At 68.8% G+C, this 55815-nt stretch carries 54 protein-coding genes (1 of these 54 only partly in view); 25 read left to right on the forward strand and 29 right to left on the reverse strand.

Annotated features, from left to right (window positions below):
* Both lat and ACIRRA_RS28060 read right to left on the reverse strand, forming a co-directional pair.
* Positions 1-416: the beginning of an L-lysine 6-transaminase gene (lat, locus tag ACIRRA_RS28055; protein ID WP_402773969.1), read on the reverse strand. 925 nt of this gene lie to the left of the window's left edge; only the first 416 of its 1341 coding nucleotides appear in the window; the start codon lies at positions 414-416; its stop codon lies off the left edge, out of view.
* A gap of 101 nt (positions 417-517) precedes the next feature.
* Entirely contained in the window at positions 518-970 is a 453-nt protein-coding gene (locus ACIRRA_RS28060; RefSeq protein WP_402773972.1) for an Lrp/AsnC family transcriptional regulator, read from the reverse strand.
* 58 nt (positions 971-1028) lie between these two features.
* On the opposite strand from ACIRRA_RS28060, the gene ACIRRA_RS28065 reads away from it, so the two are divergent.
* The gene (locus ACIRRA_RS28065; protein ID WP_402773975.1) at positions 1029-2558 is read left to right on the forward strand and encodes an aldehyde dehydrogenase family protein; all 1530 of its coding nucleotides are present in this window, start codon (positions 1029-1031) and stop codon (positions 2556-2558) included.
* 7 nt (positions 2559-2565) lie between these two features.
* Here ACIRRA_RS28065 and ACIRRA_RS28070 read toward each other — a convergent pair whose 3' ends face one another.
* Both ACIRRA_RS28070 and ACIRRA_RS28075 read right to left on the reverse strand, forming a co-directional pair.
* Entirely contained in the window at positions 2566-3411 is an 846-nt protein-coding gene (locus ACIRRA_RS28070) for an SDR family oxidoreductase (RefSeq protein WP_402773978.1), read from the reverse strand.
* Complete coding sequence (locus ACIRRA_RS28075) at positions 3408-4367, reverse strand: patatin-like phospholipase family protein (protein ID WP_402773980.1); 960 nt, start codon at positions 4365-4367, stop codon at positions 3408-3410. Before ACIRRA_RS28075 ends, ACIRRA_RS28070 begins: the two co-directional genes overlap by 4 nt.
* Before the next feature lie 69 nt (positions 4368-4436).
* Between ACIRRA_RS28075 and ACIRRA_RS28080 the strand changes: the two genes are divergently transcribed.
* Entirely contained in the window at positions 4437-5045 is a 609-nt protein-coding gene (locus tag ACIRRA_RS28080; RefSeq protein ID WP_402773983.1) for a TetR/AcrR family transcriptional regulator, read from the forward strand.
* A 4-nt stretch (positions 5046-5049) separates the two neighbouring features.
* On the opposite strand, the gene ACIRRA_RS28085 is transcribed toward ACIRRA_RS28080, so the two are convergent.
* On the reverse strand, positions 5050-5595 hold the full coding sequence (locus tag ACIRRA_RS28085) for a histidine phosphatase family protein (RefSeq protein WP_402773986.1): 546 nt from the start codon (positions 5593-5595) through the stop codon (positions 5050-5052).
* A gap of 141 nt (positions 5596-5736) precedes the next feature.
* On the opposite strand from ACIRRA_RS28085, the gene ACIRRA_RS28090 reads away from it, so the two are divergent.
* From ACIRRA_RS28090 to ACIRRA_RS28100, 3 genes are all read left to right on the forward strand, one after another.
* Positions 5737-10602, forward strand: a complete 4866-nt coding sequence (locus tag ACIRRA_RS28090; protein WP_402773989.1) for an ATP-dependent helicase — start codon at positions 5737-5739, stop codon at positions 10600-10602.
* Positions 10603-10608: 6 nt separating this feature from the next.
* Positions 10609-11376: a DNA-formamidopyrimidine glycosylase family protein gene (locus ACIRRA_RS28095; RefSeq protein ID WP_402773992.1), complete on the forward strand. Its 768-nt coding sequence runs from the start codon at positions 10609-10611 to the stop codon at positions 11374-11376.
* Between the two features lie 179 nt (positions 11377-11555).
* Positions 11556-11699, forward strand: a complete 144-nt coding sequence (locus ACIRRA_RS28100; protein ID WP_402773995.1) for a hypothetical protein — start codon at positions 11556-11558, stop codon at positions 11697-11699.
* On the opposite strand, the gene glpD is transcribed toward ACIRRA_RS28100, so the two are convergent.
* Positions 11681-13417: a glycerol-3-phosphate dehydrogenase gene (gene glpD, locus ACIRRA_RS28105; protein WP_402773998.1), complete on the reverse strand. Its 1737-nt coding sequence runs from the start codon at positions 13415-13417 to the stop codon at positions 11681-11683. The two genes, ACIRRA_RS28100 and glpD, sit on opposite strands and share 19 nt — an antisense overlap.
* 82 nt (positions 13418-13499) lie before the next feature.
* Here glpD and glpK point away from each other — a divergent pair, with 82 nt between their 5' ends.
* Entirely contained in the window at positions 13500-14996 is a 1497-nt protein-coding gene (glpK, locus tag ACIRRA_RS28110; protein WP_402774001.1) for a glycerol kinase GlpK, read from the forward strand.
* A gap of 78 nt (positions 14997-15074) precedes the next feature.
* On the opposite strand, the gene ACIRRA_RS28115 is transcribed toward glpK, so the two are convergent.
* The 4 genes from ACIRRA_RS28115 to ACIRRA_RS28130 form a co-directional block, all read right to left on the reverse strand.
* Positions 15075-16256: a PLP-dependent aminotransferase family protein gene (locus tag ACIRRA_RS28115; protein WP_402774004.1), complete on the reverse strand. Its 1182-nt coding sequence runs from the start codon at positions 16254-16256 to the stop codon at positions 15075-15077.
* A gap of 153 nt (positions 16257-16409) precedes the next feature.
* Entirely contained in the window at positions 16410-17600 is a 1191-nt protein-coding gene (locus tag ACIRRA_RS28120) for a hypothetical protein (protein ID WP_402774007.1), read from the reverse strand.
* 101 nt (positions 17601-17701) lie between these two features.
* Positions 17702-18895 carry a hypothetical protein gene (locus tag ACIRRA_RS28125; RefSeq protein WP_402774010.1) on the reverse strand — a complete coding sequence of 398 codons (1194 nt, stop codon included), beginning with the start codon at positions 18893-18895 and terminating at the stop codon, positions 17702-17704.
* A 198-nt stretch (positions 18896-19093) separates the two neighbouring features.
* Entirely contained in the window at positions 19094-20497 is a 1404-nt protein-coding gene (locus ACIRRA_RS28130; protein ID WP_356997246.1) for an NAD(P)H-quinone dehydrogenase, read from the reverse strand.
* A 303-nt stretch (positions 20498-20800) separates the two neighbouring features.
* On the opposite strand from ACIRRA_RS28130, the gene ACIRRA_RS28135 reads away from it, so the two are divergent.
* Both ACIRRA_RS28135 and ACIRRA_RS28140 read left to right on the forward strand, forming a co-directional pair.
* Positions 20801-21280 carry a gamma-glutamylcyclotransferase gene (locus ACIRRA_RS28135; RefSeq protein WP_356997244.1) on the forward strand — a complete coding sequence of 160 codons (480 nt, stop codon included), beginning with the start codon at positions 20801-20803 and terminating at the stop codon, positions 21278-21280.
* Positions 21281-21401: 121 nt separating this feature from the next.
* Entirely contained in the window at positions 21402-21815 is a 414-nt protein-coding gene (locus ACIRRA_RS28140; RefSeq protein WP_402774014.1) for a PPOX class F420-dependent oxidoreductase, read from the forward strand.
* Positions 21816-21899: 84 nt separating this feature from the next.
* Here ACIRRA_RS28140 and ACIRRA_RS28145 read toward each other — a convergent pair whose 3' ends face one another.
* From ACIRRA_RS28145 to ACIRRA_RS28155, 3 genes are all read right to left on the reverse strand, one after another.
* Positions 21900-23069: a M20 family metallopeptidase gene (locus ACIRRA_RS28145; protein ID WP_402774138.1), complete on the reverse strand. Its 1170-nt coding sequence runs from the start codon at positions 23067-23069 to the stop codon at positions 21900-21902.
* 86 nt (positions 23070-23155) lie between these two features.
* A complete protein-coding gene (locus ACIRRA_RS28150; RefSeq protein ID WP_402774141.1) occupies positions 23156-24343 on the reverse strand; it encodes a M20 family metallopeptidase in 1188 nt (395 codons plus the stop codon).
* A 266-nt stretch (positions 24344-24609) separates the two neighbouring features.
* A complete protein-coding gene (locus tag ACIRRA_RS28155) occupies positions 24610-25314 on the reverse strand; it encodes an enoyl-CoA hydratase/isomerase family protein (protein ID WP_402774017.1) in 705 nt (234 codons plus the stop codon).
* A 367-nt stretch (positions 25315-25681) separates the two neighbouring features.
* On the opposite strand from ACIRRA_RS28155, the gene ACIRRA_RS28160 reads away from it, so the two are divergent.
* Together ACIRRA_RS28160 and ACIRRA_RS28165 are read left to right on the forward strand one after the other, a co-directional pair.
* Entirely contained in the window at positions 25682-26485 is an 804-nt protein-coding gene (locus ACIRRA_RS28160) for a purine-nucleoside phosphorylase (protein WP_402774020.1), read from the forward strand.
* A gap of 10 nt (positions 26486-26495) precedes the next feature.
* The gene (locus tag ACIRRA_RS28165; RefSeq protein WP_402774023.1) at positions 26496-28052 is read left to right on the forward strand and encodes a phospho-sugar mutase; all 1557 of its coding nucleotides are present in this window, start codon (positions 26496-26498) and stop codon (positions 28050-28052) included.
* A 13-nt stretch (positions 28053-28065) separates the two neighbouring features.
* Here ACIRRA_RS28165 and upp read toward each other — a convergent pair whose 3' ends face one another.
* Positions 28066-28689, reverse strand: coding sequence for a uracil phosphoribosyltransferase (gene upp / locus ACIRRA_RS28170; protein ID WP_356997235.1), 624 nt, complete (start codon positions 28687-28689; stop codon positions 28066-28068).
* 138 nt (positions 28690-28827) lie between these two features.
* Here upp and ACIRRA_RS28175 point away from each other — a divergent pair, with 138 nt between their 5' ends.
* The 5 genes from ACIRRA_RS28175 to ACIRRA_RS28195 all read left to right on the forward strand — a co-directional run bounded on the left by ACIRRA_RS28175 (position 28828) and on the right by ACIRRA_RS28195 (position 32425).
* A complete protein-coding gene (locus ACIRRA_RS28175) occupies positions 28828-29151 on the forward strand; it encodes a type VII secretion target (RefSeq protein WP_402774027.1) in 324 nt (107 codons plus the stop codon).
* 94 nt (positions 29152-29245) lie between these two features.
* Positions 29246-30406: an NlpC/P60 family protein gene (locus tag ACIRRA_RS28180; RefSeq protein ID WP_402774030.1), complete on the forward strand. Its 1161-nt coding sequence runs from the start codon at positions 29246-29248 to the stop codon at positions 30404-30406.
* 61 nt (positions 30407-30467) lie between these two features.
* Positions 30468-30809 carry a hypothetical protein gene (locus ACIRRA_RS28185; RefSeq protein ID WP_402774033.1) on the forward strand — a complete coding sequence of 114 codons (342 nt, stop codon included), beginning with the start codon at positions 30468-30470 and terminating at the stop codon, positions 30807-30809.
* Positions 30806-31105: a YbaB/EbfC family nucleoid-associated protein gene (locus ACIRRA_RS28190; RefSeq protein ID WP_402774035.1), complete on the forward strand. Its 300-nt coding sequence runs from the start codon at positions 30806-30808 to the stop codon at positions 31103-31105. Before ACIRRA_RS28185 ends, ACIRRA_RS28190 begins: the two co-directional genes overlap by 4 nt.
* A gap of 69 nt (positions 31106-31174) precedes the next feature.
* Positions 31175-32425: a primosomal protein gene (locus ACIRRA_RS28195; RefSeq protein ID WP_402774038.1), complete on the forward strand. Its 1251-nt coding sequence runs from the start codon at positions 31175-31177 to the stop codon at positions 32423-32425.
* Between the two features lie 59 nt (positions 32426-32484).
* On the opposite strand, the gene ACIRRA_RS28200 is transcribed toward ACIRRA_RS28195, so the two are convergent.
* The 4 genes from ACIRRA_RS28200 to ACIRRA_RS28215 all read right to left on the reverse strand — a co-directional run bounded on the left by ACIRRA_RS28200 (position 32485) and on the right by ACIRRA_RS28215 (position 35865).
* Positions 32485-33576, reverse strand: coding sequence for an adenosine deaminase (locus ACIRRA_RS28200; RefSeq protein WP_402774041.1), 1092 nt, complete (start codon positions 33574-33576; stop codon positions 32485-32487).
* A 130-nt stretch (positions 33577-33706) separates the two neighbouring features.
* Positions 33707-34060 (reverse strand): excalibur calcium-binding domain-containing protein, encoded by a 354-nt coding sequence (locus tag ACIRRA_RS28205; protein WP_402774044.1) that lies wholly within the window; start codon positions 34058-34060, stop codon positions 33707-33709.
* Positions 34061-34079: 19 nt separating this feature from the next.
* A complete protein-coding gene (locus tag ACIRRA_RS28210; protein ID WP_402774047.1) occupies positions 34080-35372 on the reverse strand; it encodes a thymidine phosphorylase in 1293 nt (430 codons plus the stop codon).
* A 91-nt stretch (positions 35373-35463) separates the two neighbouring features.
* Positions 35464-35865 carry a cytidine deaminase gene (locus ACIRRA_RS28215; RefSeq protein WP_356997223.1) on the reverse strand — a complete coding sequence of 134 codons (402 nt, stop codon included), beginning with the start codon at positions 35863-35865 and terminating at the stop codon, positions 35464-35466.
* A 301-nt stretch (positions 35866-36166) separates the two neighbouring features.
* Between ACIRRA_RS28215 and sdhC the strand changes: the two genes are divergently transcribed.
* The 5 genes from sdhC to ACIRRA_RS28240 all read left to right on the forward strand — a co-directional run bounded on the left by sdhC (position 36167) and on the right by ACIRRA_RS28240 (position 40325).
* Positions 36167-36559 (forward strand): succinate dehydrogenase, cytochrome b556 subunit, encoded by a 393-nt coding sequence (sdhC, locus tag ACIRRA_RS28220; protein WP_402774050.1) that lies wholly within the window; start codon positions 36167-36169, stop codon positions 36557-36559.
* A gap of 88 nt (positions 36560-36647) precedes the next feature.
* Entirely contained in the window at positions 36648-37079 is a 432-nt protein-coding gene (locus tag ACIRRA_RS28225; RefSeq protein ID WP_354830186.1) for a succinate dehydrogenase hydrophobic membrane anchor subunit, read from the forward strand.
* Between the two features lie 15 nt (positions 37080-37094).
* Entirely contained in the window at positions 37095-38864 is a 1770-nt protein-coding gene (gene sdhA, locus ACIRRA_RS28230; RefSeq protein WP_402774053.1) for a succinate dehydrogenase flavoprotein subunit, read from the forward strand.
* Positions 38864-39631 carry a succinate dehydrogenase iron-sulfur subunit gene (locus ACIRRA_RS28235; protein ID WP_356997219.1) on the forward strand — a complete coding sequence of 256 codons (768 nt, stop codon included), beginning with the start codon at positions 38864-38866 and terminating at the stop codon, positions 39629-39631. The genes sdhA and ACIRRA_RS28235 overlap by 1 nt, the downstream gene beginning before the upstream one ends.
* 205 nt (positions 39632-39836) lie before the next feature.
* Positions 39837-40325, forward strand: a complete 489-nt coding sequence (locus ACIRRA_RS28240) for a hypothetical protein (protein WP_402774056.1) — start codon at positions 39837-39839, stop codon at positions 40323-40325.
* A gap of 110 nt (positions 40326-40435) precedes the next feature.
* Here ACIRRA_RS28240 and ACIRRA_RS28245 read toward each other — a convergent pair whose 3' ends face one another.
* The gene (locus tag ACIRRA_RS28245) at positions 40436-41059 is read right to left on the reverse strand and encodes a PadR family transcriptional regulator (protein WP_356997215.1); all 624 of its coding nucleotides are present in this window, start codon (positions 41057-41059) and stop codon (positions 40436-40438) included.
* A gap of 127 nt (positions 41060-41186) precedes the next feature.
* On the opposite strand from ACIRRA_RS28245, the gene ACIRRA_RS28250 reads away from it, so the two are divergent.
* On the forward strand, positions 41187-41657 hold the full coding sequence (locus ACIRRA_RS28250; protein ID WP_402774059.1) for a hypothetical protein: 471 nt from the start codon (positions 41187-41189) through the stop codon (positions 41655-41657).
* A gap of 204 nt (positions 41658-41861) precedes the next feature.
* Complete coding sequence (locus ACIRRA_RS28255; protein WP_356997211.1) at positions 41862-42752, forward strand: phenylalanine 4-monooxygenase; 891 nt, start codon at positions 41862-41864, stop codon at positions 42750-42752.
* Positions 42753-42768: 16 nt separating this feature from the next.
* On the opposite strand, the gene ACIRRA_RS28260 is transcribed toward ACIRRA_RS28255, so the two are convergent.
* Both ACIRRA_RS28260 and ACIRRA_RS28265 read right to left on the reverse strand, forming a co-directional pair.
* Positions 42769-43386, reverse strand: a complete 618-nt coding sequence (locus ACIRRA_RS28260; protein WP_402774062.1) for a TetR family transcriptional regulator — start codon at positions 43384-43386, stop codon at positions 42769-42771.
* A complete protein-coding gene (locus tag ACIRRA_RS28265) occupies positions 43376-44890 on the reverse strand; it encodes an MFS transporter (protein WP_402774065.1) in 1515 nt (504 codons plus the stop codon). The genes ACIRRA_RS28260 and ACIRRA_RS28265 overlap by 11 nt, the downstream gene beginning before the upstream one ends.
* 240 nt (positions 44891-45130) lie before the next feature.
* Between ACIRRA_RS28265 and ACIRRA_RS28270 the strand changes: the two genes are divergently transcribed.
* Complete coding sequence (locus ACIRRA_RS28270) at positions 45131-45802, forward strand: SnoaL-like polyketide cyclase (RefSeq protein WP_402774067.1); 672 nt, start codon at positions 45131-45133, stop codon at positions 45800-45802.
* An 83-nt stretch (positions 45803-45885) separates the two neighbouring features.
* Positions 45886-47217: a D-alanyl-D-alanine carboxypeptidase family protein gene (locus tag ACIRRA_RS28275; protein WP_402774070.1), complete on the forward strand. Its 1332-nt coding sequence runs from the start codon at positions 45886-45888 to the stop codon at positions 47215-47217.
* A 4-nt stretch (positions 47218-47221) separates the two neighbouring features.
* Here the strand turns inward: ACIRRA_RS28275 and yhjD are convergent, their stop codons facing one another.
* The 3 genes from yhjD to ACIRRA_RS28290 all read right to left on the reverse strand — a co-directional run bounded on the left by yhjD (position 47222) and on the right by ACIRRA_RS28290 (position 50363).
* Positions 47222-48235 (reverse strand): inner membrane protein YhjD, encoded by a 1014-nt coding sequence (gene yhjD / locus ACIRRA_RS28280; RefSeq protein WP_402774073.1) that lies wholly within the window; start codon positions 48233-48235, stop codon positions 47222-47224.
* A 37-nt stretch (positions 48236-48272) separates the two neighbouring features.
* Entirely contained in the window at positions 48273-49298 is a 1026-nt protein-coding gene (trpS, locus tag ACIRRA_RS28285; RefSeq protein WP_402774076.1) for a tryptophan--tRNA ligase, read from the reverse strand.
* Between the two features lie 120 nt (positions 49299-49418).
* Positions 49419-50363, reverse strand: a complete 945-nt coding sequence (locus tag ACIRRA_RS28290) for an oxygenase MpaB family protein (RefSeq protein WP_402774079.1) — start codon at positions 50361-50363, stop codon at positions 49419-49421.
* A gap of 113 nt (positions 50364-50476) precedes the next feature.
* On the opposite strand from ACIRRA_RS28290, the gene ACIRRA_RS28295 reads away from it, so the two are divergent.
* Positions 50477-51115 carry a TetR/AcrR family transcriptional regulator gene (locus tag ACIRRA_RS28295; RefSeq protein WP_402774082.1) on the forward strand — a complete coding sequence of 213 codons (639 nt, stop codon included), beginning with the start codon at positions 50477-50479 and terminating at the stop codon, positions 51113-51115.
* A gap of 152 nt (positions 51116-51267) precedes the next feature.
* On the opposite strand, the gene ACIRRA_RS28300 is transcribed toward ACIRRA_RS28295, so the two are convergent.
* From ACIRRA_RS28300 to ACIRRA_RS28320, 5 genes are all read right to left on the reverse strand, one after another.
* Complete coding sequence (locus ACIRRA_RS28300; RefSeq protein WP_402774085.1) at positions 51268-52401, reverse strand: PQQ-binding-like beta-propeller repeat protein; 1134 nt, start codon at positions 52399-52401, stop codon at positions 51268-51270.
* 132 nt (positions 52402-52533) lie between these two features.
* Positions 52534-54195: a phospholipase C gene (locus tag ACIRRA_RS28305; protein WP_402774088.1), complete on the reverse strand. Its 1662-nt coding sequence runs from the start codon at positions 54193-54195 to the stop codon at positions 52534-52536.
* Positions 54196-54310: 115 nt separating this feature from the next.
* Positions 54311-54817 (reverse strand): barstar family protein, encoded by a 507-nt coding sequence (locus tag ACIRRA_RS28310; protein ID WP_402774091.1) that lies wholly within the window; start codon positions 54815-54817, stop codon positions 54311-54313.
* A complete protein-coding gene (locus ACIRRA_RS28315) occupies positions 54818-55324 on the reverse strand; it encodes a ribonuclease domain-containing protein (protein WP_402774094.1) in 507 nt (168 codons plus the stop codon).
* A gap of 258 nt (positions 55325-55582) precedes the next feature.
* Positions 55583-55723 (reverse strand): reverse transcriptase N-terminal domain-containing protein, encoded by a 141-nt coding sequence (locus tag ACIRRA_RS28320; protein WP_402774097.1) that lies wholly within the window; start codon positions 55721-55723, stop codon positions 55583-55585.
* Positions 55724-55815: the final 92 nt, after the last annotated feature.

Here is a 55815-nt window from a genome sequence, read left to right on the forward strand (position 1 = left end):
TTGAGGGCGTTCTCGACGGCGAGGCCGCCGCCGTCGATGAAGAACAGGTGCGGCAGCCGCGGATCACCGAGCACGCGCACGAAAGTGTCCACGAAGCGCGCCATTTCGACGGTGTAGACGTCGGAGTTGCTGGGCTTGTTGAGCGCGGCCGCGCTGAGGCCGGCCAGAAAGGGCTTGTCATCCAGCAGGGCCGGATGGTTCATACCCAGCGTCGAGGACGCGAAGAAGCCGAACATGTCCAGGTACGCGGTGCCGTCGCGGGCGTCCACGAGTCGGCGGCCGCGGGACTTGCGCAGGTCCAGTACCAGGTCGAAGCCGTCGGCGAGAATGCTCCCGGCGAGGATCTCATGCACCCGGGCGGGGGTGACAAGGGTGGTTTCGGCGGCCGCCCCGAGCCGATCGAGTTCGAGGGTCACACCATCAAGCGTAAGTGAACTTTTACGGCAATGTCTGTAAGTTCCGGAATAATTACGCTCGTGACCGGCCCGAAACCTGAATGTCTGCGGCCGCCGCGACCCTACTTGTCATAGAATGTCTGCAAAATGATGGTGCTTCTCGTCCGGACGTTGGCCGTCGCTCGGATCTCCTGCAGCAGCTGCTCCAAGTGCCTGGGCGAGGCCACCCGCACCATCAGCATGTAGCTCTCATCGCCGGCGACCGAGTGACACGCTTCGATACCCGGAATGTGCTGAAGCAGTGCGGGTGCGTCATCAGGTTGAGACGGGTCGAGAGGAGTGATCGCGACGAAAGCCGACAACATCTGGCCCAGCGCCTCGGGGTCGACATTCGCCGTGTAGCCGCGAATCACGCCCCGCGCCTCGAGCCGCCGCACCCGCGACTGCACCGCGGATACCGAAAGGTTGGCCTTCTCTGCCAGATTGGACAGGGTGGCGCGACCATCGGCAATCAACTCACGGACCAGCAGTCGATCGATGTCGTCGAGTACAAGTTTCGCCGGTGTATCCGCCATCAGCGAAGGCTAACGCAGCGAACCGAACTCGGTGCCGGAACCCAACCTGGAGCATGTAATGAGTCACGCACTGTCAGACGGGGTGACCCGTGAGCTCCGTGAGCAGACGGAGAAGTTGCTGCAACGCCTCGGTGTCGAAACGCCCGAGCCGGGTGAACTCTCGGCCCGGACGCCGATCACCGGCGACGAGCTGATCACCCTGCGCGCGAGCGATTCCGACGCGGTCGATGCCGCCATCGCCCGCGCCGAGACCGCATTCCGGAGCTGGCGCACGGTACCGGCGCCGCAGCGGGCCGCGGTGGTGCGGCGGCTGGCGGCGCTGCTCACCGCGCACCGGGACGAGCTGGGCGAACTGGTCACCGTGGAGGCGGGCAAGATCGGCGCTGAGGCGCGCGGCGAGGTCCAGGAGATGATCGATATCTGCGAGTTCGCTATTGGGCTGTCGCGGCAGCTGTACGGGCGGACCATGCCGTCGGAGCGGCCCGGGCACCGGCTCATGGAGACGTGGCATCCGCTCGGGGTGGTCGGGGTCATCTCGGCGTTCAACTTCCCGGTCGCGGTGTGGGCCTGGAATACCGCGGTCGCGCTGGTGTGCGGGGACACCGTGGTGTGGAAGCCGTCGGAGGCGACGCCGCTGACCGCGCTGGCCTGTCACACCCTGCTGCGCCGGGCGGCGCGGGAGGTGGGCGCGGATCCCGAAGTGCACCAGCTGATCCAGGGCCCGGCGGCGATCGGCGAGCAGCTCGTGGACGATCCGCGGGTGGCGCTGGTGAGCGCGACGGGGTCGGTGCGGATGGGGCAGCAGGTCGCGCCGCGGGTGGCGGCGCGGTTCGGTCGCTGTCTGCTGGAGCTGGGCGGCAACAACGCGGCGATCGTCACGCCCTCGGCGGATCTCGACCTGGCCACGCGGGGAATCGTTTTCGCGGCGGCGGGCACCGCGGGCCAGCGGTGCACGACGCTGCGGCGGCTGATCGTGCACGCGGATGTGGCCGGGCCGCTGCTGGATCGGATTTCGGCGGCGTATCGCCAACTGCGCGTGGGTAACCCGCTCGAGGAGGGCGTTCTCGTCGGGCCGCTCATCACCGAGCGGGCCTACGACGCAATGCGGGCGGCGCTGGAACGCGCGCTGGCCGACGGCGGTGAATTGATCTGCGGTGGTGAGCGTATCGAGGGGCCGGGCGAGAACGCCTGCTACGTCAGGCCGGCCCTGGTGCGCATGCCCGCGCAGACCGAGGTGGTCCGGGAGGAGACCTTCGCGCCGATCCTGTACGTGCTCACCTACCATCGCCTGGATACCGCCATCGAGCTGCACAACGGCGTGCCGCAGGGACTTTCGTCGTCGATCTTCACCCGGGACCAGCGCGAGGCGGAACGGTTCCTGGCCGCCGACGGGTCGGACTGCGGTATCGCCAATGTCAATATCGGCACCTCGGGGGCCGAGATCGGCGGCGCGTTCGGCGGCGAGAAGCAGACGGGCGGTGGCCGGGAGTCCGGGTCCGACTCCTGGAAGGCGTACATGCGCCGGGCCACCAACACCGTCAACTACTCTGCCGAATTGCCGCTGGCGCAGGGCATTCGGTTCGAGTGACCATCGACTACTCGTCGGTGGCGATGGCGCGCACCTGTTCCTCGTATCGGGCGCGCACCCGCTCATCGGCCGGGTGCAGCGCCCGGTCGCCGTTGAAGAGCCTGCGCACCAGGCGGACCGCGGGCTCGGGCGCGGCGGCCAGCGCGACGTCGATGGGGCCCAGGTAGTTCGGGACGGCGACCTCGGCGCGACGGGTGCGCACGGTGCCGAGCACGGCCTCGGCCACGTCCTCCGGGTCGACGGTCGGCATGCCCCCGCCCAGCGCCAGGCCCGAGGACAGGCGGGTGCGCACGGCGGAAGGCATGACGCAGCTGACGCTGATGCCGTGCGGCGCGAACTCCAGACGCGTGGCGGCCGACAGGCCCACGGCCGCGAACTTGCTGGCGTTGTAGACGGCCAGGCCCGGAATCGGGATCTTGCCGGCCAGCGAGGCGACGTTCACCACGTGGCCGCGGCCGCGCTCGATCATGCCGGGGACGACGGCGCGCATGCCGTGGATGAGGCCCCAGACATTGACGTCCATGGTGGTGTGACCCACCGCGTCCGGTTCGTCGAGGAAGGCGCCCGCAGGCATCACGCCCGCATTGTTGACCAGGATGTCGACCGGACCGAAGTCGGCGACGATCTTGTCCCACCGGGTCCGGTCGCGCACGTCGAGCTCGAACGCCGCGGCGTCCAGGACGGTCGCGGCCGCCTGCGCGGCGGCGGTGTCCACATCGGCGATGGCGACCCGCGCGCCCTTGCTCGCGAAGAGCTCGGCGGTGCACTGGCCGATGCCACGGCCCGCGCCCGTGATCAGGACCCGGGCGCCGGTCAATTCGATGGCGGGATAGCCGTTTCCGAAGATGCTCATCTGAACTCTCCCTGCTCGATCTGGCGGCGGGTACTGCCCAGGCTGTGTTCGAAGGTGTCGAGACGGCGGCGGCCGTCCATGAAGTTGGGCCCCATGACCGCGAGATCCCCGGCCGTGGCGTCGATGCGCAGCACCCGTACGCCACTGGCGCGCAGCAGGGCGATCTCGGCATCGAGCTTCTCGCTCATACGGTTTCGCAGCTGGCGCTCCAGGAAGTGGCCGGGGCCGGTGACCGGCAGGCGGCCGGTCGAGGCCATGGGGGCGATCACCACGACCTCGTCGAGGCCGGCCGGGACGAGTAGGTCGGCGGACGCGGTGGAGGCCGCGCCGCCGTCGATGAACCGGCGACCCGCGATCGGGACGGCCGGGAACCAGCCGGGCACCGCCCACGAAGCGCGCAGGGCCGCACCGAGATTCGCGGCCGGTGCGGACGGGGAGCCGAAGGCCACCCGCTCGCCGGAGGCATTGTCCATGGCCACCAGCCAGGTCGCCGGGTGCTGGACCCAGTCCCGGCCGGGGTTCAGGCGCTCGGCCAGTCGCTGGAGCCAGGCGGGGTCGCCGCCCCCCTGCGGCAGCAACCCACTGCCCGCGGTGAGCAGAGCGTGACCGTTTCCGGGACGGGCCAGCAGTTCCCGGACCGCACGGCCGGGCGCGCCCAGGCGCGGGCGCGGCAGCGGCGGGAATCGCCCTGGCTCCGAACGCATATGGGCGGACAGGATCGGGTTCGTCGAGGTCCCGCGCTGCATGGCGACCAGGTCGTCGACCCCGACGCCGCTGCCCAGCATGGTCAGCGCCTCCGCTCCCGCCGAGGTGCCGATCATGACGTCGGCGGTGCGCGGGTCCCAGTCGAGCACATCCTGCACCGCGACCAGCGCGGCGACGATCCAGGCCATGCCGACCGTGCCGCCGCACCCGATGGCCAGGCCACGTCGCTGTGACCCGTTCCTGTTACTCATGGTTTCGCAGACTAGCAGTTTTCACATACCGTCGGTATCCCAAATCCTGGAGTACATAGAATCGTGGCCATGGCACGACTGACCAGGACCGAGAGCCAGGCGCGCACCCGCGCGGACCTGCTCGCCACCGCGCGCGAGATGTTCCTGACGGACGGGTATGCCAAGACCAGCCTGGAACGGGTCGCCGAGGAGGCCGGGTACTCCAAGGGCGCGGTCTATTCGAACTTCCGGACCAAATCCGCGCTCTGCCTCGAGGTGCTGGCGCTCATTCACGAGACCAAGTTCACCGAGCTGAGCGACCTGCTCGCCGGCGAGGACGACCTGGAGGCGCGGATGGAACGCTTCCAGGGCTGGGCCGAGCGCACGCTCGGTGATGTCGGCTGGACCCTGCTGGAATTCGAGTTCGCCATCGTGGCCCGCGACGACCCGGATCTGCAGGCCGCGCTGGTCTCCAGCCTGAGCATGATGCGCGGCGCGGTCGCGGTTCAGCTGCAGGCGCTGGCCGACTCCATGCACCTGACTCTGCCCATGTCGGCCGAGGACGCCGCGACCACGCTGCTGAGTCTCGGTCTGGGCCTTGGCATTCAACGCGCCGTGGACCCCGGGATCTCGGCCCGCCTGATCACCGACGCCGTGCGGGCCATGCTGGCCGCCGCGCAGCGCATTCCGCAGAGCTAGTTGGTCACGAGCGGAAGTGGAGCGTCCATTCGCCCCGATAGTGCAGCCGGATGACGCTGACGGGCGGAACATCGATGCGCCAGAAGGACTTTGCCGGGGCGTCGAGGCTGACCAGCAGCGCGGCGCGAATAACCGCGGGGTGTGTGACGGCGACGGTGGGTTCGCCGTCGAGGGCGATATCGGCGAGCCATTCGCCGGTGCGCTCGATGACGTCGACCACCGCCTCGCCGCCGTGACCGCGGAAGCCCGGGTCGGTGAGCCAGAGATAGAGGTCTTCCTTGGGCACGGACATGAGTTCGCCGCCGCGCCAGGCCCCGGCGTCGAGATCGCGTAGTCGATCGTCCTCGTCGCCCGTGAGTCCCATGAGGGTGGCGGTTTCGATGGTGCGGCGCTCGGGGGCGGTGATCACCCGGGTGGCGTTCAGGCGGCCGCAGGCGGACACCGCGCGGCGGCCCGCCTCCGTCAGGGGTTCGTCGACCGGGAATCGTGCTCTGCGCATCGCCTCGGTCATACCGTGACTGACCAGGTCGAGTCGGAGCACCTTCTGCACGGTCCGAAGCCTACGCGTGGCATCGGAGGGCGCATCACGATTGCTCGCCCTTCGCTCCCGCAGCGGCCACGGGTGCCCCGACCTCGACCGGAATCGGACACGGTGGCCGGGTCTGTCGGTGCGCGGGTGCAGACTGGGGCAATGCATCGGTTCTCACCCGCTACCAGAGAGTGGTTCGACGGTGCGTTCCCCGCACCGACGGCCGCGCAACTGGGGGCGTGGGAGTCGATCGCGGCGGGGCAGCACACGCTGGTCATCGCGCCCACCGGGTCGGGCAAGACGCTGTCGGCGTTCCTGTGGGCCATCGACCAGCTGGCCACCCGGGAACCGGCCGTGGGGCCGCGCAAGACGTCGGTGCTCTATATCTCTCCGCTCAAGGCCCTGGCCGTGGATGTGGAACGGAATCTGCGGGCGCCGCTGGTCGGGATCACGCAGACGGCCAAGCGTTTGGGTGTGGCAGCACCGGAGATTCGCGTGGGGGTGCGCTCCGGTGACACCAGCGCCGCGGATCGGCGCACCATGCAGCGCACGCCGCCGGACATTCTGATCACCACGCCGGAATCGCTGTTCCTCATGCTGACCTCGGCGGCGCGGGAAACGCTGAGCGGGGTGCACACGGTGATCGTGGACGAGGTGCACGCCATCGCGGGCTCGAAACGCGGTGCGCACCTGGCGCTTTCACTGGCGCGACTGGACCTGCTCCGCTCCGCCGCCCCGGGCTTCGAATCGCCCGCCCAGCGGATCGGGCTGTCGGCGACGGTGCGGCCGGCGGAGGAGGTGGCGCGGTTCCTGGTCGGGAGCGCGCCCATCACCATTGTCGCGCCGCCCGCGCCCAAGACCTTCGACCTGTCGGTGCGAGTGCCGGTGCCCGACATGACCGAACCCGATGCGGGCGCGGAGGATTCGGATCAGCCAGGCTCGATCTGGCCGCACGTGGACGAGGCCATTGTGGATCTGGTGCTCGAGCACCGGTCGTCGATCGTGTTCGCGAATTCGCGGCGACTGTCGGAGCGGCTCACGGCGCGCCTGAACGAGGCGTACGCGGCGCGCATCGGCGAGGCGGTGGACACCGAGCACGCGCCGCCCGCGCAGCTGGGCGCCTCGACGGAGGTCATCCACGGCGCGTCGACGCTTTTGGCGCGCGCCCATCACGGGTCGGTGAGCAAGGAACAGCGGGCGCTCATCGAAGACGACCTCAAGAGTGGGCGGCTGCGCTGCGTGGTCGCCACCAGCAGCCTCGAACTCGGCATCGACATGGGTGCGGTCGAGTTGGTGGTGCAGGTGGAGGCGCCGCCGTCGGTGGCCTCCGGGTTGCAGCGGGTGGGCCGGGCCGGGCACCAGGTGGGTGAGATCTCGCGGGGCGTGATCTTCCCCAAGCACCGCACCGATGTCATCCACTGCGCGGTGGCGTCCCTGCGCATGACGGCCGGGCAGATCGAACAACTCCAGGTCCCCGCCCACCCGCTCGACATCCTCGCCCAGCAGACCGTGGCGGCCTGCGCCCTGGAGCCGATCGACGCCGACGCCTGGTTCGATACCGTCCGCGACACGGGAAGCTATGCGGCACTGCCCCGTTCGGCCTACGAGTCGGTCCTGGACCTGCTGGCGGGACGCTACCCCTCCGACGAGTTCGCCGAACTCCGGCCGCGCATCGTCTGGGATCGCGACGCGGGCACCCTCACCGGCCGCCCCGGCGCGCAACGGCTGGCGGTGACCTCGGGCGGGGCGATCCCGGACCGCGGCCTGTTCCCGGTCTTCATGGTCGGTGAAAAGGCTTCCCGCGTCGGCGAACTCGACGAGGAGATGGTCTACGAGTCGCGGGTGGGCGATGTCTTCGCCCTGGGTGCGACGAGCTGGCGGATCGAGGAGATCACCTTCGATCGAGTGCTCGTGACACCCGCCTTCGGGCTCCCCGGCCGGCTTCCCTTCTGGCACGGCGATTCACTGGGCCGCCCGGCCGAATTGGGTGCGGCGCTGGGCGAATTCGTGCGCCTCGCCGGTCAGGCCGTCGAACAGCACCGCGCGTCCGGCCGAGCCACGACCGAGCCCCCGGCGGCCGGACGGCAGGCGACCGGGAAATCCAAGGGGCGGGCCCCCGCCGAATTGGCACAGGCCCTGGCCGAATTCGCCGCGGGTCACGATCCCGAAGCCACCGCGGCGGACTCCCCGAAAGCCGCTGCTTCGAAAGCACGTGCCTCGAAGGCCGCCGGGCGCAAGTCCACGCCGGAATCCGAACTCGAGCGGGTCTCCCGCGCGGCGGGCCTGGACGAGAACGCGACCGGCAATCTGGTGGCGCTACTCGCCGAGCAGCGGGAGGCGACCGGGCAGCTGCCGACCGACAAGACACTGGTGGTGGAACGGTTCCGGGATGAGCTGGGCGACTGGCGGGTGGTGTTGCATTCGCCGTACGGGCTGCCTGTGCACGCGCCGTGGGCGCTGGCGGTCGCGGCCCGGCTGCGGGAGCGGTTCGGGGTGGATGCCGCGCCCACCCCGTCGGACGACGGGATCGTGGTGCGTCTGCCGGACACCACCGATGATCCGCCGGGGGCCGAGCTGTTCGTGTTCGAGACCGACGAGATCGACGATCTGGTGACCGAACAGGTCGGCGGCTCCGCGCTTTTCGCCTCGCGGTTCCGGGAGTGCGCCGCGCGGGCGCTGTTGCTGCCGCGGCGGGATCCGGGCAAACGCGCGCCGCTGTGGCAGCAGCGGCAGCGGGCGGCGCAGCTGCTGGACGTGGCGCGCAAGTTCCCCGAGTTCCCGATCCTGCTGGAGACCGTGCGGGAGTGCCTCCAGGACGTCTACGACCTGCCCTCGCTGCGGGACCTGCTGGGCCGGGTGGCACGGCGGCAGATCCGGCTGGTCGAGGTGGAGACGGCCGCGCCGTCGCCGTTCGCGAATTCCCTGCTGTTCGACTACATCGGGCAGTTCATGTACGAGGGCGACAGCCCGCTGGCCGAGCGGCGGGCGGCGGCGCTGTCGCTGGATTCCAGCCTGCTGGCGGAGCTGCTGGGCCGGGTCGAGCTGCGGGAGCTGCTGGATGCCGGGGTGCTGGAGCAGACCGAGCGGGAATTGCAGCGGCTCACGCCCGAGCGGCAGGCGCGGGATCTGGAGGGGTTGGCCGATCTGCTGCGGCTGCTGGGCCCGCTGACGGCCACGGAGGCGGCCGAACGGTGCGTGGCCGAGCCCCGGGAGTGGTTCGCGGAGCTGGTGAAATCGCGCCGGGCGCTGGAGGTTTCCTTCGCGGGTTCGCAATGGTGGGTGGCCATCGAGGACGCCTCGCGGCTGCGGGACGCCCTCGGCGTGCCGCTGCCCATCGGGGTCCCGGCGGCCTTCATCGAGCCGGTCACCGATCCGCTGGGCGATCTGATCGGCCGCTACGCGCGCACGCACGGACCGTTCACCCTGACGCAGGCGGCGCATCGTTTCGGGCTGGGTCCGGCAGTGGCGGCCACCGCGCTGCACCGCCTCGGGCTCGAGAAGCGGGTGGTGGAGGGCGAATTCACGCCCGGCGCGGCGGGCGCGGAGTGGTGTGACAGCGAGGTGCTGCGCCGCCTGCGCCGGCGCTCGCTGGCCGCCGCCCGCAAGGAGGTGGAACCGGTGGCGACCGCCGCGCTGGGCCGCTTCCTGCCGTCCTGGCAGCATGTCGGCTCCGGGGAGCTACGCGGCGTGGACGGTGTCGCTGCGGTAGTGGAACAGCTTGCGGGCGTGCCGATTCCGGCCTCGGCGTGGGAATCGCTGATCCTGCCGCAGCGGGTACGCGACTACTCCCCCGCCATGCTGGACGAGCTCATGGCCACCGGCGAGGTGATCTGGTCCGGGCACGGCTCGATCACCGCCAAGGACGGCTGGATCGCCCTGCACCCGGCCGAGCAGGCGGGACTGACGCTACCGCCGCCCGATGACATCGATCTCACCGAGCGACACATCGGGCTGCTGACGGCCCTGGGGGCCACCGTGATCGGCGGCACCGTCGATGCGGCCGCGCGGGTCACGGGGGCGGAGGGCGAGGAGCCGGTCGGCACCACACTGCCGAAGGGCGAATACCAGGTGGTCGCGGGCAGCACCGGAGGCGCGTACTTCTTCCGGCAGCTGGTGGACAGCGCCGGTTCCGACGACGAGGCCACCGTGACGGCCGCACTGTGGGATCTGGTGTGGGCCGGGCATATCGGCGGCGACACCTTCGCGCCCGTGCGCGCCCTACTGACCGGCACCACCCGCACCACCACCGCGCACCGGACGCCGCGCCGGGCCCCGCGCGGGCGAATGTACCTGCCGCGCACCGGAATGCCCGCCCGCACCGCCTCGCCACAGGTGTCGGGCCGCTGGTCGCTGCTGCCGGAACGAGTGGCCGACACCACGATTCGCGCCCACGCCACCGCCGACGTGCTGCTGGAGCGGTACGGCGTGCTGACCCGCGGCTCGGTGCAGAGCGAAGGCGTGCCGGGCGGGTTCGCGCTCATGTACCGGGTGCTCACCGAGTTCGAGGATCGCGGCCGCTGTCGCCGCGGATACTTCGTGGATTCGCTGGGCGGCGCACAGTTCTCGACCACCGACGTGGTGGACCGCCTGCGTTCCTTCGACACCGATCGCACTCGCGCGGCGGGCGACGGCTTCTCGCCCGAGCCGGTCGGCATCGCGGTCGCCCTGGCGGCCTGCGATCCGGCGAATCCGTACGGTGCGGCGCTGCCCTGGCCCAAGGCGGCGGCCGAGGGCGCGGGACACCGCCCCGGCCGCAAGGCGGGTGCGCTGGTGGTCCTGGTCGACGGCGAACTCGCGCTGTATCTGGAGCGCGGGGGGAAGACCCTGCTCACCTTCACCGAGGACCCGGCGGTGCGCACCGCGGCGGCCACCGCCCTGGCCGCCCTGGTCCACGACCGCCGGGTGGACTCCCTGGTCATCGACCGGGTGAACGGGGAATCGGTACACGGCAACACCTTCGCCGGCTTCCTCGCCGAGGCCGGCTTCGCGACGACCCCGAAGGGCTTCCGGCTACGGAGCCGCCCGTGAGCGCGCATGCCTGAGGGCGACGCGGTCTTTCTCACCGCCAACCGGCTCCGAAAGGCCTTGGCGGGCAAGGTGCTGACCCGCAGCGACTTCCGGGTGCCCAGATACGCGACCCTCGACCTGACGGGCCGGGAGATCGAGAGCGTCGGTACCTACGGCAAGCATCTCTTCGTCCGCACCCCGGACCTGAGCATCCACACCCATCTCGAGATGGAAGGCGAGTGGCGGGTCTATGCGCCCGGACAACGGTGGACCAGACCGGGATTCACCGCGCGCCTGGTCCTGGCCACCGCGGACGCCGAAGCCGTCGGCTTCTCCCTCGGCCTGGTCGAAGTCCTCCGCCGTCCCGACGAACACACCGCGATCGACCATCTCGGCCCCGATCTGCTGGACCCGGACTGGGATCCCGCGGAGGCGGTCCGCCGCCTGTCCGGCGACCCCGGCCGCCCCATCGGCCTGGCCCTGCTCGATCAGACCAACCTCGCTGGAATCGGCAATATCTACCGCAGCGAAGTCTGTTTCCTCCGCCGCGTCCATCCCGCCACCCCGGTCGGCGAGATCGACGACCTGCCTGCGTTGGTCGACCAGGCCCAGCGTGTCCTGGTCAAAGCCGCCCACGAACCACCTTGGCGCGCACAGGCATACGGCCGCCAGCACCGCCCCTGCCCCCGCTGCGGCACGGCCCTGGTCGTCCACCTGCTCAGCGACGACGCGAACGCCACCCGCGCCGAACGCGGCGTCTACTTCTGCCCGCGCTGCCAGCCGCCCCACCGCTGACCACAGTCGGCGGCAGGCCGTGGCCCGATATTTCACGCGACAGGCACAACTCGTCGATGTCGAAATGCGTTCCCGGGCCCGGTTCCCGGGCCCGGTTCCCGGGCCCGGTTTCCGGGCCCGGTTTCCGGGCCCGGGGTTGCGGGCATGAAAGTCGCAATCGTGGCGCGGCCGAGGAGGCCATGACCGGCCTGCTGCGCGAGTTCGGCTGGCGCGCCATCATCGACCTCGGCGATATCAGCACCGCGCGCGGCACCGTGCCACTGAGTGTCCGGCTCATGCGCGCACTGAGCATCACGAAGTTCAACTACAGGTTGGTGCGCTGAGCGTCCAGCACTTTCCGGCGTGCATCCGGGGCCTCCAGGCGCAGCGCGTCGGCGGAGGCGTCGTCGGGCTGGGTCTGGGATTCGACCTCGGCCCGGACCCGGGCAGTGTAGACCGCCACCTCCCGCTCGATATCGGCCTCCGACCAGCCCAGCACCGGGGCCACCAGCCGCGCCACCTCGTCGGCGGAATCGACACCGCGATGGGCGTATTCGATGGAGATGCGGGTGCGGCGGGCCATGATGTCGTCCAGGTGCAGGGCGGCCTCGGCGGCGGCCGCGTAGACGGCCTCCACCCGCAGGTAACCGGGTGAGTCCGTGATCGGTTGCAGCAGATCGGGTTTGCCGTCGGCGAGGCCGAGCACCTCGCCGATGAGGGAGCCGTAGCGGTTGAGCAGGTGCTGGATCCGGTACGGGTGGACGCCGTACTTCTCGGCCAGGTGCGGGGTCTGGTTCATCAGCGCGTGGTAGCCGTCCGCGCCCAGCAGCGGCACCTTCTCGGTGATGGTGGGCGGCACCCGCTGCGGAATATACTGTGCCGCTTCGTCGACCGCGTCGTAGGCCATGACCCGGTAGGTGGTGTACTTGCCGCCGGCAATGGCGACCAGGCCGGGGGCGATGCGGGCCACCGCGTGTTCCCGGGAGAGCTTGGAGGTCTGGTCGCTCTCCCCCGCCAGCAGCGGCCGCAGGCCCGCGTAGACGCCGGTGATATCGGCCTGGGTGAGCGGGGTGACCAGCACCTTGTTGACGTGTCCGAGCAGGTAGCCGATATCCGATTTGGTGGCGGCCGGGTGCGCGAGGTCGAGGTTCCAGTCGGTGTCGGTGGTGCCGATGATCCAGTGGTCGGTGTTCCAGGCGATGACGAAGAGCACGGACTTCTCGGTGCGCAGGATGAGCGAGGTATCGCTGGCGATGCGGTCGCGCGGCACCACGATGTGCACGCCCTTGGACGCGCGCACATGGAATCGGCCGCGTTGCTGGGCGAGCGCCTGGAGTTCGTCGGTCCACACACCGGTGGCATTGATGACGACATTGCCGCGCACCTCGGTGGTGCGGCCGTCCTCGGTGTCGCGCACCTTGATGCCGACCACCCGATCTGCCTCCTTGAGGAAGCCGACCACCTGCGTGGAGGTGCGGATGACCGCGCCGTAGTGGGCGGCGGTGCGGGCCACGGTCATGGTGTGGCGGGCGTCGTCGACGACGGTGTCGTAGTAGTTCACCCCGCCGGTGAGGGCGTCGCGCTTCAGGCCGGGGGCCTGCCGCAGCGCGGCGGAGCGGGTCAGATGGTGCTGTCCGGGAACGGATTTCGCGCCACCCATGGTGTCGTAGAGCACCAGGCCCGCGGTCACGTAGGGACGCTCCCAGCCGAGGTGCGTGAGCGGGTAGAGGAATTTCAGCGGCTTCACCAGGTGCGGCGCCAACGTGGACAACGCCAGCTCGCGCTCCTTGAGAGCCTCACGGACCAGCCCGAATTCCATCATCTCCAGGTAGCGCAGACCGCCGTGGAACATCTTGGAGGAGCGGCTGGAGGTACCGGAGGCCAGGTCACGGGCCTCGACCAGCGCAACCTCCAGGCCCCGGGTGGCGGCGTCCAGCGCGATCCCGGCGCCGACCACGCCGCCGCCGATGACGATGACATCGAAGGTGTCCTTGCCGAGCCGCCCCCAGGCAGCCTCGCGCTGCTCGGGGCCGAGGAACTGCGATCGCGGTTGATTCGTCATGCGAGACTCCTCCGGGCTAATTTTCAGCTACCCAGCGCTACCGTAGCCCACAGTAGTAGGTCCGGTCGGTTAGCCTCGATCAATGCGTCGCTATGTGGCCGCCATCGATCAGGGCACGACGTCGAGTCGGTGCATCGTCTTCGATCATCATGGCCGAATCGCCGGAGTCGCTCAGCGGGAACACGAACAGATCTTCCCGCGACCCGGATGGGTCGAACACGATCCCGAATCCATCTGGCGCAACACCGAATCGGTGATCGCCGAGGCATTGCAGAGCTGCGGCATCGGCCCCGCGGAGGTGGCGGCCGCCGGTGTCACCAATCAGCGTGAGACCACCGTGGTCTGGGACCGCGCCACCGGCAAGCCCATCCACAACGCCATCGTCTGGCAGGACACCCGCACCGCCGACCTCACCGCGGAACTCGCCGGTGACCAGGGCCCGAACCGCTACGCCGACCGCACCGGCCTGCCGCTGTCCACCTATTTCGCCGGGCCGAAACTACGCTGGATCCTCGACACCGTGCCGGGCGCGCGGCCGCGCGCCGAGTCCGGGGAACTGTGCTTCGGCACCATGGACAGCTGGATCCTGTGGAACCTGACCGGCCTGCACATCACCGATGTCACCAATGCCTCGCGCACCATGCTGATGGATCTGCGTACGCTGCAATGGGATCCGCAGATCTGCGCCGAGTTCGGCGTGCCCATGGCCGTGCTGCCCGAAATCCGCAGCAGCTCCGAGGTTTACGCGCCCATCACCACCGGCGCCCTGGCCGGCGTCCCGGTGGCCGGCATTCTCGGCGACCAGCAGGCCGCCACCTTCGGACAGGCCTGCCTGTCCCCCGGCGACACCAAGAACACCTACGGCACCGGCAATTTCATGCTCATGAACACCGGCACCACCCCGGTCTTCAGCGAGCACGGGCTGCTCACCACCGTCTGCTATCGGCTCGGCGATCAGCCCGCGGTCTACGCGCTGGAGGGCTCCATCGCGGTCACCGGCTCGCTGGTGCAGTGGCTGCGCGACAATCTGGGCATCATCTCCGCCGCCGAGGAGATCGAACCGCTGGCCCGCACGGTCGCCGACAATGGCGGCGCGTACGTGGTTCCCGCCTTCTCCGGTCTGTTCGCCCCGCGCTGGCGGCCCGATGCGCGCGGCGTGGTGGCTGGCCTGACGCGCTTCGTCACCAAGGGTCACCTGGCCCGAGCCGTGCTGGAGGCCACCGCTTTCCAGACCCGTGAGGTCATCGACGCCATGCGCGCCGACGCCGGCGCGCAGCGCCTGGATGTCGAGAAGGTCACCCTCAAGGTCGACGGCGGCATGGTGGTCAACGAACTGCTCATGCAGTTCCAGTCCGACATCCTCGACGCCACCGTGGTCCGGCCGGTCGTCACCGAGACCACCGCCCTGGGCGCCGCCTATGCGGCCGGTCTCGCGGTGGACTACTGGTCCTCCACCGACGACATCCGCGCCAACTGGGCCGAGGACAAACGCTGGACCCCGGCCATGCCGGCCGCCGACCGTGACCACCTCATGGGCGAGTGGAACAAGGCGGTGGAACGCACCTACAACTGGGTGTGAGACCCGGGCGCGGAAAAGCCCGGCGCGGTTGTCGCGCCGGGCTTTTCACTGTTCGGACCTACGCACGGGCATTCGGAGCTACGCGGACGCGTGCGCCTTGGCCAGCCGGTCGACGGCTTCCGCGAGAGTCGCCTCATCGGAGGTGGTGAAGCACAGCCGCATCGAGTGGGTGTAATCGGTGGAGACGGCGAAGGCATTGCCGGGGACGTAGGCGACGCCCGCATCGAGTGCCCGGGACAGCAGGGCGGTGGTATCGGTGCCGTCGGTGAAGTCGACCCACACGAACATGCCGCCCGCGGCGTCGGTGCTGGAGACGCGGTCGCCGAAGCGACCGCGCACGGCGTCGACCAGGGCCTTGGCTCGGGTGCCGTAGACCTCGCGGACCGAATCCACATGGGCGGCAAGCCATTCGGTGTCGGCGAGCAGGTCCGCGGTGATCTGCTGGGTCAGCGCCGAACCGCACAGGTCTGCACCCTGCTTGAGCAGCTCGACGGCGCGGCACACCGGGGCGGGGGCGATCATCCAGCCCGCGCGCAGGGTGGGGGCCAGGATCTTGGAGGCGCTGGAGAGGCGGATCACGTTGGGCGAGTAGGTTGCCACCGGCGCGGGCGAGGGCCGGTCGAACCAGAGCTCGCCGTACGGGTCGTCCTCGATGATCCAGAAGCCGTACCGCTCGGCCAGATCCGCGAGCTCACAGCGGCGCTCGGGGCTCAGCGTGACCCCGCCCGGATTGTGGAAGTTGCTGACCGTGTGGACCACGGCCGGGCGCTCCCCCGCCGCCAGCAGCTCACGCAGGGCGTCCACGCGCATGCCCTCGGAGTCCAGGGGCACGGCCACGATACGCGCCCCGGCGGCCCGGAAGACCTGCAGCGCACCGACATACGCGGGATCTTCCACCACGACCAGCGCGCCCGGATCCAGCAGCACCTCCGACAGCAGCGACAGTGCCTGCTGCGAGCCGTGGGTCACGAAGATCTCCTCGACCGGGACCGCGCGGCCCAGCCGGCCGGACTCGCGGGCGGCCAGCACCTCGCGCAGCGGGCCCCAGCCCGGGGACTCGGTGTACTGGAGCCTGGAGCGGTCGGACAGTGCCGCGTCGGCGGCTACCGCGATGCGGTCGCGGGGCATGAGTTCGGCGTCCGGCAAACCTCCGGCCAAGCTGATGATGTCCGCGCGCGAGGTGAGCTTGAGCAGGTCACGAATCGCCGAGCTCTGCAGGCCGTCGAGACGCCGCGCGAGGGGCGGGAAGGTCGCGGACATGAAAACACCTCCGAAGGCAATGCCGGGGTATGCGAAATTCCACCATGTCACACGGCTACCAGGATATGAAATCCCATTCCCAAATCATGGGACGATAGGTCCACTTCGGAGGCGGTGGACCGGCCCCGGCTTCCGCAAGACGCCCAGGTCCGGCTACTCGATCGACATGATCAGGTGTTTGCCGTCACGCACCGTGGTCATGATGTGCTCCGAGTAGACATCGGTGGTGCCGTCCGCGTGATGCTCGGTGATGTCCACGTCGTAGGACTCCGGGGCGACCTCGACGATCTTCAGGCAGTAGGTGGTGCCCGGTTTGAGTAAATCGATGCCCTTGTGCTGGATGACATCGGCCGGCTGGACCGTCGTCGCCTCGGGCACCACGAACGTGCGCGCCTTGGCGCCGTTGCGGTCCACGTAGAAGGCGTGCTCGAAGCCGAGGATCGCGTCGACGCTGCTGCCGGTGCCGCCCGCGCCGTTGCCGATGGTCAGCTTGCCGTCCTGCTTGGCCGGGCAGCTCAGTGCGGCGTCGGTCGCGGTGGGCGCGGTCCCTCCGGTGGTGGTGGCCCCGCCCGCCGCCGTGTCGTCCTTGCCGCGGGTGACCGCGAAGATCGCGGCGCCGGCCACCGCCAGCACCAGCACCGCCGCGCCCGCGATCAGGCCGATCCGGCGCCAGGGCGAGCCCTCGGACTCCGGCTTACGCTCCGGCACAGGGGTTTTCGGCGCCAGCGCCTTGGCGATCGGATCGTCTGCCCAGGACAGCGACTCCCCTTGGGCCGCAGCGGATTCCGGCGGCGGCACCGGCGGAAAGCCGCTGGGCGTGGAGCGCCACCAGGAATCCACGGGCCCGTCCGGCTCGACGGTCTCGTCGCCGCCCGCCGAATTTCGTTCGGCGGCCGCCGGATCAGCGCCGCGGGGCGTCGCCGCCGCGTCCGCGGCGGCCGATTGCGACCCGCCAGGCGGGATTCTCACGGTCTGTTCGACATCGGCCGTACTCGCGGGCGGCCCGGCGCCGTCCACGGCCGGATACTGGCCCGTGGACATGCCGGTGACGGGCGGGTACTGACCGGTGACCGGCTGCCATGTGTCGGGCGCGCGAAACTGCGGCGGCGCGCCCGCGGGCCGCCAGGCCAGATCGGGAATCTGCGGAGCGGGCGCGGGACTCCAGCCCGGGGCGTCGGCGGTGGGCGCGGGACCGAAGTCGTTCAGCGAGGGGCCGAAATCGTTGAGAGACGGCCCGAAGTCATTGAGCGAGGGCCCGAACCCGGAATCCGGCTGCCCGGCCGATTCCGGCTGCCCGCCCTCGGATACCTGGCGGTCGGCGGATTCGTCCTTGCCCGAAGCCATCAGCCGTCCTTTCGCCACAGACACGTGGGGCGGTCGCTCCCGACCGCCCCACGCGACAACACTGCTCCCGCCGGCACCGTATCCGGTCCCTGACGGACCTGTCAGTACTGAACCGAACCGCCCACCTGCGCGGTCACCCCGGCGACGTCGACCGATTGCGACGGCCGGTCGCCCTCGGGGAGCCTACCAATCTGGGCCGCGGCCTCCAGGATGGTAGCGCCGCCCGGAAGCAGGCGGACGAAGTTCTCGGCATCGGCCTTTGCCGCATTTGCCGCGGCCGTGTCCAGCACGAACTCCATCTTCTGGTCGTTGTCGGGACCATTGCCGGCGAACGCGGTCACCTTGATCTGGTTGACCGTGGTGAAGTCCAGCGACATGCCGGCCTCACCGATGCCGCCCGGCGTGGTGTAGCCGATGGTGCCGACGTAACCGTCCAGGTTGCTGAAGTGGTGGGTGTTGGCGGCCCAGCCCGGCAGCACCGCGCCGCCGTCGAGGTTGACGCCGAGCTCGGTGTGCGGGCCGGTCATCTCGACCACCGGCGCGGCCGGGGCGGTATCCACCGCGGGCGACTGCCAGTGCGGCTGCTGCTGCGGGGTGACGGTCGGCTGGCCGGTCATGGTGTCCACGGCCGGGTCCTGGTTCGGGGTGGTGACGGCCGGCTGCGCGTTCTGGTCGTTCGGCTTCACCGGCTGGGCGCCCTGCTGACCCGGCTGGGTCTGCTGGCCCGGCTGAGCGGGCAGGTTCGGCTGCGGGGTGGTCACCGCAGGCTGGGCCTGGGTCGACTGACCCGGCACCGGCAGCGGCGCCACGCGCGGCACGGTCACGCCCGGCTGCGAGGGCCGCACCGACTTGGGCTGCGCGGGCTGCGGGTCGGTGCCGGCGGGCTGCACGTTCGGATCGCTCTTGGGCGCGTTAGCGTCCGGCTTCGGGGTGGTGCCGTCCGGCTGGGTGGCGCCCTGCGGCTGGCCCGAATCCGGCTTGGCCGCACCGTTGTCCGGCGCCGGGGTGTTCGGCGTGGTCGGGGTGGTGACGCCCGGCTGGCTCTGCTGCGGCTTGGTGGTGCCCGGCTGCACGTTCTCCGGCTTGGGCGCGGGCACGACCTGTGCCTTCGTGTCCGGGGCCGGCGACTCGGTGGGCGGCTGGGTGCCGTCGGGCTGCTGCTGATCCGCCGGGACCGCACCCGGGTCGGCGGGGGCGGCATTGGCGGGCGCGGACAGCAGCGACACCACCGCGGCCGCACCGGCCAGCGTCAGGGAGGTGCTCGCCTTGATCCGACTCGGCTTGCGGTGCTTCACGTTTCGCTCAATTCCTTCGTCCCTCGGCGGCACGATCGCTCCGGGCATCGATGAGCCTCGCATCGGAGGGGAATTGAGAACCCCCCGTTACGTAACACTCGCGACCGCCCTGCCGATCGCTTCCGCCGCGAACTTAATCACAAGGGAGACAAGGCAGCAAGACGGGCCGGTAACAAAGGGGTCCGAAACATGTTGCGGCTAGTCCAGATCGTCGTGCCGCATGAGCTGACGCGCGGCCTCGGTGACCGATCCGGTGAGCGACGGATACACCGAAAACGTCTGCGCCAGATCGTTCACCGTGAGGTTGTTCTGCACGGCCAGCGCGATCGGCAGGATCAGCTCGGAGGCGATAGGGGCCACGACGACACCACCGATCACCACGCCGGTGGCGGGGCGGCAGAAGATCTTCACGAAACCCCGTCGCAGGCCCGACATCTTGGCGCGCGGGTTGGTGTTCAGGGGCAGCATGACCGTGCGGGCCGGGACCTCGCCATTGTCGATGGCGGTCTGCGAGACGCCCACGGTCGCGATCTCCGGGCGCGTGAACACCGCGGAGGCAACGGTCTTCAGGCGAATCGGCTGCACGCCCTCACCCAGCGCGTGGTACATCGCGATGCGGCCCTGCATGGCGGCCACCGAGGCCAGCGGCAGCAGGCCGGTGCAGTCGCCGGCCGCGTAGACGCCGGGCGCGGTGGTCCGCGAAACCCGATCCACCCGCAGGTATCCGCCCTTGTCCAGCTCGATCCCGAGCCGTTCCAGGCCCAGACCGTTGGTGTTCGGAATGGAACCGACGGTCATGAGCGCGTGGGTGCCGCTGATATTGCGGCCGTCGGACAGCTTCACCACGACACCCTCGGCGGTGCGCTCCACCGCGTCGGCGCGGGCGTGCTTGACCAGCTCCACGCCGCGCTCGGCCAGCGCATCCTCCAGCACCAGGGCGGCGTCGGCATCCTCGCCGGGCAGAACGCGGTCGCGACTCGAGACGAGTTTCACCTGCACGCCCATCTCGGTATAGGCGGAGACGAATTCGGCGCCGGTCACACCGGAACCGACGACCACCAGGGTCTCGGGCAGCTCCTTGAGGTCGTAGAGCTGACGCCAGTTCAGGATTCGCTCGCCGTCCGGTTCCGCGCCGGGCAGCACGCGCGGGCTGGCACCGGTGGCGATGAGCACCACCTCGGCCTCGATAACCCGCTCCTGGCCGTCGGCGAGGGTGGCCTTGACCAGGTGCGTAGCCAGACCCGGGGCCTGGTCGATGAGTTCGCCGTAACCGGACAGCACGGTCACGCCGGCGGTCTGCAGCTTGACGCGGATATCGGAGGACTGGGCCTGCGCGAGCGCCTTCACGCGGGAGTTCACCTCCGCCAGACGCACCTGCGCCTGCGAGGGATGCACGGTGATGCCCAGGTCACGGGCGCGGCGCAGATCGGTACGCACGCCGGTGGAGGCGATGAAGGTCTTGGACGGCACGCAATCCCACAGCACGCACGCACCGCCGATGCCGTCACTGTCGATCAGCGTGACCGGCGCCCCGTGCTGTGCCGCCACCAGCGCCGCTTCATATCCGGCGGGGCCGCCACCGATGATCGCAATGCGGGTCATTGTTCCTCCGCTTTCAGGTCGGCGCCCGGGATCTCCGGTGCCGGTCTCTAACGTTATCCCCGCAGCTACCTACAGCTTTAACCGCGTCTCCGGACAATTTTCGCACTGTGGCGCATTCCATTCGGGGAGGCGGCGTGTCATGACGGCCGGGCCCGCGAACTCGCTGTCACCCCAGGCAGAACCGGCATCGAGCGGGGCGGACGGGTCCTCCGGCGACTCCGCGGCAATCGATCGGGCCCCCGCGAACCGCCTTGTGATCGGGATCGGGGATGGTCTTCCGGATTTGTTCGATAGGCTTTCCTGGTGCCGATTTACGCCGCCTATGGGTCCAACATGGATCCCGAGCAGATGCTCAAGCGCTGTCCGCACTCCCCGGTGTACGGAACCGGCTGGCTGGAGGGGTGGCGACTCACCTTCGCCGGGGACGACATCGGCTGGGAGGGACCGCTGGCGACGGTGGTCGAAGAGGCCGGGCAACGGGTCTTCGTGGTGCTCTACGACGTTCCCGGCGAGGACGAGCTGAGTCTCGACCGCTGGGAGGGGTCGGACTTCGGCATCCACAAGAAGATCCGCCTGCGCGTCACCCCGAACGCGGGCACCGGCAGCGAGCCGGTGCTGGCCTGGCTCTACGTCCTGGACGCCTACGAGGGCGGGCTGCCCTCAGCGCGCTACCTGGGCGTTATCGCCGACGCCGCCGAGAAGGCCGGTGCGCCAAACGATTACACGCACGCGCTACGCACCCGCAACAGCAAGAACGTCGGCCCCGGCACCTTCGGGCCGTAGGACGCGCGGCGCATCGGACGCGGTACGGACGGACCAGCGGGGCCGGGGCCGGAAGATTCGGCGCGGCGCCGCTGTTACCGGAACCGGAAACGATCGTCGAACCGTCGAGAGAGAGCAGCCGATGCCCGCCACCCCTGTGCCCGCCCCGATCGCCGAATTCCTGTCCCGCCCCAACCCGGCGATCTTCGCCTCGAATCGCCCGGACGGCCAGCCGGTTTCGGTCGCCACCTGGTATCTGTACGAGAACGGCCGAATCCTGGTGAACCTGGCCGACTTCCGCAAGCGCCTGGACTACCTGCGCGAGGATCCCCGCATCAGCCTCACCGTTCTCGAGGGTGACAATTGGTACAGCCACGTCAGCATCCAGGGCCGCATCGTCTCCCTCGAGAACGACCCCGACTCCTCGGTCATCGACCGCATCGCCCAGCACTACATCGGCAGCGACTACGCAGTCCGCGACCAGAAGCGCGTCTCCGCCTGGATCGAGATCGACCGCTGGCACACCTGGGGCGACATCGCCAACAAGGTGAAGTAGTTCCCGCCGACAAGGCGAGGCAGTTCCCCGAAACGTGAAGCCGGGCCGCACTTTCCAGTGCGGCCCGGCTTCGTTGTCGCTGGGTCAGCGGGCGTTCAGCACGATGTTGGTGAAGACCCGGACACCGGCGGCGAGGGCGCGCTCGTCGAGGTCGAAGGTGGGCTGATGCAGGTCGAGTTGCTCGCCCTGACCGGACCAGACGCCGAGGCGGGCCATGGCGCCGGGGACCTCCTCCAGATACCAGGAGAAGTCCTCGCCGCCGCCGGACTGCGGGGTGTCGGCGAGGGCGTCGGGGTCGAGACCGCGGATAGCGTCCTCGAACATGCGCACGGCCTGCTCGTCATTGACCACCGGCGGCACGCCGCGCTTGTAGTTGAGCTGGTAGCGGACGCCGGTGGGAGCCAGCAGGCCCTCGACGATCTCGCGGACCATGGGCTCGAGCAGCGACCAGGTGGCGTGATCGCCGGTGCGGACGGTGCCGGTGAGCATGCCGGTCTGCGGAATCGCGTTGGGCGCCTTGCCCGCCGATACCGCGCCCCACACCATGACCGTGCTGGTGCGTGGGTCGATGCGGCGGGAGAGCAGGCCGGGCAGTCCGGTGATGACCGTGCCGATGGCATAGACCAGGTCGCTGGTCAGGTGCGGGCGGGAGGTGTGGCCGCCGGGCGAGTCCAGCACCAGCTCGACGGTGTCGGCGGCCGAGGTGATCGGGCCGACCCGGATACCGACCCGGCCCACCTCCAGCCGCGGGTCGCAGTGCAGCGCGAACATGCGCGAGACGTCCTCCATGGCGCCCGCGGCGACCATGTCGACGGCGCCGCCGGGCATGACCTCCTCGGCGTGCTGGAACACCAGCCGCACGCCGACCGGCAGGTCCTCGATCTCGGCCAGCGCCAGCGCGGTGCCGAGCAGAATCGTGGTGTGCGCGTCGTGCCCGCAGGCGTGCGAGACGCCCGGCACGGTGGAGGCGAACGGCAGCCCCGTGTACTCCTGCAACGGCAGCGCGTCCATGTCGGCGCGCAGGCCGATGCGCGGGCCGTCGGGGCCGATGTCACAGATCAGGCCGGTGCCGCTCGGTAGCTTGCGCGGCTCGAGCCCCGCCTTGACCAGCCATGACTCCACGAATTCGGTGGTGCCGAACTCGGTTCGGGACAGCTCCGGGTTGGCGTGGATATGGCGACGCCACGACGTGAGGTCGTCCATGTGCTCCGCGAGCCACGACTCCACTACCTCGTGCCCGGTCGCCGGTTCCATCGCGGCGCCGGCCGGCGTCTGCGTGTTGTTCACGCACGACGCCGCCAGTGGTCCGTTGACGCGCGCCGCGGACCGGCCGGTTGTGCTCACCGAATGTCCTCCTGTCGCTGAAACTGCCGTTGTATGACTCGTTCCGACAACCTGTCCCTGTGCAATTTGTCGCCTGCGATATGTATCGCGGTGCGAGCCAGTGCCGTTGCCCCGTCCAGGACGGCGCGATCGGCCGACGCGTTCACGGCGGCGGCCGCGAACGCGGGCTGGTGGGTCACCGCGCCGCCCGCAGAGATGCCGATGACCGGGTGGATACCGGCGATGACATTGGTGACATTGCCCATATCGGTGCTGCCCAGCGGCCGTGCCGCCTCGAACTCCGGGGCGATGGGCTCGCGGCCGAGTGCTGTGATCTGCTCGCGATAGGCGCACAGTATCGCGCTATCGGGAGTGAGCTCGGTGTATGTCGGCGCAAGCTTCCGGATTTCATGTGTGCATCCGGTCGCCAGGGCACCTGCCTCGAAACATGCCGATGCTCGTTGCATCAGATCATCGAGGGTCGCGGAGTCGACCGCCCGTAGGTAATACAGCAGTTCCGCGTGTCCGGGCACGATATTGGGGGCGACGCCGCCCGACCCGACTATACCGTGGAGTTGCTGCCCGGGCAGGAGATGTTGCCGCAGCAAACCTAGAGCAACTTGTGTGACGGTGACAGCATCGAGGGCATTTCGCCCGTACTGCGGCGCGGCGCTGGCATGCGATTCCCGGCCGTGGAAAACCACCGACAAATCCGCGAGGGCCAGCGAATGCGCACCGGCGATATCCTCCGGGCCCGGGTGCACCATCATGGCCATGGCGACATCGTCGAAGACGCCGCGCTCCAGCATGAGCACCTTGCCGCCGCCGGACTCCTCGGCGGGCGTGCCCAGCACCTTCACCGTGATGCCGCAGGCGTCGGCGACCGCGGCCAGGCCCAATGCCGCGCCGACCCCGGCGGCGGCGATGATGTTGTGGCCGCAGGCGTGGCCGATTTCGGGGAGGGCGTCATATTCGGCACAAATTCCGACTACCAGGTCTCCGCTGCCGTATTCGGCGGTGAATGCGGTCGGCAGTTCCGCCACGCCGGATTCGATACGAAATCCGCGTTCCCGCAACGGCTCGATTGTCTTTGCGACGCTGCGGAATTCCTCGAAGGCCAGCTCGGGTTCCGCATGAATGTCGTGGGAGAGTGCGATCAGCTGATCGCGGTACCCGGCGACGGCCGCATCGGCCGCGGCGAGCAGGGCCGGATCCGCCGATGCCACGGCAGCATTCGAGGACGGCACAGACGAGTCGTGCCGACCGATCGGTACGCAAGATCTCCGGTCATCGCCGTTGCGCGATGGTGACATCCCAACAGTCTCGCACTGCCGCGCAACTCTGTCGCAGCAGGTAAGCCGGAAAATCTCCGACAGAGTGCGGGACACGCAGAAATCATCGCGGCACGCTCAGAAATCAGGGGTTCGAGGGCGAACCCTCGAACCCCCGCAAAGCAGAAGGATCGGACCCCTTACGGATTGAAGGCCAGATTCTCCGGGGTCGTCTCCACGGCCAGCCCGGCCAGCGCCTGCTGGTGCAGCGCGCGCTTGATGACCGGGAGGTTCGGCTTGCGGTTGCCCTTCAGCATGTCGGCGCGCGCGACCGCGGTGGCGAGCAACACGTCCGCATCCGCCTTGGCGTCCACGATGCCCGCGGCGATGGCGTCATCGGCGGCGTAGCGGCGGCCGGTGGTCATGGCCTCGACCGCGACCTGGTTGACCAGGCGGTTGGTGAGCAGCGCGTTCATGGCGACGGTGAACGGCATGCCCAGGTGCACCTCGGGCAGGCACCAGAAGCCGCGGTCGGCGCGCATGACCCGGAAGTCGCAGGAGGTGGCGAGCATGGCGCCGGCGCCGAAGGCGTGGCCGTTCACCGCGGCGACCGTGGGCAGGCCGAAGGCCAGCAGGCGGCTGTAGAGCGAGTGCACGCGGTCGAGGTACCAGCAGTTCTTGTCGAAGTTGCCGAACAGCCAGTCGGTGTCGAGACCGTTGGAGAAGAACTTGCCGTCTGCGGTGACAACCAGGGCGGCCGGGCCCTCGGATGCCTCGACCTCGTCGAGCAGCGCGTGGACCTCGGTGATCCAGTCGGGGTGGAAGCGGTTCTCGCTGTCGATGGCCTGACCCTCGGTCCCGAGGTACAGCACGAACACATCCCCATCACGCTTCAAATACGGCATGGGCAGAGGGTAGCGCTCCCAACAGGTGTTACTACCCGCGGGTAGCAAGCCTGCGTGTTCGCAGCCCTGCTCAATTCTGGGCTGCGGCTCGATAGACCTCCGCCTCGGACCGGGGGAGCGAACGGCTCCATAGACCTGCGTCTCGGAGGGGCGCAGGGAGGAAGAATGAGACCACCAGCGCCGCGAACCCGCCGGAGCACAGCGGAGGCAAATCAAACACAGTGTTGGTTCGCGGCGCGTCTCGTTCTGGACTGAGCGGAGCGGGGGAGCGAAGCGGAGGAGCGGAGGGAGGGAAGAACGAGACTTTCAGCGCCGCGAACCCGCCGGAGCGAAGCGGAGGCAATCAAACAGAGCTAGGGTGGGCGACATGCTAGCCGAGAAGGCCATGGGCGGGGTTTCCGAACTAGCCGCCGAAGCCATTGCGCAACGAACGGGAGTGCAGCAGCACCGGATTGCCGTGGTGCTCGGGTCCGGCTGGCAGGAAGCTGCAGCCGAGATCGGCGAACCGGCCGCCTCCATTCCGATGGCCGAGGTGCCGGGGTTCGGATCGCCCACGGCTCAGGGGCATCAGGGCACCATTCATTCCGTCACGGTCGGTGACGCGCCGGTGCTGCTACTCATGGGCCGCCAGCATCTCTACGAGGGCCACACGCCCGGCCAGGTCGTGCACAACGTGCGCACCGCGCTGGCCGCGGGCGCGCAGACCGTGCTGCTCACCAATGCCGCGGGCGGGATTCGCGACGGGCTGTCGGTCGGCGAGGCGGTGCTCATCTCGGACCACATCAACCTCACCGGGCGCACCCCCATCGAGGGCGCGAACTTCGTCGACCTGGTCGATGCCTGGGATCCCGAATTGCGGGCGCTGGCAAAGGAAATCGACCCCAGCCTGGCCGAGGGCGTGTACGCGGGCCTGACCGGGCCGCAGTACGAGACCCCCGCCGAGATCCGCATGCTGCGCACCATGGGCGCCGACCTGGTCGGCATGTCCACCGTGCTGGAGGCCATCGCCTGCCGCGAGGGCGGGGCCAAGGTGCTCGGCATCTCGCTGGTCACCAACCTGGCCGCCGGGGTCACCGGCGCGCACCTCTCGCACGCCGAGGTGCTGGCCGAAGGCCACGCCGCCGCACCGCGATTGGGCAAACTGCTGCGCGGCGTGCTGGAACGCCTCTAGGCGCACGGGGATGCTGCGCTTCGGAACCGCCGGACTGCGCGGTCCGCTCCAGGACGGCCCGGACGGCATGAACGTGGATACCGTCTCGCGGGCCTCCGCCGGTATCGCCGCCTGGCTGCGCGACCGCTGCCTGGGCGGCGGACTGGTGATCGTGGGCCGCGATGCCCGGCACGGCTCCGCCGAATTCGCCGCGGCGACGGCGGAAGTCTTTGCGGCGGCCGGTTTCTCGGTGCTGACACTCCCCCGCCCGCTGCCGACACCGGTGGTGGCCTTCGCGGTCCGTGAGCTGAAAGCCGTTGCCGGAGTGCAGATAACCGCCTCCCACAACCCCGCCACCGACAATGGATACAAGGTCTACCTCGACGGCGGCTCCCAGCTCATCCCGCCCGCCGACGCCGAGATCGAGCGCTGCATCGACGCCGTCACCGGCCAGATCCCGCGCACCGATCCCGGTCCGACCGCCCCGGACCCGAGCATTCTCGGACTACCCGCGGACACCCCCGCCGAAGAGCTGGGCGAGGAGATCGTCCGCCGCTATCTGGCCCGAGTCACCCTGCTGCCCACCCTGATCGGCGGCGAGTCCGCGACCCGGCGGCGCAGTGAGATTCGGATCGCGCTGACCGCAATGCACGGGGTCGGCGGGGAGCTGGCGGTGGCCGCGCTGCGGGGGGCTGGATTCTCCGAGGTGCTGGTGGTCACCGAGCAGTTCGCGCCGGATCCGGATTTTCCGACGGTCGCGTTTCCGAATCCCGAGGAACCCGGGGCGGCGGATCTGCTGCTGCGGCTGGCCGAGCGGCTGGACGCGGATATCGCCATCGCGCTGGACCCGGATGCGGATCGGTGTGCGCTCGGGGTGCGGGGACCGCACGGCTGGCGGATGCTGCGGGGCGACGAAACCGGGGTGCTGCTGGGCGATTTCGTGCTGCGGACGGCCGCGCCGGACTCCCTGGTGGCCACGACCATCGTGTCGTCGCGGCTGCTGAGCAAGCTGGCCCCGGCGCGCGGGGCGCGGTACGCGGAGACACTGACCGGGTTCAAGTGGCTGGCCCGGGCGGGTGCGGGCCTGGTGTACGCGTACGAGGAGGCGATCGGCCACTGCGTGGACCCGGCCGCGGTACGCGACAAGGACGGTATCTCCGCGGCGGTCGTCGCGGCGGATCTGGTGGCGCAGGTGAAGGCGGAGGGGCGGACGCTGTTCGACGTCCTCGACGACTTCGCGGTCGAATTCGGTGTGCACGCCGGGGATCAGGTGTCGCTGCGGCTGCCGGACGTGAGCGAGGCGGCGGCCGTGGTGGCCCGGCTGCGCGAGATGCCGCCGGCCGAGATCGCCGGGGAAGCGGTGAGCTGCACCGATATGGCGCGGCTGCGCGGGCAGATGCGTACCGACGCACTGGTTTTCGAGGGCCCGACGCTGCGCGTCGTGGTTCGGCCGTCCGGTACCGAGCCGAAGCTCAAGTGCTATCTGGAGACGTTCGTGCCCGTGGCCGATCGGGACGGACTTCCGGCCGCCGAGGCCGCTGCGGCGCAGCGGCTCTCCGAGATCCGGATGTTCTGCGAGAAGCTCTGAACCCGGGAGTGGTTCAGCGCGGGCCGAATTGACGGTCGCCGGCGTCGCCGAGACCGGGGACGATGTAGGCGTCGGAGTTGAGGCCGCGGTCCACCGAGGCGGTGACCAGGCGCACGGCGTGACCCGACTTCTCCAGGGCGGCAATGCCTTCCGGTGCGGCGACCACGCACAGCACGGTGATGTCGCGGGCATTGCGGGTGGCCAGCAGGTCCAGGGTGTAGACCATGGAGCCGCCGGTGGCGAGCATGGGGTCGAGCACCATGACCGAGGTGCTGGACAGGTCGTCGGGTAGCGACTCCATGTACGGGGTCGGCTGATGGGTCTCCTCGTCGCGGGCCAGGCCGACGAACCCGATCCGGGCGTCCGGAATCAGGTTCGCCGCGGTCTCCACCATGCCCAGCCCCGCGCGCAGCACCGGAACCAGCAATGGCGGAGCATTCAGCCGCGTCCCCTCCGCGGCGGCCACCGGCGTGGCGATCGGGAATCGCTCCACCGGGGCTTCCCGCATGGCCTCATAGACCAGAATCACGGTCAGGTCCCGAAGCGCGGCCCGGAATGTCGGATTGGTCGTCCGGGCATCTCGCATGGTGGTCAGCAAAGCGGCAGCGAGCGGATGGTCCACGACGAGTGTGCGCATACGAAAACCATAGGTCAGCACCGCCGTCCACGATCCCCGCCCACCGGAATTCTTCCGCCCCGGGAACCACCCGGCCCCGCCCCGCGTCCAACCCCGTGCAGCACACATCCATCCCGTGACCGGCATGAAGGGGCATTCATGCACCGCATCTCGATCCATCCCGACGGCCTCACCGCCTACGCGACGACCACCGCCGTCCTCGCCGCAGATCTCGCGGCCGCCGCCGCGCATGCCGCCACCGCCGCCCCCGAACTACTCGTGCCCGCCTTCGGCCTCATCGGCGCCGACTTCCTCACCGCCTACGCCGCGGCGCACGGCACCCATGTGACCACTCTCGACGAGGTCTCGACCATCCTCGCCGCCATGAGCGCCACCACCGCCGCCGCCGCGGTCGCCTACACCGACCACGACAGCGCGTACGCCGCCACGCTGGGCACCGCCGGTGCGGAGTTGAGCGCATGACGCCCACACCCGAGATCCGCTGGGCGGCAAGGCGGCGCGGCGGGGTGGATCGAAAGAGGTTGCAGTGCGGGAGGACTCGGACGGGAGTGGGCGGATGAGCGCGGAGGCGGCGGTCGGGGCGCTGGCGGAGCCGATCGTCGAGCTGCTGCGGAGCTTCGGGTCCGGGCGGGGCGGGACCGCCGAGGTGCTGCGGGAGACGGCCGCTGCAGTGGACCAGGTTCGGGCCGAGGGCCGGGCGACTGTCGACCGGATGTATCAGGAGTGGCGGGGGCGGGCCGGTGATGCGGCCGTGGACGAGGCGCTGCGGGTACAGACCTCGGCCGCAATGGCATCGGAGCGGGGGCGGGCCATGGCGGTGGTCGTGGAGCGGGCGGATGCGGAGGTCGCCGCCGGGCGGCGGGAGGTGGAGGAGATTCTGCGGTCGTTCACGGCGGAGGTCGAGGCGATGGGTGCGGCCGGGCTCACCGCGGGTGGGGTCACCGCGCTGGTGGAGTCGGCGATCGATCACATCGGGCGGGCCATGCGGGTGGTCGAGCGGGTGCGAGCCGAACTGGATTCGGAGGCTGCGGCTATGCGGGATTTGGCGCGACCTGTCCCGGTGCCCGGCCAGGTGACGCCGGCGGCGGCCGAGCCGGGCGATGCGGTGGTCCTGCCGGCGGCGAGCGTACCGACGGACGGTGCGGCGGCGCAGGCCGGAACGAGCCTCGCGGCCGCCGGGGGCGCGGTCGCGGCGGCCGGGCACACACTGTTCGGGTCCGGGCTCTCACCGGGCGGCCCGCACACCGGCCCGGCGTCGGTGACGACACCGAAGACGCCTGATCACGGCCATGATTCGACGGTCACGCAGCCGCAAGGGAATGGGGTGACGGTGACGCTGCCGGATGGGAGCACCGTAGAAGCGCCGAATCAGCGGGCGGCGGATGCGGTTCGGAATGCGTTGAGCGCGGTGGGGACACCGTATGTGTGGGGTGGGGAGACGCCCGGGGCGGGGATGGATTGCAGTGGACTGACACAGTGGGCCTATGCGCAGGCGGGTGTTTCGCTGCCGCGAATGGCTCAGGAGCAGGGGTACGGGCACCAGCGGGTCGGTCCAGGGGACTTGATGCCCGGAGATCTTGCGGTGTGGGACGGCCACGTCGCGATGGTGATCGGGAACGGGCAACTGGTCGAGGCGGGTGATCCGGTTCAGGTCGGGCCGATCCGGACCGAGAACAGCGGGATGCGGTTCCTCGGTTTCTATCGGCCCACCGCTTAGGTTCCACCGGCCCACGGCTTGGGCATTCGGGCCATGAACAGGCATTTCGAAGGGAGACAGGATGACGCGACCACAGGTTCCGGCGGTGACTGTCGCCGCGGCCGCCAATCGATCCGGCACCGTGGCGGTGCGCGCCACCGATCAGGGGATGCCGGTGGAGATCCGGTTCGAGCGCGGTGAATACCGGTACGGCGCACCGGCTCTCGCCGCCGAGATTCTGCGGCTCACCCAGCGCTCGGCGATCGTGGCCCGGTCGCGGCGGCGCGCACAGCTGGCCGAGGTGGGCGTCCCGGAGGCGATGCTGGACCGGCTGGGCCTGCCCACCCGGCAGGCCGCGGTGGACGAGCTGGATCGGCTCGACAACGCCGATACCGGACAGACCAGTTGGCTGCGGAACCGATGAGCGCCGAGATGGATGCCCTGGTCAAGGGCGTCAGCGACAAGGTGGAAGCGCTCGAGGCCACGCTGCACGGGCTGTCCCGGATCCGTGGCCGCTGCACGTCCCAGGACGGTTCGGTCACCGCCGAAGCCGATGGCGACGGCGCGCTGACCGGGCTGTGGCTGGCCGAGTCGGTGACCGCGCACGCTCCCGCCGAGGTGTCGCGGCTGATCCTCCGGGTGTGTCAGCAGGCGGCCGCCGAGGCGACCGCGCAGCGCTCCCGAATCATTGCCCGATTGAACGACTCACTGTCCGGCTGAGACGCCTCGAGAAATGTTGGGGGGCGGCCCGGATAGTGCCTGACGCGGCGACTGGATAGGCTTCCGGTCATGGCTTCTGGAGACATCGTCCCGATCGCGCTCGGCCTGACCAAAGGCGATCTTGTCACCCTCTGGGCACCCCGCTGGCGAGACGGTGACGATGAGTGGCAGGCATTCCTCGGTCACGAGGAAGACCTGTACGGATTCGAGTCCGTCGCGGAGCTGGCCGCGTTCATTCGCACCAACTCCGACAACGATCTGGTGGATCATCCGGCCTGGAAGATCATCGCCGGATTGTCGGCGGCCGAACTGGAGCCGGAGGAGCAGTACGTCTTCGATCTGGTCGGCGTGCCTGAGCTGGCCGCCGACGACCCGGACCCGGAGGTGGTCTCCGAGCTCGAGGAGACCCTCGAGATGGTCCGCAATATCGGCGACGTGTGCGAACTCGACACCGTCACCAAGTTCTTCGGCTCGCATCCGGTGCTGGGCGCGCTGGCCGGCGGCGTGGGCGCCTTCGCCGGGCGCGAGGGTGAGGAACTGTGGGACCAGGTCGGCGCGGCCATCGCCAAGGATTGGGAAGCGGTCATCGACGCCATCGACTCGGTGGTGACGATCCCGGAGGTGGATGCCGACGCGGTCTCGGTCGCCGAGGCGGAACTGCTTGCGGCGCAGGAGAACATCGTCGACGCCGAGGACGCGGCCGAGAGCGACGACGACGAGATCGAGGCCGTCGACCTGAACGAAGACGAGGAGGACGAGGAGGACGAGGAACTCTCGTTCTGGCACGAGGTCGGCATCGACCCGGTCAAGATCGTCACCTCCGACGGCACCGTCTTCACCCTGCGCTGCTATGTCGACGACGAGCCCATCTTCCTGGGCAAGAACGGCAGCATCACGGTCTTCGGTTCCGAGCGCGCCCTGGCCCGCTACCTGGCCGACGACCACGACCACGATCTGGCCCGGGTGAGCACCTACGGCGAGGTGCAGACCGCCGCCGTGGACGGCTCCCTCGATGTCGAGGTCGACGAGGAGAACGTCTACGTCCTGCCCGGCCTGTCCGAGGATCTGGCGTCCGGCCCCAAGTCCGTGGACACCGACCAGCTCGACCTGGCCGTCGAATTGTTCACCGACGCAGCTGATTACGCCGAGGACGACTCGGTCGAATCAGCCCTGGCCGTGTCCACCCCGCTGGGCTGGTACGTCTCCTATCTGCTCAACCCCGACCCGACCCGGATGGCCCCCAACCCGCCGTTCGCCGCGGAAGCGGATGCCTGGAAGGTCCTGGAGTCGGCCTTCGAGGGGCGCCTGCAAAAGGGCTGATCCGGGACAACATTCGGGCCGCACCTCCGGGTGCGGCCCGAATTACTATGCGGGACAATCTATCCCAGCAACACCGCGTAACCCGGCTTGATCACCTCGTCGATCAGGCGCAGGCGGTCCGGGAACGGGATGAACGCCGACTTCATGGCATTGATGGTGAAGCGTTCCAGATCGCTCCAGCCGTAGCCGAAGGTCTCCGAGAGTTTGAGCATCTCCTTGCTCATGGTCGTGTCGCTCATCAATCGGTTGTCGGTATTGACCGTCACGCGGAAGCGCAGGCGGGCCAGCAGATCGAAGGGGTGCTTATCGAGCGAGGGCACCGCGCCGGTCTGCACATTGGACGACGGGCACAGTTCGAGCGGGATTCGCATGTCCCGCACATAGTTCGCGACCACGCCGAGTCTGGGACCGTCGGCCGAATCGGTGATGTCGTCGGTGATGCGCACGCCGTGGCCGAGGCGCTCACAGCCGCAGAACGCCACGGCCTCGTGAATGGACGGCAGCCCGAAGGCCTCGCCCGCGTGAATCGTGAAGTGCGCCAGGTTGGCCCGCATGTAGTCGAAGGCGTCCAGGTGGCGGCTGGGCGGATAGCCCGCCTCCGCGCCCGCGATGTCGAACCCGCCGACGCCGCGGTCGCGCCAGCGCACGGTGAGCTCGGCGATCTCGCGGGAGCGGGCCGCGTGCCGCATGGCGGTGAGCAGGCAGACCATCCGGATCGGGGTGCCGGCGGCTTCCGCGAGCGCCTCGCCCTCCCGGAAGCCGGCGATGGTGTGCTCGACCACCTCGTCGAGGGTGAGCCCGGCCTCGAGGTGCTGCTCGGGCGCGAACCGCACCTCGGCGTAGACGACACCGTCGGCGGCGAGGTCCTCGGCACATTCGCGGGCCACCCGGCGCAGGCCCTCGGGGGTCTGCATGACGGCGACGGTGTGCGCGAAGGTCTCCAGATAGCGCTCGAGCGAGCCGCTGTCGGCCGCGTCCCGGAACCAGTCCGCCAGCGCAGCGGCATCGCCTGCCGGTAACTGGTCATAGCCGCAGGCGAGAGCCAGCTCCAGCACGGTCGCGGGTCGCAGCCCGCCGTCGAGGTGATCGTGCAGGACCGCCTTCGGAGCCTGGCGGATCGAAGCGAGAGTGAGGGGCATCGGTCCAGTCATGTAGCAACGTTAGCCGCATTCCCGTTCGGCAGCAGGGCGGTTGATCGGACTCACCCCACAGTTCGGCATGTCGTTGCCGTCACGTTGCTGACCAGTACGAATCCTTCACCTACCCGGCACCGGCGAGCACCTAGCGGGAGCAGGCGACACCGGTCCCGTCCGGATCGAGCAGCACCGAATACCCGGGCTGGCCCTGGTAGATCGGGCCCCCGCCCTGCGCCCACAGCTGTTCACAGCTGGTATAGACGGGCGACGGTTTGGCCTTCTTCTCGGTCGAGGGCGGCGTGACATCGCCGCGCGAGAGCGAGTTCGGCTGATGGTCTCCGGAGGGATCCGACGGAATATTCTCCCCGGGCGAGGCCTGCGCGACCGGCGCCGGCGACCACGCGGCGGGCAGCACCGCGCCCAGCGGCGCGACGATGCCGAACACGCCCAGCGCGGCAGCCGCCGCGGCCCTACCTCGGAAATCGGTTCTATATTTCACAATCCCAGGCTAGGCCGGGTCAGGCGGTGATGCGGCCCAGGATCAGCGGCTGCTGCTCCACCGGATCGGTCTCGGAAATCGTGTATGCGCTCTTCAGGATCTCGAGCACGACCGGGAACGCCTCCGGAGTATCGGTGTGCAGGGTCAGCAGCGGCTGCCCCGGAACAATGGAATCGCCTGGCTTGGCATGCATTTCGATACCCGCCCCGGCCTGCACCGGGTCGCCCTGCCGCGCCCGGCCCGCACCCAGCCGCCACGCGGCCAGCCCGACATCGAGGGCGTCGAGGCGGGTCAACGTGCCCCCGGCGGCGGCGCGCAGGGTTTCGGTGTGGCGGGCCTGCGGCAGCGGCGCGTCCGGGTCGCCGCCCTGGGCGCGCACCATGGCGCGCCAGTGGTCCATGGCTCGGCCGTCGGCGAGGGCGTCGGCCGGGTCGATGTCGGTGATCCCGGCCTGCGCCAGCATCTCCCGGGCCAGGGCGAGGGTGAGGTCGACGACATCGGCGGGGCCGCCGCCCGCCAGCACGTCCAGGGATTCGCAGACCTCCAGGGCGTTTCCGGCGGTGTGGCCGAGCGGGGTGTCCATGGCGGTGAGCAGCGCCACCGTCCGCACGCCCGCGTCGGTGCCGAGTTCGACCATGGCGGTGGCGAGTTCGCGCGCCTGGTCCAGCTGTTTCAGGAAGGCCCCGCGCCCGACCTTCACGTCCAGCACGAGCGCCCCGGTGCCCTCGGCGATCTTCTTGCTCATGATGGAGCTGGCGATCAGGGGGATGGATTCCACGGTCCCGGTCACATCACGCAGCGCGTAGAGCCGTTTGTCGGCGGGCGCGAGGTCGGCCCCGGCGGCGCACACCACGGCCCCGACGGCGGGATCCGACAGCAGTTTCCGCATGCGGTCCACCGGAATGTCGGCCTGCCAGCCGGGAATGGCCTCCAGCTTGTCGAGAGTGCCTCCGGTGTGGCCCAATCCGCGCCCGGAGAGCTGGGGCACGGCGGCCCCGCACGCCGCGACCAGCGGCGACAGCGGCAGCGTGATCTTGTCACCCACCCCGCCGGTGGAGTGTTTGTCGACGGTCGGGCGGCCCAGATCGGTGAAGTCCAAACGCTTCCCCGTGTCGATCATGGCCCGGGTCCAGCGCGCGGTCTCGCGCCGCGTCATGCCGCGCCACACGATGGCCATGGCCAGCGCCGACATCTGCTCGTCGGCCACCTCTCCGCGCGTGAACGCGTCCACCACCCAATCGATCTGCGCGTCGCTGAGTTCGCCGCCGTCGCGCTTGGCCCGAATCACGTCCACCGCCGAGTGCACACTCACACCCTCCACCCTGGCATGCGCCCGGCCCGATACGCACGGATTCCCGCGCGCGCCACGGCGATCAGCGGTTATAGCCGTCGAGCACCGCGGGTCAGAGTTGCCCCGCGGCAAGGTCGCCGGGGCCGAAGGAGTCCGGCAGCAAGGTGTTCAGGGTGACGGGGCCGCCGTGGTGATCGACGAGCAACTCGCCGCCGCCGTGTTCGAGCAGGATCTGCCGGCAGCGTCCGCAGGGCATGAGCACGGCGCCGCGGGAGTCGCAGACCGAGACCGCCCGGAGCCGCCCGCCTCCGGTCGAAATCAAGTTACCGACCAGTACACATTCGGCACAGAGGCCCAAACCGTATGAGATATTTTCCACATTGCAGCCGCTCACCACGCGATCGTCGGCGGTGAGAGCCGCGGCCCCGACGGGGAATCGAGAGTAAGGGGCATAAGCCTCTTGCATGACTTCAAAAGCCTTGGTGCGCAGGGATTTCCAGTCAATATCCGACATTTCGGACCATCCTCCCATGGACGTGGCGACACCCGCGTGATAGGCGTTCTGCCTGGTCGCGAAAATCAGGAAAGGCAAACCTAAATCACAACAATTTGGTCCAACGAGCGGCACGCCGAATTAGTTCCCCCTCAAAGCTGGGTTTAGAGTTCACGACAGATCGGTTCAGGTACCCGAGGCGGGCCTGCAGCACTGCCACCGGACGTGTGATTCCGCTCGTGAGCAGGTGGTTTCGACAGTCCGAAGGCTCCGCGCCGGATTCTGACCGGGTCCATCAACGACGTTGGAGGCACCGCACTCTATGACCACGCTAGAAGCTCCGGCCAAGCCGAAGCGGACCCTGTACCGAGGCGACCCCGGCATGTGGTCCTGGGCTCTGCACCGCATCACCGGCGTGACGATCTTCTTCTTCCTGTTCGTCCACGTCCTCGATACCGCGTTGGTGCGAGTCAGCCCGGACACCTACGACCGCGCGATCGAGACCTACAAGAACCCCATCGTCGCCCTGATGGAGATGGCCCTCGTCGTCTGCGTGCTGTTCCACGCGTTCAACGGCATCCGCATCATCCTGATCGACTTCTGGTCGCAGGGCCCGCGTTATCAGCGGCAGATGCTCTGGGTCGTGCTCGCGATCTGGATCGTCGTCGCCGGCGCCGGCGTCGGCCGCCAGTTCTTCTACCTGCTGACGAATTGAGAGCCGACATGAGTGAGCGAAGCGAACGTCAAATGAACACAGCCGCCTTTGCGGGCATGCAGGAAGCGAGCGCCAGCGAGGTGGAGGCATGACCGCACCTGTTCTCGGCAAGTCTTACGACCGCCCCGCCTCCCTCGACGCTCCACGCGCCCCCCGTCGCGTCGGCGGCAACAACTTCGAGAAGTACGCCTGGCTGTTCATGCGTGCCTCTGGCCTGCTGCTGGTCGTGCTGGTCATCGGCCACATGACGATCATGCTGATGCTCGACGGCGGTGTGCACCGCCTGAACTTCGCGTTCGTCGCCGGCCGCTGGGCCTCGCCGTTCTGGCAGATCTGGGACCTCACCATGCTGTGGCTGGCCCAGCTGCACGGCGGCAACGGCCTGCGCACCGTCATCGACGACTACGCGCGCAAGGACTCCACCCGCTTCTGGCTGAAGACGCTGCTGGTCGTGTCCATGATCCTGGTCATGGTCACCGGCACCTACGTGATCTTCACCTTCGACCCCAACATCAGTTAGGAACAGGCCACCTCGATGAGTGAATCCCGACCGATTCAGGAGCACCGCTACGACGTCGTGATCGTCGGTGCCGGTGGCGCTGGAATGCGTGCGGCGATCGAGGCCGGTCCTCGGGTCCGCACCGCCGTGCTGACCAAGCTCTACCCGACCCGCTCGCACACCGGTGCGGCGCAGGGCGGTATGTGCGCCGCGCTCGCGAATGTCGAAGAGGACAACTGGGAGTGGCACACCTTCGACACCGTCAAGGGTGGTGACTACCTGGTCGACCAGGACGCCGCGGAGATCATGGCCAAGGAGGCCATCGACGCCGTGCTCGACCTGGAGAAGATGGGCCTGCCGTTCAACCGCACGCCCGAGGGCAAGATCGACCAGCGTCGCTTCGGTGGTCACACCCGTGACCACGGCAAGGCCCCGGTGCGCCGCGCGTGCTACGCCGCGGACCGCACGGGCCACATGATCCTGCAGACGCTGTACCAGAACTGCGTCAAGCACGACGTGCAGTTCTTCAACGAGTTCTACGTGCTGGACCTGATCCTCACCGACACCGACCGCGGCCCCGTCGCCACCGGTGTGGTCGCCTACGAGCTGGCCACCGGTGAGCTGCACGTGTTCCACGCCAAGGCGATCATCTTCGCCACCGGTGGTTCGGGTCGCATGTACAAGACCACCTCCAATGCCCACACCCTCACCGGTGACGGCATGGCGATCGTGTTCCGCAAGGGACTTCCGCTGGAGGACATGGAGTTCCACCAGTTCCACCCGACAGGCCTCGCGGGCCTGGGCATCCTGATCTCGGAGGCCGTGCGCGGTGAGGGCGGCATTCTCCGCAATGCCTCCGGTGAGCGGTTCATGGAGCGCTACGCGCCGACCATCAAGGACCTGGCGCCGCGTGACATCGTCGCGCGCTCCATGGTGCTCGAGGTCCGCGAGGGCCGCGGCGCGGGTCCGAACAAGGACTACGTGCTCATCGACGTGACCCACCTCGGTGAGGATGTGCTCGAGGAGAAGCTCCCCGACATCACCGAGTTCGCGCGCACCTACCTGGGTGTGGACCCGGTCAAGGAGCCGGTGCCGGTCATGCCGACCTGTCACTACGTGATGGGTGGCATCCCGACCCGCATCCGCGGCGAGGTGTTGCGCAACAACACCGACATCGTGCCCGGCCTGTACGCCGCCGGTGAGTGCGCCTGTGTCTCCGTGCACGGCGCCAACCGTCTGGGCACCAACTCGCTGCTGGACATCAACGTGTTCGGCCGGCGCGCGGGCATCGCCGCCGCCGAGTACGCCCAGCGCGCCGAGTTCGTGGACATGCCGGAGAACCCGGCGCAGATGGTGCAGGACTGGCTGGCCGGTCTGCTCAGCGATCACGGCAACGAGCGCGTCGCCGACATCCGCACCGAGCTGCAGAACTCCATGGACGACAAGGCCGGTGTGTACCGCACCGAGGAGAGCCTCAAGTCCATGCTCGAGGAGATCCAGGTCTTCAAGGAGCGCTACTCGCGGATCACCGTGCAGGACAAGGGCCGTCGCTACAACAGCGATCTGCTCGAGGCCGTCGAGCTGGGCTTCCTGCTGGAGCTGGCCGAGGTGACCGTGGCGGGTGCGGTGAACCGCAAGGAGTCCCGCGGCGGCCACGCGCGCGAGGACTACCCGGACCGCGACGACGTCAACTTCATGCGGCACACCATGGCCTACAAGACCAGCCCGGAGCTCATCTCCGACATCCGCCTGGACTACAAGCCGGTGGTGCAGACCCGCTACGAGCCGATGGAGCGTAAGTACTGATGACTGCTGTCGCTGAAACGCCGCAGAAGCCGGCTCCGGTGCCGGACGGGTCGACCATGATCACGGTCAAGATCGCCCGCTTCAACCCGGAGGACGGGAAGGGCCAGCACTGGGACGAATTCAAGGTTCCGGTGCTGCCGACCGACCGGTTCCTGAACGTGCTGATCTACATCAAGTCCTACCTGGACGGCACGCTCACCTTCCGCCGCTCCTGCGCGCACGGCGTGTGTGGCTCGGATGCAATGCGCATCAACGGCGTCAACCGCCTGGCGTGCAAGATCCTCATGAAGGACATGCTGCCCAAGGGCGGCAAGGAGCTGACGGTCACCGTCGAGCCGATCCGCGGCCTGCCCGTGGAGAAGGACCTCGTGGTGGACATGGAGCCGTTCTTCGACGCCTTCAAGGCCGTCAAGCCGTACCTGATCACCCGTGGCAACGAGCCGACATTCGAGCGCATCCAGTCCCAGCACGACCGCGCCCGCTTCGACGACACCACCAAGTGCATCCTGTGCGCCTGCTGCACCACCTCCTGCCCCGTGTACTGGAGCGACGGCAGCTACTTCGGCCCGGCCGCGATCGTGAACGCGCACCGCTTCATCTTCGACAGCCGTGACGAGGGTGCCCGCGAGCGCCTCGACATCCTCAACGATGTCGAGGGTGTCTGGCGCTGCCGCACCACCTTCAACTGCACCGACGCCTGCCCCCGTGGCATCGAGGTCACGAAGGCGATTCAGGAGGTCAAGCGCGCCCTCCTGTTCACGCGGTGAGGATTACCCACTCCCGGGCCCCTCGGGGGTGAACCCCCGAAACCCCAGGGTCCGGGGCGAAACTCGAAGGCCGCCCGCATCTTCGGATGCGGGCGGCCTTTCCTGTGAGACGAAGGACACGGGAACCGGGGCGGCGGGTTCGAGCGTTCCCACTTCGAAGGCACCAAGCCCGGTCGCGGCCGGGCGCGCACGTAGAGGAAAGTCTGTGATCTGCTTCTTCGACCCGGCTCACGGCCCGGCCGCCATGCAAGTGACGTGGCAGCCGCAGTGGGGGGTAGCCCGTACCGTCGAGGTCTGCCAATTCTGTGCGCAGCGTATTCAGACCACGCAGCCGCCGTTCTATCAGCCGATGCAGCAGGGTTATCCGCAGCCGGGGTATCCGGCGCAGCCCGGGTATCCGCCGCCCGGTTACCCCGCGCAGCCGGGATATCCGCCGCAACCCGGGTATCCGCCCCAGCCGGGATACGCCCCGCAGCCGGGGTACGCTCCCCCGCCGCCGCGCCAGGGCCATAGCACCGGCGCCATGATCGGGGCGGGTGCGGCCGGTCTGGTGGGCGGCATGCTGATCGGCGAGATGATGTCCGACGATGACGAGCGCGACGAAGAGCGCGCCTACGAACGCGGATTCGACGACGCCGGCCGTGGCGACTACAACGGCGACGACTACAACAACGACGACGACGGCTTCTTCTGATCCGTCGGCCATAGCTGTCCGAAATATCAAGGCCGCCTGCGTCTTCCGGATGCGGGCGGCCTTGTTCTACTGCGGGCCAACGCCTTTCGCTGCCGTACCGCACTCCTCGCCTACACGGTGGTCTGATCCTGGAAACGCGCCAGGGATTCCCACGACCAGGTCAGACTGCCGTCGGCGAGGTCGGCGAGAACGCCGTCCAGCCAATGCGATTCGGCGGCGATGAGGGCGCGCTGGTATTCGTCCTCGAGCATGGTGATGCGCGGCAGCCCGAACTGCCCGGCCTGCGCCATGCCCGCGTCGATCGCCTCCAGGTCGGCGCGCCGGGCGGCGGCCCGCTTCTCGAGTTCGGCGCGCGCGGCGGCGGGGGTGAGCAGCATCAGAAACGACAGTGCCGCAGGGAATTCCGGGAATTCGTTGCGCGGCGTGCTGACCATCTCGTTGATCCAGGCGATGCATGAGGTCCGGCCCGCGTCGGTGATCTCGTAGACGGTGCGCTCCGGGTATTGCTGATCGCGCCCCGTCTCGCGCACGGCGACCAGTCCGGCCTCCTGCAGGCGCGCGATCGTCTTGTAGAGCTGCGCGCGCTGCCCCACGTTCACGACCTTGTCCTTGCCCCACTCCTTGATGCGGCGCTGGATGGCGTAGGGGTGCATCGGCTCCAGGTGCAGGATGCCGAGCACCGCCATGGCCAGGGGCGAGCGCTTGAACTGCGTGGCCTGCGTCGATGCTGTCATGCCACCCATCTTACTAGGTGCCCCAAAACTAGTTTCGAAGAACTAGTTGCGTAGTAACTAGTTCATATGTCACTATGGAGGAGCAGGCGAACCCGACCAGCACCACCACCTCCGAAAGAACAGGGCCATGAACGCCAACGACACCACCGACACCGTCAAGATCCACACCGACCACGCCACCACCAAGCACCTGGGCGACTGGACCCACTCCTCCTCGTTCGAGGTGAAGGCCCGCTACGGCAGCGTCGTCATCGACCTGCGCTCGCCCTGGATCGAGGGCGAGCAGGAGATCGTGGTACACGCCGACCTCGACCACGCCATGGTCAAGCTGCTGGTCCCCGAGGACGCGGTCATCGACCAGACCGAGCTGGCCTGGACCGGTCGCGGCCGGGTCAAGGACATGGCCCGCCCGCAGGACGCCGCCGGCCGCGTCATCCGGCTCACCGGTTCCAGCACCAAGAGCGAGTTCCGCATCCACCGCGGCGGCATCGCGGTGCTGTCCGCCCTGTTCAGCCGCGAGTTCTTCGAGGACGCCAAGCAGGCGCACCGCGAGGGCCGCACCCCGACCCTGCTCGACCCGGCCAACGCGCCGCGCTGATCACCGCCTCCCGCCGGGTCCGGCTGCAAACGGGCCCGGCGGGAGAACGGCCATTCGTCGCCGCGTTCGATACGGGTACGAATGCCTACCTGACAGCGGCCCGCCGCTCGCCGTTCACCGACACCGGGACCGCCCAGCTGGTCAATCTGACCAGCTGGGCGGCTTTTCGTTGTCTAGATCACATACCGGTGCTTGCATCGAAGTATGTTCAGCGAGGCTCAGTTGTACTCGCCGGTCACGAAGGGGGCCGACGGCGATGTGACAGTGCACTTGAGCGACGAGCATCCGGGTGTGCACGACCCCGTGTACCGGGCCCGCCGCAATGCGATCGCCGCCATGGCGCTGGAGTACCACCCCGGGGCCCGGGTGCCGCACATCGACTACACCGCGGAGGAGCAGCAGGTCTGGCGGATCGTCTCCGCCGAACTGGCGCGTAAGCGGGAGCGCTACGCGTGCGCGGAGGTGATCGCGGCCGCCGAGCGCCTCGGGCTGCCATCGGACCACATTCCGCAACTCGACGAGGTGACCGCGAAGCTGGTGCCGCTCACCGGATTCCGGTACGCGCCCGCGGCCGGACTGGTGCCGCTGCGGGAGTTCTTCGGCTCGTTCGCCGACCGGATCTTCCATTCCACCCAGTACATTCGCCACCACTCCGCGCCGCTCTACACGCCGGAGCCGGACGCCGTGCACGAAATCCTCGGGCACGCCAATCAATTGGCCAGCCCGCGCTTCGCGGCCGTGTACGAGACGGTCGGCGCGGCGGTGGCCCGGCTGGAGACCGAGCGGGCGCTGAAGTTCCTGGCCGACGTGTTCTGGTTCTCGATGGAGTTCGGGGTGCTGCGCGAGCACGGCGAAGTGCGTTGCTACGGTGCGGGATTGCTGTCATCGTTCGGGGAGATCGAGGAGTTCCGTCAGGCCGAGCTGCGGCCGCTGGACATTCATGCCATGGGGACCATCGCCTACGACATCACCCACTACCAGCCGATTCTGTACTGCGCCGAATCCGTCGGCGAGATCGAGGATGTGGTCGGCGGGTTCTTCGAGACCATGACCGATGAAACGGTGGCGCGGCTGGTCAGCGTGAAGCAGGTCTGAGGCGAGCACGCCTCGGCTACAACGGCATCCCGGCTTCGAGGAACTCGATGACCCGAATAATTTGTTCCGGGCTGAAGGTCTCGCGGTCGATGAAGCTCAGCATCGCACCGCTCAGCGCTCCGGCGAAGATGCGTACTTCGAAATCGCCGGGTGACCGCCCGGTTCTGCGCGCGACCAATTCGGCGATCATGTCATTGCTGCGTTCCAGTTCACGCGCGACCGCACCGCGCAATTCCGGCACCGTGGACAACAGCTCCACTCGCTGCCGCTCGAACTCCTGCTCCTCGGGGCCGAGGGCGGCGAACGACTCCACGGTGGCCTGCCGGAAGGCCGCCAGGACCGACAGGTTCGCGGGTTGGGACTCGAAAGCCTCGATCATGAACGGGTCCAGATCGTCGGCCATCGCCACTTGTTCCTTGGACGGGAAGTAGCGGAAGAACGTGCTGGGCGAAATATCGGCGGCCGCGGCGATCTGCTCGACCGTGGTCTCGGTGTAGCCCTGTTCCCGGAACAGCCGGAACGCCTCCATACGAATGGTGCGGCGGGTGCGTTCCTTCTTGCGTTCACGCAGACCGCCTCCGGCCGCGGTCTTCACCGGGACCGGAGGCGTCGCGGAGGCAGTCTCAGCCGACATGGACCGATTGTCCCGCATCGAGATCTGGGGTCACGACCGGATCCTTGCGACGGATCACGAGGGCGGCCAGGACCGCGGCGATCGCGCAGATGGCGGTGCACACCCACAGCATGGCGCTCATGCCGTCGACGAAGGCGCTCTGCACGTGGCCCAGCAGGGCCGGGTCGCCGAGCTTTCGGGCCACACCGACCCCGGCGTTCACGCCGTCGGAGATGGGTGCGCGGTCGAGACCGCCCAGGCCGGAGCGGTACCGGGTGGACAGTACGGTGCCGAGGATGGCGACGCCGATGGTACCGCCCGCCTGCCGCAGCGCCTGCAGCAGCGCGGATCCGGAACCGGCTCGTTCGGGGGTGAGGTCGTCGGTGGCGGCGCCCATGGCGGCAGGCATCACGAATCCCATGCCGACACCGAGCAGGACCAACGCGGCGGCCGCGAAACCGTAGCCGCTGTCCACGGTGATGAGCGCGCCCATGGCGAGACCCGCTGCGAGCAAGGCGAATCCGGCCACCAGCACGGTGCGGACGCCGGTTGTGGGCAGCAGCTTGTCCACCACCCGGGAGCCGGCGGCCAAGCCCGCGATGAGCGGCAGCAGGCGCAGGCCACTGCCCAGCGTGTCGGCTCCCAGCACCGCCTGGAAGTACTGCGGCATGGTGAAGAACAGGCCGAACATCGCGAAGTTCACCAGCACCATGAACACTGTGCCCCAACGGAATCCGGGCTCACCGAAGAGGCCGAGGTCGACCAGCGGATGGGCGGTCCGGCGCTGCCACAGCATGAACGCCGCACCCAGCACGACGCCCGCCGCGATGGCGGTCCAGGCCACGGCGTCGCCCCAGCCCTCCTGGCCGCAGCGAATGAAACCGTAAGTGACGCCGAGCATTCCGGCGGCAGCCAGCAGGGCGCCGGGCAGATCGATGCGGAAGATGCTCTCGCTCTTGGATTCCGGGACCAGCAGGCCGACGGCGGTCGCGCCGACGATCACCAGCGGCACATTGAGCAGGAAGGCCGAACCCCACCAGTAGTGCTGCAGCAGCCAGCCGCCCACGATCGGGCCCAGCGGCAGGCCGATGGCGGTGGAGGTGATCCAGATGGTGATGGCGCGCTGCCGTTCCCGCTGTTCCGGGAAGAGGGCGGGCAGGACCGCCATGGACAGCGGCATCATGACCGCCGCGGCCAGACCGAGCACCACGCGCCCGGCGATGAGCTGGCCGGAGGAGGTGGCGAAGGCGCACGCCACCGAGGCCACGCCGAACAGCAGCAGCGCGGCGAGCAGGAACTTCTTGCGGCCGTACCGGTCGCCGAGGGCTCCTGCCGGAAGCATGAAGGCGGCCAGGGCCAGGGTGTATGCGCTGCTGAACCACTGCAGCGCGGAGGTATCGGCGTGCAGGTCGACCGCGAGGGTGGGCAGGGCGACGGTGAGCACGGTGACATCGAGGCCGATGGTCAGCATGGCGACCGCCAGGGCTCCCAGCGCCAGCCAGCGGCGCACTCCCTGAGCTTTCATGACAGCTCCAATCATTTGGGATCTTCTCGATAATGAGAGCGTCTCTCATTTAGCAGAGTCTGTCAATTCTTGTCGTGTCATGGGTCGGGGCGGGCCACGATGGGGTGCATCACCATTCCGCTGTCTGGTACTGGAGTCCCAAATACTTGTCGCGACATGAAGTCCCCGTGCTGTTACCGTCATGCGGTCCGTTTCTGAGATCGTCGACCCCCCAATGGGTCTGGACACGTGAGGCACGAAATGACCGACCAAGCAACCGAATCCGTCGAGACCCCACTGCACCTGCAGGGCCGTGACGCCGTCATCGCCGCTGCGGCGCCGGAGGATTGGCGCGAGGGCGCGCCCGACTACCACCTGAGCAAGGAAGTCATCCCCGTCGAGCGCACCACCCAGCACGCGCCGGATTCGCTGGAGCACATCGTCGAAGAGCTGGTGAAGGTCTTCGAGATGGAGGTCTCGCACAAGAAGGACCCGGCCACCTGGGTCTCGCTGGTGGCCGAGCACTACCGCGGCCGCGTCAACGGCGGAAACTGGCAGGACGCAGAGGAATTCGCGACCATCGGGTCCTACAACATCCTGATCGGCGAGAACCCCTTCTACGACGCCGCGGGCGAGACCTTCGAGACCTCGCACAAGATCTTCCACACCGCGTTCCCGGGCGGCTTCTTCTGGGAGGTGCTCGAGGTGCTGTCGGGCCCGCCGACCGTCACCTTCAAGTGGCGCCACTGGGGTCGCTACGAGGGCGAGTACAAGGGCCACCAGCCCACCGGCGAGCTCATCGAGATGACCGGCGTCACCATCGCCAAGGTCTCCGAGGACCTGCGCATCCTCGAGCTCGAGCACTTCTACGACAACAACAAGCTGCTCGGCCCCCTGGCCCACGGCTGCCCGGTCACGCACACCGCGAACTAGCCGCTTCCCCGGCCGACACGGTCGCGACCTCAGCGCGCGACATCGCGCGCCGAGGGGACCTGTCGGCTATAGAGTCGGGCGCGATGAGTATCCGCAGGTATTCGCGCCGAACCGCGCGCCCGGCCGCTGGTCGCCGGCGCGCCCCCCTTGTCGCCGTCGCGGCCTTGGCGGCCGGTCTCACCGCGTTCGCCTTCGGGCCGCTGCCGGGCGCGGCACAGGCCCAACCGTCCACCACGACAACCCCGTTCACCACGCCCAATACCGACGGCTGCCCGAACAAGGCGGCCCCGCCGCCGCCCATCGACACCTCCGAGGCGCCCGAGCCGGGGCAGACGGCGCCGGCGGCGCTGCCGATTCCGGATCCGCCGATCGGGGGCAAGCAGCTGAGCGGGTGCGGTGTGATCCTGCCGCCGGGGGCGGGCCCGCTGCCGGAAGGGATCTCGGCCACCGCCTGGGAGGTGGCGGATCTGGATACCGGGCGGGTGATCGCGGCCAAGGACCCGCACGGGCGCTACCGGCCCGCCTCCACCATCAAGGTGCTGCTGGCGTCGGTGGCGATCCCGGCGCTGGACCTGGACAAGACGGTGATCGGCACCCAGGACGACGGCAATGCCGACGGCACCCGGGTCGGCATCGGACCGGGTGGGCGCTACACCAACAAGCAGCTGTTCCAGGCGCTGGTCATGGCGTCGGGCAATGATGCGGCGCATGCCATCTCGACGCAGCTGGGCGGGGACGACGCCACCGTCGCCACGATGAACACGCTGGCGAAGCAGTTGCAGGCGTTGGACACCCGGGCCGCCACGCCCTCGGGGCTGGACGGGCCGGGCATGAGCATCTCGGCCTACGACCTGGCGCTGCTGTTCCGGCACGCGATGACGCTGCCGCTGTTCGCGGAACTGATCCACACCGAACAGGTGGACTTCCCCGGCTACCCGGCCGACCCGAACAACCCTGACGACAAGGATCATCCGGGCTTCCCGATCGCCAATGACAACCATCTGCTCTACGAGTACGACGGCGCGATCGGCGGTAAGACCGGCTACACCGACGACGCCCGGCAGACCTTCGTCGCGGCCGCGCAGCGCAATGGCCACCGCTATGTGGTGACACTGCTCAAAGCGGACGTGCGGCCCTTCCGGCCGTGGGAGCAGGCGGCCAGACTACTCGACTACGCCTTCGCGCTGCCGGCCGGCGCGACCGTGGGCAGCATGCCCGACGGCAGCTCCGGGGGTGCGAATCCCTCGGTGGCGCTGGCGAGTCCGCCCGCCCGGACCGATGCCGATCTCGCCCCGGCCGCGATTTCCGGTTCGAGTTCCGACCATAACGATCTGCGGATCGCCCTGATGGCCGGCGGCGTGATCCTGGTCCCGGCGCTGTTGTTGAGCGCGCGCCGGATGAGCCGCCGCCGCTGAGCGGTCAGCGGCGGCGGAGTGTCGAGAGCAGTGTCGCCGCAAGGGCTCCCGCGCCGAACCAGGCCACACCCGCACCGGTGGAGAATCCGCCCGCGGTCATCCGGGGGCGGATGATCGCCGGGGCGGGTGGCGGGATCTCGGCGGGCACGTCGCTGTCCGAGGCCGTTGCGGCCCAGGCGGTGGCGAAGAGGATGATCCGCGCGGTGAAGTAGCTGAAGACCATCAGGCCGATGATCGGCCCGAAGACCACCCCGGCCGGGCCATTGACCACCGATCGCAGAATGACCGAAGCCAGCTGCTTGAACGCCTCGAAGACGACCGCCGCGATCATGGCCGCGCGGGCGGCGCTGCGGAAGGTGACGGGGTGCAGCGGCAGGCGGGCGATGATCCAGACGAACACTGCCCAGTTCGCCACCACCGCCAGCCCCAGCGACGCCACGGTGAGCAAGATCTTCGCCCAGGCCGACTCGTGCACGTGCAGGCGGTCGAGCAGGTGGGTGAGCAGGCCGCCGGAGGCCAGCACGGACAGGCCGATGGAGACGAGGATGGCGAGGAACAGCCCGATCAGCGCCAGCAGGTCGGAGACCTTGGCGAAGAGCCAGTTTCGCTTTTTAGTGGGCTGATCCCACTGCTCGGTGAGCGCTGCCCGCAGGTTGCCGATCCAGCCCAGCCCGGCGTAGGCACCGGTCACCAGACCGATGGAGCCGACACCGGTCCGCGATTCCACGGCCCGGTGGATCAGGTCGTTGATCTGGCTGCCCGCGTCGCCAGGAATGTTCTCGACGATCTTGTTCTGAATATCGGTGAGCCACTGCGGATTCCGCGACAGTACGAAGCCGGCCGCCGCGAAACCCACCATCAGCAGCGGAAACAGCGAGAGCACCGTGAAATAGGTGATGCCCGCGGCGTAGTAGTCGCCGCGCTGACGCTGATAGCGCCCGCCCGCGCGGACCAGGTGATCCAGCCAGGGACGGCGCTCGATCTGCCGCGCGATCCACGCCTTCAGGTTCCCGAACACACCGCCACCTCCGCACACCGGACGCGCGGCGGCCGGTTCAGCGGGCCAGTAAGCCCACCCGGTCGTACACCTGCGCGAGAGTCTTCCCGGCGACCTCCCGCGCCCGCTCGGCCCCGGCGGCGAGGATGCGGTCCAGTTCACCCTGGTCGGACATGTATTCTTGCACCTTCGCGCGCAGCGGCGTCACGAACTCGATGAGCGCGTCGGCGGTGTCCGATTTCAGGTCACCGTAGCCCTTGCCGGCGTAGTCCTGTTCGAGCGTGACGATGGGGGTGTCGGTCAGCGAGCTGAGGATGACCAGCAGATTGCTGACGCCCGCCTTGGTCTCCGGGTCGTAGCGGATCTCACGCTCGGTGTCGGTGACCGCGGAGCGAATCTTCTTCGCCGAAACCTTGGGATCGTCGAGCAGGTTGAGCAGGCCCGCGTCGGAGTTCGCCGACTTGCTCATCTTGGCGGTGGGATCCTGCAGGTCGTAGATCTTGGCGGTGCCGGTCACGATGTGCGGCTCGGGCACCACGAAGGTCTTCTTGTAGCGAGTGTTGAAGCGCTGCGCCAGGTTTCGGGTCAGCTCCAGGTGCTGGCGCTGGTCCTCGCCGACCGGCACCAGCTGGGCGCGGTAGAGCAGGATGTCGGCGGCCATCAGCACCGGATAGGTGAACAGCCCGACGGTGGCATTGTCCGCGCCCTGCTTGACCGACTTGTCCTTGAACTGGGTCATCCGGCTCGCCTCGCCGAACCCGGTAATGCAGTTCAGCACCCACGCCAGCTCGGCGTGCTCGGGCACCTGAGACTGCACGAACAGCGTGGACTTCTTGGGGTCCAGCCCCAGGGCCAGCAGCTGCGCGGCCGAGATCTTGACCCGCGTGCGCAGCTGCTTCGGGTCCTGCGGCACCGTGATGGCGTGCAGGTCCGGGATGAAGTAGAAGGCGTCGTAGTCGTCCTGCAACCGCACCCAATACTGCAGCGCGCCAAGGTAGTTGCCGAGGTGGAAAGAATCGCTGGTGGGCTGGATTCCCGACAGTACCCGCTGCTTACGCTCAGCGACCGGCTCAGAACTCGACATGAGCTGAGCTTAAATTGCGCCTCCACCTCGTTCCGGGGCGGGTCCGCAGGTCGGGACCGGCTCAGACTTGATTCGAGCGCCACCGACCGCCCCCGGCGGCAGCCGCTGCCGATCGGGCGTTTACGCCCCGAGCCGGTCGGAGAGGGGGCGGGGGTCGATGCCGGGCATCGAGAGGCGGCCGGAACCGACCAGGCGTTGTTCTCGGCGGGTGGCCAGTTTGTAGAGGGGGTAGCTGGGGCCGGTCATGGGGGCGGTCAGGGGGTTGCCGAGCAGGGGTGGGGAGAGGTGGGCGGCGCGGACTGCGCGGGACAGGCTGCGGAAGGCGAGCTGCTCGCGGAGGCCCCAGTCGAGGTCGTACATGTCGCGGACGCGCTTGGGCAGGCTGCCCTGGACCAGGAGGGAGAAGCCGGTGAGGGCCTGCTGGATGGGGGTCGGTAGGGGGTGGGGGACGCGCTGACCCATGAGGTAGGAGCCGACCAGTTTGGCCTCCTCGGTGAGGTGGGGCTCGTCGGAGGCCAGGTAGCCGTCGAAGTAGTCGCGGAATTCGCGGTAGGTGTAGGGGGCGGCGCTGCGCGGCATGCCGAACAGTTCGCCCCAGCGCACGTAGTCCTGGTACAGACCTTCGCGTTCGGTCGGGGTGAGGCGGCGGACCAGCAGGTCGTGCATGACCTCGGCGGAATCGAAGGTGAAGGCCATGGTCATGAACATCAGATGCGGGTCGGCCGCGGAGTAGTGGGTGCCGGCCGGGTTGGCCGCGCCCGCATCCTCGGGCAGCACGCCGTCGACCGGGGCGTGCCGTTTGCGGGTGAAAGCCCGTGCGCGATCGGCTTCTTCGCGGGTGCCCAGGGAGACGGCCTCGAACAGGCGGCCGGTGAGGGCGAGCCGGGTGTAGGGCGTGGTCCGATGCTGGGTGTTCTCGGCGGTTCCGACATAGAGCAGCGGATGCACCGCGCCGATCACCAGCGCGCGCTGGCCGTAGGTGAGTCCGACCGCGCGCTTGCGCATGACCCTGCGGATCATCGAGTCGTCGGAGAAGTAACCGCTCTGAGCCGTGCCTGCAGGCATCGTTGCCTCCCGGTGGGTGTGATGCGGGCCATCACATCTGGAAATAGAATCCCCCAGATTTCATATTCTGGCAAGACCTTTTGCCAGAATCGCGGCCATGCCAGAATCGGTTCGTGACCGGGCAACGGACCTACGGCGGCATCTCCGCGGACGAACGCCGCACCCAGCGCCGCACCGCCCTGCTCGACGCCGCCCTCGACATCCTCGGCACCCAGGGCATCGACAAGCTCACCGTCTCCGCCCTGTGCACCGGTGCGGGCCTCAACGAGCGCTACTACTACGAGAACTTCGACAACCGCGACGCCGTGCTCTCGGCACTGTTCGACTCCATCGCCGAGGAGCTGGCCGGCGCCCTGCTCGCCGGACTGCACACGGCCCCCGACGACCCGCGCGCCAAGGCGCACGCCGCGATCACCGCGGGCATCCACGTCCTCACCGACGATCCGCGCAAGGCCCGGGTGGCCCTGGTGGTCAGCTCCGCTACCCCCGAATTACGCACCCGCACAACGCACACCATCAAGGCGTTCGCGAATATCGTTGCGGCCGAGGGCATCGACTTCTACGGCCTCACCGAGGGCGACCCCGAGCCCGTGATCGGTTTCCGCGCCACCTACCTGGTCGGCGGCCTGGTCCAGACCCTCGCGGCCTGGCTCCAGGGCGACATCTTCATGACCCGCGACGAACTCATCGACGCCACCACCGACGTTTTCGTGCTGCTGGGCGAGGATCTGGCTCGGCAGATCCGCCGCTGAGCCACGCGCTGATCCATCCGGAATCTCCGCGCGGGGAAACATCTCCGGTTCGCGGCGCGACTGGCCGGCAGTGGGCTGCGGCATCCGTCGATCTTCCTCGACTCCCACTCCCCTTGCGGCCCGAATCGTAGCCCACCGCAGGGGAATCCGAATCAGCGCACGATGGCGATGACGGCGGACGCACCCGGGTCGTCCTCGGTGGATTCGACGTAGCAGTGGGCGTCGCCGACGGCGAAGGACACCTGCGATCCGGCCTTGTCCGGAATCGATTGCGTCCAGCGGATAGCGCTGGTGTGTGCGTCGATCGCGCGCAGGGTGCGAGCGGCCAGCAGGTAGAAGGCTCCCGCGCTCGGGTATCCGCCGACATCGGCCGCGGCACCCGGATCGGCGATGCCGATACTCCACAGCTTGGCTGCCTCGCCGCCGGGAGTCATGGCATGCAGCCTCGTACCGTCACACAGGTAGTAGGCGTCGCCGGAACCGAAGACGGCGCCGGCCGTGTAGGGCAGAGCGGGCGTGGTCCACAGCGCCGCACCGGTTTTCGGATCCAGGCCGGAGACGGTGTGGGCGCCGTCGGTCGCCAGCACGGCGCCCCGGACCAGACCGGAGGCGATGGTGCTGGCCGAGACCGCCGAGTCGCCCGCGCGGGACCAGACAGTCGCACCGGTTCCCAGGTCGAGGGCGGCGAGATCGCCGCCGGTGCCGGGATTCTGGTTGTAGAGGAGCGAACCGCTGTCGGGCACCGACAGCGCCTCGGCGGCGCAGGGCACCCGCCACCGGGCGGCCTGGCTCTTCATGTCCACGGCCCACGCCTCGCGTCCGCCCTTGTCGTGATCGGAGGCGATCAGATAGAGCACCCCGTCCCGCACACCGAAGACTCCGCCGAGCACGACCCCCTCGGGTGCGTCGAAGGACCAATTCCGTTTGCCCGACGCCAGATCCACGGCCACGGCCCGGTCCCCGGCGGCATCGGGTTCGGCCCCGCAGACCACGAGGTCGTTGCTCGAGACGCAGGAGTGACGGCCGATCCCCGGTGTCGTGATCGGGAACCGCCACAACTCACGTCCGCTCTGGGCCTCGAGCCCCGTGAGCACGGCGGCGGTTTCCACCACCACCGTGCCGGCGTCGTATCGCAGTCCTCGCACCGCGCCATCGACCTGGAATTCCCAGGCGATGCTCCCGGACGCCGCGGTCCCCGCCACCCGCCGCGGCGCGGCACACGCCGCCGCCACCCCGGCGACGGCGAGAATCGCCCCGTCCCGCAACACTTTTCGACGACTGATCACAACCGAACCCCACTCGTTCGACACACTGTCAGCGACTATAGGGGGAACCGCTCTCGCCCGAATACAAAACCGCCCGGCCTTTTCCGATGGATCGGGTCCACTGGATCGGGCCGGGCGGTCTGCGAATCCGGGCTAGCTCGCGGCGCCGGTCTTCGGGTCGAGCTGCAGGGCCGGCTGCGCGGCGGCCTTGAAGTCGAACATGGCGTCGAGGGTGCCGGCCTTCTCGTCGAACGAGTCGTCGCCGATGCGGCCGGTCTTCCAGTTGTCCTCGATGAACTTCAGGACCGAGGCCTGGTCGGTCACGCCGTGGTCGACGAAGTTGGCCTTCGAGTAGGGCGAGACCACCAGCAGCGGCACGCGCTGACCGTAACCGCAACGGCCCTGGTACTTGGCCGGATTCGCCTTGGCGTCACCGCAGACGCCGGGGCCGCTGTAGCCGTCCTGTTCGGAGGCGGAGTTCACGACCAGCTTGGGGGCCGCGTGGTCGTACCAGCCGTCGGAGTCGTCGTAGGCGATGACGACCGCGGTGTCCTTCCACTCCGGCAGCTTCTGCAGGTGGTTCATGGTCTCCACCAGGAACTGCTGCTCGTCCAGCGGATCTGAGTAGGCGGCGTGGCCGTCCTGGTAGCCGGGGGCCTTCAGGTAGCTGACGGCGGGCATGTTGCCCTTGTCGGCGGCGGCCCAGAAGTCGGTCAGGTCGTACTGGTGATTGGCCTGATCGTCGTGGCCGATCTTGTCGACCGAGGTCGGCGGCAGGTGGTGCGGGTTGGCCGTCGACGCGAAGTACTGGAACGGCTCGTGGTGCGGGATGTAGTCGCCCTTGGTGTCCCAGCCCTTGTCACCGGTCTTGGCGCCGGTACCGCCCAGTGCCATACCGACATTGTGGGTGGCGCCGCAGACGGCCTTGCCGTCCTTGGTGCCGGTGGGCTTGAAGCCGCCCTGGAAGAAGCCCCAGCTGACGCCCTTCTTGGTGAGCAGGTCGCCGATGGTGGTGCCGCTCATCTGGACGGTGTCGCGGTTGGAGCAGTCGTCGCCATAGGGCTGCGGGTCGCCCACCACGGTGCCCTGGCCGTTGCCGGCGTTCTCCAGCACGGTGTCGACCGGGAAGGGCTGGCCCGGCTTGGGCGGCTCCATCTTGGTGACGCCGTGGGTCTGGCCCGCGACCAGGTTCAGCGCGCCGACGGTGGACGGGCCGAAGGTGGAGGTCCAGGAGTTGTCGCTGATGGCGTAGTGCTGCGCGTAGTTCCACAGCGCGGTCACCGAATTGCCGTCGTAGTAGCCCATGACCAGACCCTGCGGGCCGTAGGTCGGCGGCTTGCAGGCGCTGCCCTCGGACACGTTGGTGTGCTCGACGAACTGGTCCATCTTGCCCCCGTTGAGGGCGAGCTGCTCGTCCTTGTACTCGTGGTCCTGGTCGCAGGTGATCTGCTGGTTCGGACCGCCGAGGCGCACGGGCTGCGCCTTGTTGGGGTTCTTGGTGAGCAGATCCGGCGTGAGGCCGTCCACCTTCGGCGTGTTCGGCTGCGCGGTGAACGTGGTGCCGTCGGTGTTGGCCGCGTTCGGGTAGGTGCCGAAGTAGTGATCGAAGGAGACGTTCTCCTGGAAGATCACCACCACGTGCTTGATGGGCGTCGCGGTGTCGACGTCCGGAGCCGCCTTGTCGGACGACGACGAACACGAGGTGGCGCCCAGCGCGAGCAGCGCGGCGAACGCGGCGGCGGCGCGGCTTCGTCCACCGAAGCGTCGGCCATGGGCGACTGCCGGGCTTGGGCGACGATGTGCCGAGGCAGGCATGGAACCTCCAGGTCGATCCGGATCGCGTCAGGCCGCGATCGCATAGCGGAACCATTGCAGCGTCCAGGACAGTTTTGATCGACCGCAGGTTAACTGAAGGGGAAAGTCCGGTGAATCAAGAATTCTCGGATTCGGGGTCCAGAGCCAGGGGTATCACCGGCAGTCCGGGTGGGGTGGCGTCCTGCAGGACCACCCGGAAGGCGATGCCCCGGGCGGCCCAGATGGTCGCGCAGTCGGCCATGGCCTCGGCGAACCAGTCGCGCTCGTCGGGCTGCCGGTCGAGCATGAGCGCGGCATTGCGGATCACCACCACGTATCCCTGTGCGGCTCCGACGAATTCGTCGAGGTCGCGTAGGCACTCGTCGAAGGCGTCCTTGTTCTCCCCGAAGTAGTAGGGGAATTGGAAAGCGGCGGCGAACTCGTCGAAAACCTCGGTGACCGTGCGCATCTTGCGGCCGCGCAGTTCCCGGGCGACGTAGTCGTCCGGAATCCGGTAACGGACGCCGGAGAATTCGGCCGTGCCGATGGGCAGCACCCCGAGCACCCGGGCGGGGGCCCGGCGCTCGGCGATGTCAGCTGCGGGCGCGGAGAGGAACTGCGACAGTGGCATCGGCTCGGTCATTCAGCGCATCCTCGTGAAGGTTTTGTAGTGGTCCCCCGTGTAATACGCCGACCCGTCGCTGCCGGTGATGATGCGCTCGGCGTCGCGGGTCTGCCCGGGCTGCTTGGGATTCACGTCCCATTCCTGATAGCTGATCGCCTTGCCGGAGGCGTCCTTGCGGGGCAGGCTGCCGTCCCGGTTGTTCCAGGTGTCGCCGCCGTGGGTGCCGGGCGCGTTGGCGGAGCCCGGCCAGCGACCGGCGTCGATTTCGACCAGGGTCTTGTACGCCTGATCGGGCACACCGGGCACCTTGGAAGGCGGGGCCGATTGATCGGCCAAGCCGGGACCCGGTACGCCGCCGCCTGGTTTGGCGGTCGTCTTGATCACCGACGTGACAACGGGTTTGGCGCTGCCGGTGTTGTGCGGATGGTCGGTGTTGATCCGGTTGGCGACGATGGCGGCGATCAGCGCGAGCACGGCCACGCCCAGCGTCAGCCAGGCGCTCTGCTTTTTGTTGGGCTTCTTCATCGGTACTGCACCACCGGCCGGCATCCGATGAGCAACCGAATCGAATTGGCTCTACCAGCCACAGCGTCCCCGTTGAACAGGGAAGGAACCCTGCTGCAGACCCCGTAGAGCGCCTTGCTGGTCGCTCGGCTATCCGTCATGACAGACGAATCTACGTCACCATCCGGCAACTGGAGCACTGCCGGAACCGTGTGAGGGAGAGGGAATGGGCTTTCTCCCCGTCGATTCCGACCGTCCGACGTCCCGCATTGCGCTGGGTCACCCCTGTCGAACACTCAGCAGAGTGTTCGACCACGAGCCCAGCATCAGTTTCTGCAAGGACCGGACCTGAGCCCAGTCCTGGTTCCATGTCGCCTGAAGATTCTGCGCCGCAACCTCGCTACGTTTGTTCGTGGACACGCCAGTCGATGGCGTCCCATGTCAGCACAGCGACGTCCTGGGGTCCGTTCACCGTGATGGTGTCCAACTTGCCCCTTCGGTTCGCGATGTTC

The organism is Nocardia sp. NPDC101769, assembly GCF_044766925.1.
Taxonomy (GTDB): domain Bacteria; phylum Actinomycetota; class Actinomycetes; order Mycobacteriales; family Mycobacteriaceae; genus Nocardia.

What these genes read in the sequence shown, in the direction of transcription:
- ACIRRA_RS28060 (WP_402773972.1), bottom strand. Translation starts at nt 970, where the DNA reads ATGGCGGATACACCGGCGAAACTTGTACTCGACGACATCGATCGACTG.
- ACIRRA_RS28065 (WP_402773975.1), top strand. Translation starts at nt 1,029, where the DNA reads ATGAGTCACGCACTGTCAGACGGGGTGACCCGTGAGCTCCGTGAGCAG.
- ACIRRA_RS28070 (WP_402773978.1), bottom strand. Translation starts at nt 3,411, where the DNA reads ATGAGCATCTTCGGAAACGGCTATCCCGCCATCGAATTGACCGGCGCC.
- ACIRRA_RS28075 (WP_402773980.1), bottom strand. Translation starts at nt 4,367, where the DNA reads ATGAGTAACAGGAACGGGTCACAGCGACGTGGCCTGGCCATCGGGTGC.
- ACIRRA_RS28080 (WP_402773983.1), top strand. Translation starts at nt 4,437, where the DNA reads ATGGCACGACTGACCAGGACCGAGAGCCAGGCGCGCACCCGCGCGGAC.
- ACIRRA_RS28090 (WP_402773989.1), top strand. Translation starts at nt 5,737, where the DNA reads ATGCATCGGTTCTCACCCGCTACCAGAGAGTGGTTCGACGGTGCGTTC.
- ACIRRA_RS28095 (WP_402773992.1), top strand. Translation starts at nt 10,609, where the DNA reads ATGCCTGAGGGCGACGCGGTCTTTCTCACCGCCAACCGGCTCCGAAAG.
- ACIRRA_RS28100 (WP_402773995.1), top strand. Translation starts at nt 11,556, where the DNA reads ATGACCGGCCTGCTGCGCGAGTTCGGCTGGCGCGCCATCATCGACCTC.
- glpD (WP_402773998.1), bottom strand. Translation starts at nt 13,417, where the DNA reads ATGACGAATCAACCGCGATCGCAGTTCCTCGGCCCCGAGCAGCGCGAG.
- glpK (WP_402774001.1), top strand. Translation starts at nt 13,500, where the DNA reads ATGCGTCGCTATGTGGCCGCCATCGATCAGGGCACGACGTCGAGTCGG.
- ACIRRA_RS28115 (WP_402774004.1), bottom strand. Translation starts at nt 16,256, where the DNA reads ATGTCCGCGACCTTCCCGCCCCTCGCGCGGCGTCTCGACGGCCTGCAG.
- ACIRRA_RS28120 (WP_402774007.1), bottom strand. Translation starts at nt 17,600, where the DNA reads ATGGCTTCGGGCAAGGACGAATCCGCCGACCGCCAGGTATCCGAGGGC.
- ACIRRA_RS28130 (WP_356997246.1), bottom strand. Translation starts at nt 20,497, where the DNA reads ATGACCCGCATTGCGATCATCGGTGGCGGCCCCGCCGGATATGAAGCG.
- ACIRRA_RS28140 (WP_402774014.1), top strand. Translation starts at nt 21,402, where the DNA reads ATGCCCGCCACCCCTGTGCCCGCCCCGATCGCCGAATTCCTGTCCCGC.
- ACIRRA_RS28145 (WP_402774138.1), bottom strand. Translation starts at nt 23,069, where the DNA reads ATGGAACCGGCGACCGGGCACGAGGTAGTGGAGTCGTGGCTCGCGGAG.
- ACIRRA_RS28155 (WP_402774017.1), bottom strand. Translation starts at nt 25,314, where the DNA reads ATGCCGTATTTGAAGCGTGATGGGGATGTGTTCGTGCTGTACCTCGGG.
- ACIRRA_RS28160 (WP_402774020.1), top strand. Translation starts at nt 25,682, where the DNA reads ATGCTAGCCGAGAAGGCCATGGGCGGGGTTTCCGAACTAGCCGCCGAA.
- ACIRRA_RS28165 (WP_402774023.1), top strand. Translation starts at nt 26,496, where the DNA reads ATGCTGCGCTTCGGAACCGCCGGACTGCGCGGTCCGCTCCAGGACGGC.
- upp (WP_356997235.1), bottom strand. Translation starts at nt 28,689, where the DNA reads ATGCGCACACTCGTCGTGGACCATCCGCTCGCTGCCGCTTTGCTGACC.
- ACIRRA_RS28175 (WP_402774027.1), top strand. Translation starts at nt 28,828, where the DNA reads ATGCACCGCATCTCGATCCATCCCGACGGCCTCACCGCCTACGCGACG.
- ACIRRA_RS28180 (WP_402774030.1), top strand. Translation starts at nt 29,246, where the DNA reads ATGAGCGCGGAGGCGGCGGTCGGGGCGCTGGCGGAGCCGATCGTCGAG.
- ACIRRA_RS28185 (WP_402774033.1), top strand. Translation starts at nt 30,468, where the DNA reads ATGACGCGACCACAGGTTCCGGCGGTGACTGTCGCCGCGGCCGCCAAT.
- ACIRRA_RS28190 (WP_402774035.1), top strand. Translation starts at nt 30,806, where the DNA reads ATGAGCGCCGAGATGGATGCCCTGGTCAAGGGCGTCAGCGACAAGGTG.
- ACIRRA_RS28195 (WP_402774038.1), top strand. Translation starts at nt 31,175, where the DNA reads ATGGCTTCTGGAGACATCGTCCCGATCGCGCTCGGCCTGACCAAAGGC.
- ACIRRA_RS28200 (WP_402774041.1), bottom strand. Translation starts at nt 33,576, where the DNA reads ATGACTGGACCGATGCCCCTCACTCTCGCTTCGATCCGCCAGGCTCCG.
- ACIRRA_RS28215 (WP_356997223.1), bottom strand. Translation starts at nt 35,865, where the DNA reads ATGTCGGATATTGACTGGAAATCCCTGCGCACCAAGGCTTTTGAAGTC.
- sdhC (WP_402774050.1), top strand. Translation starts at nt 36,167, where the DNA reads ATGACCACGCTAGAAGCTCCGGCCAAGCCGAAGCGGACCCTGTACCGA.
- ACIRRA_RS28225 (WP_354830186.1), top strand. Translation starts at nt 36,648, where the DNA reads ATGACCGCACCTGTTCTCGGCAAGTCTTACGACCGCCCCGCCTCCCTC.
- sdhA (WP_402774053.1), top strand. Translation starts at nt 37,095, where the DNA reads ATGAGTGAATCCCGACCGATTCAGGAGCACCGCTACGACGTCGTGATC.
- ACIRRA_RS28235 (WP_356997219.1), top strand. Translation starts at nt 38,864, where the DNA reads ATGACTGCTGTCGCTGAAACGCCGCAGAAGCCGGCTCCGGTGCCGGAC.
- ACIRRA_RS28245 (WP_356997215.1), bottom strand. Translation starts at nt 41,059, where the DNA reads ATGACAGCATCGACGCAGGCCACGCAGTTCAAGCGCTCGCCCCTGGCC.
- ACIRRA_RS28250 (WP_402774059.1), top strand. Translation starts at nt 41,187, where the DNA reads ATGAACGCCAACGACACCACCGACACCGTCAAGATCCACACCGACCAC.
- ACIRRA_RS28255 (WP_356997211.1), top strand. Translation starts at nt 41,862, where the DNA reads ATGTTCAGCGAGGCTCAGTTGTACTCGCCGGTCACGAAGGGGGCCGAC.
- ACIRRA_RS28260 (WP_402774062.1), bottom strand. Translation starts at nt 43,386, where the DNA reads ATGTCGGCTGAGACTGCCTCCGCGACGCCTCCGGTCCCGGTGAAGACC.
- ACIRRA_RS28265 (WP_402774065.1), bottom strand. Translation starts at nt 44,890, where the DNA reads ATGAAAGCTCAGGGAGTGCGCCGCTGGCTGGCGCTGGGAGCCCTGGCG.
- ACIRRA_RS28270 (WP_402774067.1), top strand. Translation starts at nt 45,131, where the DNA reads ATGACCGACCAAGCAACCGAATCCGTCGAGACCCCACTGCACCTGCAG.
- ACIRRA_RS28275 (WP_402774070.1), top strand. Translation starts at nt 45,886, where the DNA reads ATGAGTATCCGCAGGTATTCGCGCCGAACCGCGCGCCCGGCCGCTGGT.
- trpS (WP_402774076.1), bottom strand. Translation starts at nt 49,298, where the DNA reads ATGTCGAGTTCTGAGCCGGTCGCTGAGCGTAAGCAGCGGGTACTGTCG.
- ACIRRA_RS28290 (WP_402774079.1), bottom strand. Translation starts at nt 50,363, where the DNA reads ATGCCTGCAGGCACGGCTCAGAGCGGTTACTTCTCCGACGACTCGATG.
- ACIRRA_RS28305 (WP_402774088.1), bottom strand. Translation starts at nt 54,195, where the DNA reads ATGCCTGCCTCGGCACATCGTCGCCCAAGCCCGGCAGTCGCCCATGGC.
- ACIRRA_RS28310 (WP_402774091.1), bottom strand. Translation starts at nt 54,817, where the DNA reads ATGACCGAGCCGATGCCACTGTCGCAGTTCCTCTCCGCGCCCGCAGCT.
- ACIRRA_RS28315 (WP_402774094.1), bottom strand. Translation starts at nt 55,324, where the DNA reads ATGAAGAAGCCCAACAAAAAGCAGAGCGCCTGGCTGACGCTGGGCGTG.